51 protein-coding genes are annotated in these 57671 nt (G+C 41.5%); 22 read left to right on the top strand and 29 right to left on the bottom strand.

Annotated elements, in window-relative coordinates:
- Positions 1-187: 187 nt before the first annotated feature.
- A complete protein-coding gene (locus tag M595_RS01260) occupies positions 188-844 on the bottom strand; it encodes a pentapeptide repeat-containing protein (RefSeq protein ID WP_023064090.1) in 657 nt (218 codons plus the stop codon).
- Between the two features lie 340 nt (positions 845-1184).
- On the opposite strand from M595_RS01260, the gene M595_RS01255 reads away from it, so the two are divergent.
- Entirely contained in the window at positions 1185-2393 is a 1209-nt protein-coding gene (locus M595_RS01255; RefSeq protein ID WP_040483404.1) for a DUF4336 domain-containing protein, read from the top strand.
- Here the strand turns inward: M595_RS01255 and M595_RS30950 are convergent.
- The gene (locus M595_RS30950) at positions 2390-2530 is read right to left on the bottom strand and encodes a hypothetical protein (RefSeq protein ID WP_023064135.1); all 141 of its coding nucleotides are present in this window, start codon (positions 2528-2530) and stop codon (positions 2390-2392) included. The two genes, M595_RS01255 and M595_RS30950, sit on opposite strands and share 4 nt — an antisense overlap.
- Positions 2531-2708: 178 nt before the next feature.
- On the opposite strand from M595_RS30950, the gene M595_RS01250 reads away from it, so the two are divergent.
- The 4 genes from M595_RS01250 to M595_RS01235 all read left to right on the top strand — a co-directional run bounded on the left by M595_RS01250 (position 2709) and on the right by M595_RS01235 (position 7637).
- Positions 2709-3077, top strand: a complete 369-nt coding sequence (locus M595_RS01250; protein WP_040483403.1) for a hypothetical protein — start codon at positions 2709-2711, stop codon at positions 3075-3077.
- A gap of 124 nt (positions 3078-3201) precedes the next feature.
- The gene (locus M595_RS01245; RefSeq protein ID WP_023064132.1) at positions 3202-5937 is read left to right on the top strand and encodes an FHA domain-containing protein; all 2736 of its coding nucleotides are present in this window, start codon (positions 3202-3204) and stop codon (positions 5935-5937) included.
- A gap of 19 nt (positions 5938-5956) precedes the next feature.
- The gene (locus M595_RS01240; RefSeq protein ID WP_023064252.1) at positions 5957-7051 is read left to right on the top strand and encodes a hypothetical protein; all 1095 of its coding nucleotides are present in this window, start codon (positions 5957-5959) and stop codon (positions 7049-7051) included.
- Between the two features lie 352 nt (positions 7052-7403).
- Positions 7404-7637: an antitoxin family protein gene (locus M595_RS01235; protein WP_023064120.1), complete on the top strand. Its 234-nt coding sequence runs from the start codon at positions 7404-7406 to the stop codon at positions 7635-7637.
- Between the two features lie 568 nt (positions 7638-8205).
- Here M595_RS01235 and M595_RS01225 read toward each other — a convergent pair.
- From M595_RS01225 to M595_RS28935, 3 genes are all read right to left on the bottom strand, one after another.
- Complete coding sequence (locus tag M595_RS01225; protein WP_023064108.1) at positions 8206-9027, bottom strand: Uma2 family endonuclease; 822 nt, start codon at positions 9025-9027, stop codon at positions 8206-8208.
- Between the two features lie 80 nt (positions 9028-9107).
- Positions 9108-10031 (bottom strand): isoaspartyl peptidase/L-asparaginase, encoded by a 924-nt coding sequence (locus M595_RS01220; RefSeq protein WP_040483402.1) that lies wholly within the window; start codon positions 10029-10031, stop codon positions 9108-9110.
- 99 nt (positions 10032-10130) lie between these two features.
- On the bottom strand, positions 10131-10283 hold the full coding sequence (locus tag M595_RS28935; protein ID WP_071809849.1) for a DUF2256 domain-containing protein: 153 nt from the start codon (positions 10281-10283) through the stop codon (positions 10131-10133).
- 61 nt (positions 10284-10344) lie between these two features.
- Here M595_RS28935 and M595_RS01215 point away from each other — a divergent pair, with 61 nt between their 5' ends.
- Both M595_RS01215 and M595_RS01210 read left to right on the top strand, forming a co-directional pair.
- Positions 10345-11298, top strand: coding sequence for an RNA methyltransferase (locus tag M595_RS01215; RefSeq protein WP_023064173.1), 954 nt, complete (start codon positions 10345-10347; stop codon positions 11296-11298).
- A gap of 113 nt (positions 11299-11411) precedes the next feature.
- Positions 11412-12980 (top strand): serine hydrolase, encoded by a 1569-nt coding sequence (locus M595_RS01210; RefSeq protein WP_023064138.1) that lies wholly within the window; start codon positions 11412-11414, stop codon positions 12978-12980.
- 73 nt (positions 12981-13053) lie between these two features.
- On the opposite strand, the gene trxA is transcribed toward M595_RS01210, so the two are convergent.
- Positions 13054-13377 (bottom strand): thioredoxin, encoded by a 324-nt coding sequence (gene trxA / locus M595_RS01205; RefSeq protein WP_023064255.1) that lies wholly within the window; start codon positions 13375-13377, stop codon positions 13054-13056.
- Positions 13378-13683: 306 nt separating this feature from the next.
- Positions 13684-14019 carry a 2Fe-2S iron-sulfur cluster-binding protein gene (locus M595_RS01200; protein WP_023064213.1) on the bottom strand — a complete coding sequence of 112 codons (336 nt, stop codon included), beginning with the start codon at positions 14017-14019 and terminating at the stop codon, positions 13684-13686.
- A gap of 287 nt (positions 14020-14306) precedes the next feature.
- Here M595_RS01200 and cimA point away from each other — a divergent pair, with 287 nt between their 5' ends.
- On the top strand, positions 14307-15950 hold the full coding sequence (gene cimA, locus M595_RS01195; RefSeq protein WP_238987005.1) for a citramalate synthase: 1644 nt from the start codon (positions 14307-14309) through the stop codon (positions 15948-15950).
- Positions 15951-16019: 69 nt separating this feature from the next.
- Here the strand turns inward: cimA and M595_RS28930 are convergent, their stop codons facing one another.
- Entirely contained in the window at positions 16020-16208 is a 189-nt protein-coding gene (locus tag M595_RS28930; protein WP_275044454.1) for a tetratricopeptide repeat protein, read from the bottom strand.
- An 89-nt stretch (positions 16209-16297) separates the two neighbouring features.
- Here M595_RS28930 and M595_RS01190 point away from each other — a divergent pair, with 89 nt between their 5' ends.
- Together M595_RS01190 and M595_RS01185 are read left to right on the top strand one after the other, a co-directional pair.
- Entirely contained in the window at positions 16298-16531 is a 234-nt protein-coding gene (locus M595_RS01190) for a hypothetical protein (RefSeq protein WP_023064084.1), read from the top strand.
- Entirely contained in the window at positions 16528-16989 is a 462-nt protein-coding gene (locus M595_RS01185; RefSeq protein ID WP_023064124.1) for an HNH endonuclease, read from the top strand. Before M595_RS01190 ends, M595_RS01185 begins: the two co-directional genes overlap by 4 nt.
- A gap of 53 nt (positions 16990-17042) precedes the next feature.
- Here M595_RS01185 and M595_RS01180 read toward each other — a convergent pair whose 3' ends face one another.
- Positions 17043-19190 (bottom strand): peptidase domain-containing ABC transporter, encoded by a 2148-nt coding sequence (locus M595_RS01180; RefSeq protein WP_023064176.1) that lies wholly within the window; start codon positions 19188-19190, stop codon positions 17043-17045.
- Positions 19191-19971: 781 nt separating this feature from the next.
- Between M595_RS01180 and M595_RS01175 the strand changes: the two genes are divergently transcribed.
- Both M595_RS01175 and M595_RS01170 read left to right on the top strand, forming a co-directional pair.
- Entirely contained in the window at positions 19972-21045 is a 1074-nt protein-coding gene (locus M595_RS01175; protein ID WP_023064109.1) for an HlyD family secretion protein, read from the top strand.
- Between the two features lie 288 nt (positions 21046-21333).
- Positions 21334-21552, top strand: coding sequence for a DUF4327 family protein (locus M595_RS01170; RefSeq protein WP_040483401.1), 219 nt, complete (start codon positions 21334-21336; stop codon positions 21550-21552).
- A 134-nt stretch (positions 21553-21686) separates the two neighbouring features.
- Here the strand turns inward: M595_RS01170 and M595_RS01165 are convergent, their stop codons facing one another.
- The 3 genes from M595_RS01165 to M595_RS01155 all read right to left on the bottom strand — a co-directional run bounded on the left by M595_RS01165 (position 21687) and on the right by M595_RS01155 (position 25994).
- Positions 21687-22916, bottom strand: a complete 1230-nt coding sequence (locus tag M595_RS01165) for a protein kinase domain-containing protein (RefSeq protein WP_023064177.1) — start codon at positions 22914-22916, stop codon at positions 21687-21689.
- Positions 22917-22974: 58 nt separating this feature from the next.
- Entirely contained in the window at positions 22975-24132 is a 1158-nt protein-coding gene (locus tag M595_RS01160; RefSeq protein ID WP_023064115.1) for a SpoIID/LytB domain-containing protein, read from the bottom strand.
- Between the two features lie 113 nt (positions 24133-24245).
- Positions 24246-25994, bottom strand: a complete 1749-nt coding sequence (locus M595_RS01155) for a DUF262 domain-containing protein (RefSeq protein ID WP_238987004.1) — start codon at positions 25992-25994, stop codon at positions 24246-24248.
- Positions 25995-26911: 917 nt separating this feature from the next.
- On the opposite strand from M595_RS01155, the gene M595_RS01150 reads away from it, so the two are divergent.
- Complete coding sequence (locus M595_RS01150) at positions 26912-27760, top strand: hypothetical protein (protein WP_023064092.1); 849 nt, start codon at positions 26912-26914, stop codon at positions 27758-27760.
- Between the two features lie 35 nt (positions 27761-27795).
- Here M595_RS01150 and M595_RS01145 read toward each other — a convergent pair whose 3' ends face one another.
- A complete protein-coding gene (locus M595_RS01145) occupies positions 27796-29289 on the bottom strand; it encodes a glycosyltransferase family 39 protein (protein ID WP_023064089.1) in 1494 nt (497 codons plus the stop codon).
- A 12-nt stretch (positions 29290-29301) separates the two neighbouring features.
- On the bottom strand, positions 29302-29658 hold the full coding sequence (gene patD, locus M595_RS01140; RefSeq protein WP_023064133.1) for a heterocyst frequency control protein PatD: 357 nt from the start codon (positions 29656-29658) through the stop codon (positions 29302-29304).
- 782 nt (positions 29659-30440) lie between these two features.
- Between patD and M595_RS01130 the strand changes: the two genes are divergently transcribed.
- The gene (locus tag M595_RS01130; protein ID WP_023064110.1) at positions 30441-32708 is read left to right on the top strand and encodes a RelA/SpoT family protein; all 2268 of its coding nucleotides are present in this window, start codon (positions 30441-30443) and stop codon (positions 32706-32708) included.
- 109 nt (positions 32709-32817) lie between these two features.
- Here M595_RS01130 and M595_RS32955 read toward each other — a convergent pair whose 3' ends face one another.
- Positions 32818-35799 carry a DUF4912 domain-containing protein gene (locus M595_RS32955; RefSeq protein WP_023064239.1) on the bottom strand — a complete coding sequence of 994 codons (2982 nt, stop codon included), beginning with the start codon at positions 35797-35799 and terminating at the stop codon, positions 32818-32820.
- Here M595_RS32955 and M595_RS30945 point away from each other — a divergent pair.
- Positions 35798-35944, top strand: coding sequence for a hypothetical protein (locus M595_RS30945; RefSeq protein WP_161809799.1), 147 nt, complete (start codon positions 35798-35800; stop codon positions 35942-35944). The two genes, M595_RS32955 and M595_RS30945, sit on opposite strands and share 2 nt — an antisense overlap.
- Positions 35945-36222: 278 nt before the next feature.
- On the opposite strand, the gene M595_RS01120 is transcribed toward M595_RS30945, so the two are convergent.
- Positions 36223-38556 carry an IMS domain-containing protein gene (locus M595_RS01120; protein ID WP_023064082.1) on the bottom strand — a complete coding sequence of 778 codons (2334 nt, stop codon included), beginning with the start codon at positions 38554-38556 and terminating at the stop codon, positions 36223-36225.
- Positions 38557-39184: 628 nt separating this feature from the next.
- Between M595_RS01120 and pdhA the strand changes: the two genes are divergently transcribed.
- The 5 genes from pdhA to M595_RS01095 all read left to right on the top strand — a co-directional run bounded on the left by pdhA (position 39185) and on the right by M595_RS01095 (position 46649).
- Complete coding sequence (pdhA, locus tag M595_RS01115) at positions 39185-40225, top strand: pyruvate dehydrogenase (acetyl-transferring) E1 component subunit alpha (protein WP_023064139.1); 1041 nt, start codon at positions 39185-39187, stop codon at positions 40223-40225.
- A gap of 316 nt (positions 40226-40541) precedes the next feature.
- On the top strand, positions 40542-41630 hold the full coding sequence (locus M595_RS01110) for an N-acetylmuramoyl-L-alanine amidase (RefSeq protein WP_023064217.1): 1089 nt from the start codon (positions 40542-40544) through the stop codon (positions 41628-41630).
- A gap of 481 nt (positions 41631-42111) precedes the next feature.
- The gene (locus M595_RS01105) at positions 42112-42783 is read left to right on the top strand and encodes a hypothetical protein (protein ID WP_023064166.1); all 672 of its coding nucleotides are present in this window, start codon (positions 42112-42114) and stop codon (positions 42781-42783) included.
- Entirely contained in the window at positions 42780-43970 is a 1191-nt protein-coding gene (locus M595_RS01100) for a DUF1822 family protein (RefSeq protein ID WP_023064126.1), read from the top strand. The genes M595_RS01105 and M595_RS01100 overlap by 4 nt, the downstream gene beginning before the upstream one ends.
- A 243-nt stretch (positions 43971-44213) precedes the next feature.
- On the top strand, positions 44214-46649 hold the full coding sequence (locus tag M595_RS01095; protein WP_052001678.1) for a CHASE2 domain-containing protein: 2436 nt from the start codon (positions 44214-44216) through the stop codon (positions 46647-46649).
- Here the strand turns inward: M595_RS01095 and M595_RS01090 are convergent.
- The 4 genes from M595_RS01090 to M595_RS01075 all read right to left on the bottom strand — a co-directional run bounded on the left by M595_RS01090 (position 46639) and on the right by M595_RS01075 (position 49804).
- The gene (locus M595_RS01090; RefSeq protein ID WP_023064083.1) at positions 46639-47340 is read right to left on the bottom strand and encodes an HAD-IA family hydrolase; all 702 of its coding nucleotides are present in this window, start codon (positions 47338-47340) and stop codon (positions 46639-46641) included. The two genes, M595_RS01095 and M595_RS01090, sit on opposite strands and share 11 nt — an antisense overlap.
- A gap of 149 nt (positions 47341-47489) precedes the next feature.
- Entirely contained in the window at positions 47490-48059 is a 570-nt protein-coding gene (locus tag M595_RS01085; protein ID WP_238987003.1) for a phosphonate degradation HD-domain oxygenase, read from the bottom strand.
- A 34-nt stretch (positions 48060-48093) separates the two neighbouring features.
- Positions 48094-48630 carry a hypothetical protein gene (locus M595_RS01080; RefSeq protein WP_023064111.1) on the bottom strand — a complete coding sequence of 179 codons (537 nt, stop codon included), beginning with the start codon at positions 48628-48630 and terminating at the stop codon, positions 48094-48096.
- Positions 48631-48667: 37 nt separating this feature from the next.
- The gene (locus tag M595_RS01075; protein WP_023064073.1) at positions 48668-49804 is read right to left on the bottom strand and encodes an alpha-D-ribose 1-methylphosphonate 5-triphosphate diphosphatase; all 1137 of its coding nucleotides are present in this window, start codon (positions 49802-49804) and stop codon (positions 48668-48670) included.
- Positions 49805-49928: 124 nt separating this feature from the next.
- Between M595_RS01075 and M595_RS01070 the strand changes: the two genes are divergently transcribed.
- Entirely contained in the window at positions 49929-50222 is a 294-nt protein-coding gene (locus M595_RS01070; RefSeq protein ID WP_023064175.1) for a Dabb family protein, read from the top strand.
- An 18-nt stretch (positions 50223-50240) separates the two neighbouring features.
- Here M595_RS01070 and phnL read toward each other — a convergent pair whose 3' ends face one another.
- Genes phnL through phnG form a run of 8 tightly spaced genes read right to left on the bottom strand, consistent with a single transcriptional unit; the run spans position 50241 to position 56283 of the window.
- Complete coding sequence (phnL, locus tag M595_RS01065) at positions 50241-50981, bottom strand: phosphonate C-P lyase system protein PhnL (protein WP_238987002.1); 741 nt, start codon at positions 50979-50981, stop codon at positions 50241-50243.
- A gap of 24 nt (positions 50982-51005) precedes the next feature.
- Positions 51006-51785, bottom strand: a complete 780-nt coding sequence (gene phnK, locus M595_RS01060) for a phosphonate C-P lyase system protein PhnK (protein ID WP_023064156.1) — start codon at positions 51783-51785, stop codon at positions 51006-51008.
- Positions 51786-51796: 11 nt separating this feature from the next.
- Positions 51797-52459, bottom strand: a complete 663-nt coding sequence (locus tag M595_RS01055; RefSeq protein ID WP_023064151.1) for a glutathione S-transferase family protein — start codon at positions 52457-52459, stop codon at positions 51797-51799.
- Positions 52460-52507: 48 nt separating this feature from the next.
- Positions 52508-53362: an alpha-D-ribose 1-methylphosphonate 5-phosphate C-P-lyase PhnJ gene (locus M595_RS01050; RefSeq protein WP_023064245.1), complete on the bottom strand. Its 855-nt coding sequence runs from the start codon at positions 53360-53362 to the stop codon at positions 52508-52510.
- A gap of 37 nt (positions 53363-53399) precedes the next feature.
- The gene (locus tag M595_RS01045) at positions 53400-53948 is read right to left on the bottom strand and encodes a Uma2 family endonuclease (RefSeq protein ID WP_023064163.1); all 549 of its coding nucleotides are present in this window, start codon (positions 53946-53948) and stop codon (positions 53400-53402) included.
- 53 nt (positions 53949-54001) lie between these two features.
- A complete protein-coding gene (locus M595_RS01040) occupies positions 54002-55171 on the bottom strand; it encodes a carbon-phosphorus lyase complex subunit (RefSeq protein WP_023064212.1) in 1170 nt (389 codons plus the stop codon).
- Between the two features lie 30 nt (positions 55172-55201).
- On the bottom strand, positions 55202-55786 hold the full coding sequence (gene phnH, locus M595_RS01035) for a phosphonate C-P lyase system protein PhnH (RefSeq protein ID WP_023064180.1): 585 nt from the start codon (positions 55784-55786) through the stop codon (positions 55202-55204).
- A 47-nt stretch (positions 55787-55833) separates the two neighbouring features.
- A complete protein-coding gene (phnG, locus tag M595_RS01030) occupies positions 55834-56283 on the bottom strand; it encodes a phosphonate C-P lyase system protein PhnG (RefSeq protein ID WP_023064207.1) in 450 nt (149 codons plus the stop codon).
- Between the two features lie 119 nt (positions 56284-56402).
- Between phnG and phnF the strand changes: the two genes are divergently transcribed.
- The gene (gene phnF / locus M595_RS01025; RefSeq protein ID WP_040483399.1) at positions 56403-57158 is read left to right on the top strand and encodes a phosphonate metabolism transcriptional regulator PhnF; all 756 of its coding nucleotides are present in this window, start codon (positions 56403-56405) and stop codon (positions 57156-57158) included.
- 35 nt (positions 57159-57193) lie between these two features.
- Here phnF and M595_RS01020 read toward each other — a convergent pair whose 3' ends face one another.
- Entirely contained in the window at positions 57194-57670 is a 477-nt protein-coding gene (locus M595_RS01020) for a sterol desaturase family protein (protein ID WP_052001677.1), read from the bottom strand.
- Position 57671: the final 1 nt, after the last annotated feature.

Below are 57671 nucleotides of genomic sequence, written 5' to 3'. Positions count from 1 at the left end.
AATGAATTATGAGCGATAAATTACTAATTTCTAAACTTGGATAACTGAGGAAGAAATATAGATTCCTGTACTCGCCTCAATCAATCTCGCGCTTCATAATTCTACATTCATAATTGAGTTAAATTTTGACACTGATACTGATTTAAAGATTGAAATCAAGATTTTAAAACAAGCATTCTAAGCCAAATTATCGGCGTGTATTAACCAGATTAGCCTTAAACAAAATCGCATTATCTAGCTTTGCACCACCTAAATCAGAAGCACTCAAATTAGCACCTGTTAGATCAGCATCCGTTAAATTTGCCCCTCTTAAATTAATTCCCGCAACATCAATCCCATAAAGACTTCCTTCTTGCAGAGTGATTTGACCTAACTTACCAATCGACTGACGCGCATCTTGGAGATTTGCACCCGTTAAATCCGCACTTTCAAGATTCGCACCCACCAAATTCGCGCCATTAAGATCCGCATTCGTCAAATTAGCAATGACCATTCCTGCTAAACTTAAATTCGCTTCACTCAAATTCGCTTCAGTTAAATTAGCCCCATGCAATTTAGCCGCAACTAAACTCGAATCACTCAAATTCGCTTGAGTCAGATTCGCCCGAATTAAATTCGCTTCATTAAGATTCGTCTCAGTCAAATTTGCGCCTTGGAGGTTCGCGCCTTCGAGATTAGTCCCGCTTAAATCCATTCCCATCAGTTGAGCATCGCTGAGATCGCAGCCTTGACAGTTGTTTGTTTCCTGCAACTGCTTCAGGTGTGCGGGTTCAAGCGCGCTCGCCAGATTAGCGAAACCTACGTTCATCAGTAAAACTGCGGTGGTTATCATTGCCAGTTTCATTCGCACACCCTCGGTAAACTCGATAGTATTTACTATTCCTTATTTTAAATGAACAAGAAATGAGGAGAATCTCGCTTTAGTATGATTTTAATCAGGTTACACCGTGACAGAGATCACTGAAATAGGGAACAGGGAATAGGGATTAGGGGTTAGAAAAGATTCATAATTCATCATTGGTCACCGTCTCCCCACCTCCCGACCTCCTCCCCAAGTTCCGACACCTGTCTTTTGGGGGTGAAAATCTGCTAAACTTCTGGGACAACTGCGGCGCGTGTAGCGTCAGCCCAAAACAGTCGCTCAGAGATTATAGCGAGTTCTAGTCATTTCAACAACCGAGTCAATGCAACAGCCCATGCGTTCGAGAGACTTTTCGTGGCCCTGGTGGCCAGCAGCACCGCTTTATCCCTACGGACAACGGCGAACCCTGCGACGAGAAGTCATCAAAGATACGCTGTGGACGTTTGATCAACTTCAGGGTATTCTCTACGTGGTTGTACCGATTCGGATGAGCGTTGTTAAACTTGAAGGCGGTGGCTTGCTGATTTACGCCCCTGTCGCCCCAACACCCGAATGTATTCGTTTAGTTCGGGAGTTAGTTGCTAAACACGGCGATGTTAAATATATTATTTTACCGACAATTTCCGGGATCGAACACAAAGTTTTTGTCGGCCCATTTGCACGTTATTTTCAACAAGCTCAAGTTTTTGTTGCTCCGAGTCAATGGAGTTTTCCGTTAAATTTACCCCTGAGTTGGTTGGGTTTACCCGCAAAACGCACTCATATTTTACCCGAAGATAGTAGTCAGGCACCGTTTAGTAATCAATTTGATTATGCCACATTGGGGCCGATTTATTTAGGGCCGGGACGGTTTTCAGAAGTTGTATTTTTTGATCGGCGATCGCGTACATTATTAGTCACAGATATTGTGGTTTCTGTTCCCAAACGTCCGCCAGAGATTTTAGAACTTGATCCCTATCCTTTACTCTTTCACGCCCGAGATTATGCGGGTGATGAGATTATTGATAACGAAACCAACCGTTTAAAAGGATGGCAACGCATTTGTTTGTTTTCATTATATTTTCGTCCGAATACCCTAGAAACCGTTCCTTTTATCCAAGCGTTTAGAGAAGCAAAAACTGCACCCGAACGTTCATTAAAAGGCTATTTTGGTCTATTTCCGTTTCGCTGGAAATCGGGCTGGAAAAAGTCTTTTCAAAGTTTACTCCATCAACAAAAACGCTTGTTAGTCGCTCCGATTTTACAAACTCTAATTCTCAATCGCGCCCCAATAGAAACATTAATTTGGGCGGAATGGGTTGCAAATTGGCAATTTGAACAAATAGTAGCCTGTCATTTTGACTCGCCCGTTGTTGCCAAACCCGACCAATTTAGAGAAGCGTTTTCTTTTCTGCAAAAACGACTCAGCGGCGATAAACTTGGGAAGAATTCAACCTCTTATTTACCCGAAGAAGACTTGGAACTCCTCAAAGAAATTGATAAAAACTTGACCAAACTGAGAATCGTTCCTCCCAGTGTTGAACAGGTTTAAACGACTAACATCTGAGTTCCTTTTTCCATTTCCAAACTATCGCCAATTTGTTCACCATTCTGATAGCCAACTATAACCACGTAGAAGGTTTGATCGAATCGGATCTGATCTGTGAGATTGTGACGCTGATCAAGCATGGCGAACCAATGACAATATTAACATCCTAACAAAATACCTAACAAACCTAATATACCTAACAAAATACCTAACAAAATACCTAACAAAATTACCAAAAATACCTAATAGTTGTTAGGTGACATCAAAGATAAAGTTAATATAATATTGATTTAATAACAGAGTTACATAGCTTCAAGCATGGAAAAAAATCGCAAGTTTGCAATAGTAGTCACTGGACTATTATTAACAATCTCAATAGTACAAGAGCCAGCATCAGCTAGGCCAAGTCGTGTTTTAAGAGACGGTGCAGAATGGTTATGGGATACAGGTCGGAAGCAAGTAGATGAATTGAGGGGAAATCCTCGTCAAAATCGAAATCTAGCAGAGAAAGCAAGAGATTGGTATTTTCAAGATGAAGAGGCTCATATAAAAGCTTGTCGAAGAGGAGTAGAAGCTGGATTAGAATCAAGAGGCGATCAGCAAGATGATATGAATGTGGGTACTGTTAGCCGTTCAACCGGTGTGACAAAATACGGATGTCGTGAGGTAACTGATTCACTTTACTAATGAGTTTAGTTTATCCCTATTAATTTAAACTTGGGAAAATGTATAAAAATTTTCCTGATTACCGATCCAAATCAAGATAAGAAAATAGACGAAAGACTTAGCTAATTAACAATAAGGAGAAAACATGAATATAGATCGATCCAAACAAATTGCAGAAATTATTAGTAAACGACAAGCTTATGCCGACTCCATAAAAAAAGATAAACCCCATTGGATTTTTTTAAAAGAAACTCTAGAAAAATTAGAACAAGAGCGAGTGAAGTATAATAATACTGACCTATCTCAATGGTTACAATATATTGATTTATCAACCTATATTCCTCAAATTAATCGTGAGCTAGAAATTTTAGGCAACCTGGAAACTCGATTATCGCGCTCTACTCTCAATATAGGAGTGGTTGGACGAATGCGACAAGGAAAAAGTCGCTTACTCCAAAGCTTAACTGGACTCAATCAGGCAGCAATCCCAACCAGTGATCAGGGAGTTTGTACAAGGGGTTTGAGTAAAATTTTTCATACCCACGATCCAAGTCAAGCAAAAATTATAGTTGAATTTCACTCTTGGCATTCATTTCTAGAAGTAATTCACTTATACTTTGATAAACTAGATTTAACGGGTTCTAAGCCTTCTACTCCTGATGACTTCAGTCAACGACCTCCCGCACTGCCTGAACATAGAAAAGACGAAAATTCGAGATTTTTATACGGTCGTCTCTGCAAAGAGTATTATAGCCAATTTCAGAACTATCAATCGTTACTAACAGGTGATGTCACAGAAGTTTCGCAACAAGATATCACCAAGTATATAGCTCAAGATCAAAGTAGCAAGAGTGAATACTTGGCTGTTAAAGAAGTTCGGATTCTCTGTGAGTTCCCTCATCACCAAGAGGTTGGAAGAATTGGAGTTATTGATTTACCGGGCTTAGGAGATGATAATATCTTTGATGTAGAACGGTTGATTAAAGCACTTCAAGAAGAAATCGACTTGATTTTATTTGTTCGCCGACCTGATCCTTTGGGAGATGACTGGCAAGAAGCGGACAGAGCTATGTTTAAAACTGCTCGTGAGGCTCTTGGTGACTTTCCTTTGAGCAACTGTTCTTTTATGGTTCTAAATCGAGTTCAGCAAGGGGATACTGACAGTTTAGAAGCTTGTGAGCGTTTTGCAAAAACAACGACTCAACATCATATTGAAGTTCGTCAGTGTGTGATTGCGAATTGTGCTGATGCTGGAGATGTAAGAACTGAAGTATTAATGCCTGTTTTAGATGACCTAACAAACAGTATTAATGTTGTCTATGATCAATATTTACGCTCTCATAAGCATCGATTGAATAAACTTCAAATAGAAATAAGCAAGAAACTGAAGCAATCTAAAAGTAGTTTGACACAGGGAAAAAATGGAGATTTAGGCTTTGATGAGTGGTTTGATGGGGAGTTATGGCCAAATCTTACGAATGGTCTTCAGGAACTTTTGAGAAAGTTACGAGCGAACAGAAATGAGAGTAATTCTGATTTTGAGAACGAAGTTATTGAGGCTGTAAAATCTTGTCGTGCAGAGGAAGTTATACCCTCAATTGAAAAGATTGAAGAACGACGTGATGAGGAGGGAGATTCATACAAAATTGCTTATTATATCTATATTAAAGAAATCCGAGAAACTTTATCAAGTTATTTTAAATCACCTTTAGGTGAAGCAATCGGTCGATTACTGAAAGATTTACAACACTCTGTTATTGATGTCCTTAAAGACAAGGGTAGTCTGGGAGGGCTAACAGACAAAGTTGGAGCGGATTTTTTTCAAGAAATCATAGCAATATTGCCTGATCGTGCTGACCGATTAAGACAAGGATTTAATGATATTCAAAATGTCAGGTACTCCTACGATGATATCATTATGAACTGGATCAAGCACCATCTTGAACAGTTAGCACCAGATAATAATCTTGACCCGATCTCTCAACAACAAATTCATGGCAATCTGAATGCAGTCAAACCTGATGATTCAAGTGTCAGAGACAACCTCAGCAGAATTGTAGGTATTCCAATTACTCAACAACAAATGCAGGAAATATCAGCTAGCCTTGCTGTTAAGTTAGTAGAAAATTCATCTCAAGCCGAGTCAATCCGCAATTCTCTTGATTATCTACGCTGCCAAGTCGTTAATGAATGTGAAGTCACTCTTAATCAAAAACTCAGTGAGCCAAATGAACTTGCTTTTACATTAGTCCGAGATTTTGTAGATCGAGTTCTTTCAGCTAAAGGTGTCCAAACAGAATGGCGCACATTTCTAAGAAAAGAAATACAGCACGTGTGGCCAGAAGCGAGACAACAGCAAGGCTATATAGAAATTCGGCAAACCTGGGGAGAGTTAATTAATCGTGCCATAGTTGCGATTGAAGGAGGAGTCGTTCACAATTCAGCAGGAGAAGCAAGTCTTCAACCTACACGAGAACCTTCTGTTTCTCCATCACGAGTAATTTCTGGTAATGCACCAACTATTTTAAGTGTGCAATCGCAACCCTATATTAAGCTAAAAAATCAAGCAGATCAAACTTGTATACTCTATCTTCAACAAGAACGTCACCAAATTGGGCGCGATCCTAATTGGTCAGATATTGAGATTGCCGATGTTGGATGGGAAGTTCTCTCCAGACATCATGCAGTGCTTCAACAGGAAGAAGACAGTTATCGAATTTATGATGGAGATGGTACTAAAACGAGTAGCAATGGAATTTTTGTTAATGGAACTCGGATTCATCCTGAGCAAGGATATCTACTCAAGAATGGCGATCAACTCGAAATTGGTAATCAACTTCATAATCAGGTAACTCTGACTTATTGTCATCCTAGTAATTAAACTAATCTAGAAGAGGTATATGGTACTAGCTCAAGCTAATCTACATGGAAAAATTGGAGACGAGAAAATCGAGTATAGATTTGCGATTGACACCGGACACGTTGAAAATACAGACAAACCAAATTGTGTATCCTATCAATTTCCAATTCCACCTGATCTTGAAAAAGCAGGATACATCGTTCATAAATTAAAGCTTGATAAATCTTCTCGTGTGGGTAACTGCTATGTTAATTATACAATTGCAAACAATACGATCACTTTAAAAGCAGTAGCTAAAGCAGTTCGAGATGCGTCTGGCTTTTTTTACAAGAAAGGAGGAAGGCTAAAAGGGACTGTAAATATCATCTTTCAAAGAATTAATCCGGAAACCGAGGAAATCGAGTACAAATTCAATATTGATACGGGACACGTCGAAAATACCGATATCTCCAATCATGTTTCCTATATTTTTCCAATTAAATTTCATCTTTTTAAACAGAGCTATATCGTTAGCCAGTTTAATTTTGTTGAATCTTTCCGTGTCGGAAACTGCAATATTCATCCAACAGTTGAAAATAAAGCAATTAAGATAGAAGCAGTGGCACAGGCTGTAAAAGATGCGTCACGTTTGTTCTATAAGAAAGGAGGAAAGCTTCAAGGAACTGTCAGTGTAACCTTGAAAAAAACTGAGTATATTCCTGCTGATTATAATAATTTTGCTTCTGAAAATTCAAAAAATTGCTACTATATTTATGTAGATAAAGGAGATAAAATTATGAATAATACAGGAGATACCTATCATATCGGTCAAGCTGGAGCAGCAGGTAGAAATGCTCGCTCTGACAATAATACTTTTCACAACTATGCACCAGAAGAAAAGCAATCTTTAACGGAAGCTGCGGAAGAAATTCAGAAACTTTTAGACCAACTTTCTCAAACTTACTCTCCTGAAGAAGCTGAACAGGAAGCAGCAAAAGATTTAGCCAACCGAGCAAAAAAAGATCCTTCATTTAAAGAAAAGCTCAAAACTTGGAGTAAATCTCTACTGAATAAAGGTAGTGAAACGGCAGTAACAGAAGTTGTAAAGGAAGGAGTTAAACGAGTGATTCCTCTGGCAATTACAATGTTAGTGTAGCTCGTAGGTTAGGTTGAATACTGTGACATCCAACTCTTCATTTGACTGCTCTACTCAGTTAATTTTACGCTTCGCGATCGCAAAAATCCTAAAATTTTAAAATTCAAGGGTAGAGACATTCTCTATCCTTTTTTATTGATAACAGTTAGTTGAGTTGAACTGAAGTGAAATCTAACTGAAAAGAAAAGCGATCGCACTAAAGGTAACTTATTTTTCTGACTGAAAGGCGATCACATTAAAACAGCCCTAACCTATACACGGATAATTATACAATAGAGCTAGGGTGAAGTTCGTAACCTTCTAAGTCGCTTATAATGAATTCAAGAGTTGTTCTACTATTGAGTCTAAGTTAATGACTATCACACTGCAAGCAATTTATGAACAAGGAGTGCTGCGACTCATGCAGCCAATAAACCTACCAGAAGGGACTCCAGTAGAAGTTATTGTGACTTCACGAGATTTCAATCAAGAGGAGAAAACCCCTGCTGATATCTTGGCTGAAATTGCAGCATTACCGCTAGAGGGAACTCAAGAAAAGTTTTCAGGGCATGACCATGATAAAATACTCTATTATGATCAGAAATAAGTAATGATATTTGTAGACACAAGTGCTTGGTTTGCAACCGTAGTTCCTTCTGATTCTAATTATCAAGCTGCAAATACTTGGATTCGCCAAAACACCCAACCTCTTCTGACAACAGACTAGATCGTTGATGAAACACTGACATTACTAAGAGCAAGAGGAGAAACCGCACTTTCAATTGCTTTAGGGGAAGCATTTTTTTCAGGTCAGCTTGTTAGGCTTTACTATCTGACAGAAGGTGACGTTCAGTTAACATGGCAAGTGTTTAGTCGATTTTCGGATAAAGAATGGAGTTTTACAGATTGTAGTAGTAAAGTTATTATAGACAAATTAAAGTTAACGCAAGCCTTTAGTTTTGATGATCATTTTCGTCAATTCGGCTCTATTACTGTTGTTCCTTGAAAGTTAATCTTTCCTCCACCCGATCAGGTTAAATTGGCTTATGAGTTCTTAGCAAAGTTAGCAAAGGATGAAAGCGAAGATGTGACCAATGACAAAAGAGGGTTTGTGGGAAGCCGCAGGCGGGGGATGAAAAAAGTTGCATGATTAAACAGAAACGATATAATATTCTCTACTCAAGATATTCTAGATTAATCCCTTGCGATCGCAACAATTCGGCTAACCGTTCGGCTCGTTGACGTTCCTGCTGTAACTGGAATTCTGCTTGTTCTGCACGCTGACGTTCTTGTTCGGTTTTTTGTCGTTCTAATTCCGCTTGTTCGTGACCAATTAACAGCAAATTTCCGTCTAAATCCCACCACCGCAGCCACAGTTGAGGATCTTGATTTTGATAGCGACCTTGCCACAAACCCAGTTCAACATTCAGCAACGGAATTTCATAATGTCCCCGCTCGTTTTGCTCTACTTTTTGATAAGAAACATCAACCAAGTGATAAACTTCGAGCTTGTTTGTTTTGATTTCAAAAATGCCGTAATAAGGAATCCGAATAATTCTTTCATACACCCAAAATTTTCCCGGCTTTTGAGTTTTTCCCGTTGCGGTAAATAACGGTGTTGCATCCCGTTCTTCTGAACCATCTCCACTAGCAAATTCTAATGCAATTATTGGGGCCATAAATTCTCGCCAAAGCACATAAGAACGGCGAATTTCCCCATGTAAACGGGACGGAACATTGGGAACATAAAACCAATCCGGCGCTATTGCTCCCTGTTCTGGCGGTTGGGGTTCGCGCCAATAAATCCCGCAATCCTGACCGATCGCATACTGCCCGTCCGGGTGAAGTTGCTGTAAAATTGTGCCGAGAGAATCGGTGAGTAAAATGCTTTGGGGATGTTCCTGAAAGTTTTTCACGAAGGTTCCATCGGATTCTGGCAGTTGGGTGTGATCGGGAAAAGGCTTCAGTTCGGGATCGCCAATGGATGGAGAAGACATAATTTCAGAACCGTTGAGGATTTCTCTTGATTATAAAAGAAGCATTTTTAGAACGTACCACAACCGCCAGAACCCCCCAATTAAATTACTAACACCTGAGTTCCTTTTTCCATTTCAATACTATCGCCAATTTGTTCACCATCGTGATAAGCAGCGACAATCACATCACAAGTTTTACCTAATCCGATCTGACCTGTAGAATTGATCGCGATCGCTCCAAAATCCCGTTTTCGTTGAGTCGCTTCCGCAAAAGAGCGATCCAGGGCATCTTTTAACGATAAACCATCTGTCCCCCGAACCACCAAACGAGCCGCAAAACATTCATCGATCAGATCTTCGCCGATCCCCGTACAACTCACAGCCGCTTCCGATGTGGCATAATTACCCGCAGGCATGGGAGAATCACTCACCCGACCAATTCTTTCAAACCCCTTACCACCTGTAGATGTCCCCGCAGCCAGTCGTCCAGCAGTATCTAAAGCAACAACTCCAATGGTACCGGTACGAGCAGGTTCAGCCACAACATTTGCCATTTCTCGGGTAAAATTGTGCTGACGTTCTTCGACCCATTCGTTGAGTCGGCGATCAATTAGAGGATTATAAATCGGTAGTTGCAATTCTCGCGCCAGTTCAGTCGCTCCATGATCAGATAAAATCCGATCCATAGAATCTTGTAATACTTTAGCGAGATCAATAGGATTTTTTACCCGAGAAATGTTGATCACGCCACTAAAGCTTTGAGTCATACCATTCATCAAACCCGCACTCATGCGAATTTGACCATCTGACTGAAGCACCGAACCCGTCCCCGCATTGAATAGAGGTTCATCTTCAAGCAACCGACATCCCTCAACAACGATATCAGTGGCGCTGATCCCTTGAGCGAACAAAGGATAAATTTTTTCTAAAACACTATAAAGGGCTTTGCGGACTTGATCGATCCCCCCTTTACTTTCAATGGAACTTCCGGCTCCCCCGTGAATAATTAATTTAGGCTGCACCATACTGATTTACAACAATAAATTTTTGAGTGAGTAGTTGAAATATTTTTGCACGTCTGGTTGGACAATTCCAATGAATTATGAATTATGAATCTTCTCTGTTCACTGGTCGCTGTTTTTCCGTCGCCGACAACGTTCGGAACAGTATTTCACTTCATCCCAACAATCAGCCCATTTTTTGCGCCAAGTAAAAGGACGACCACAGACGGGGCATACTTTAGTTGGCAGGTCAGATTTAGAACGCTGGCGTGCCATGTTAAGTTATTTGAGTTGCAGGTTGTCAACAACTAGCATACCATTGTCCAGGTTATAGACAGTGTTAGAGAAAGCCTTAGCCCAAGTTCGGATTATCTTAGTCGAGCCAGCCGGAGCCTTAAATGTTGGTTCTGTCGCTCGAATTCTCAAAAATATGGGATTACAACAGTTAGTGTTAGTCAATCCTCAATGCGATCCCCAGTGTGAGGAAGCCCAAAGAATGGCTGTCCATGCCGCAGATCTACTGGAAACAGCAACGATAACTGCAACTTTGCCAGAAGCTTTAACTGGATGTCAACGAGCGATCGCCACAACAGCACGAGAACGATCCCTCGAAACCCCTTTAGAACATCCCCGTCATGCTTTAGGATGGTTACTAGAAACCCGGTCGGCTTTAATTTTTGGCCCGGAAGATCGGGGACTCAGCAACGAAGAACTGAAATTTGCTCAACGATTTGTTCGCATTCCGTCGAGTTCAGCTTATCCGGCGTTAAATTTGGCTCAAGCTGTGGCAGTCTGTTGTTATGAACTGTCTCAACTGGCGAATATCAGCCCGAATACATCAGCAGAAGATTTGTCTTTGAGTGCTTCGTCTCGTCGAGTTTCCTCGCCCATTCAGCCCGCATCATCAGCACCCCTCGAACGTCTAGAAGGATTTTACGAGCATCTAGAAACCCTGTTGCTGAATATTGGTTATCTTTATCCTCATACTGCGGCGAGTCGCATGGAAAAATTTCGGCGTTTGTTTAATCGTGCTGATTTATCTCAAACCGAAGTCAATATGTTGAGGGGAATTCTTTCTCAAATGGAATGGGCGTTAAACGAGGCTCAACAATCCGGTACAGTTGATGATACCCTGATAGCGTGTAATCATGCTGTTGCAGATGTCTCGTGCGATTCCCAGAGCAGTGCTTTGAGCGATCGCGTTGCCTTGACCCAAGAGACAGACTCACCCTCAGTTGAACAGCCTGGTAGGACGATGGAGAGCGAATCCCCAGATGAGACCTCAATCTAGTGTTGAGTATTGACAATCCCTGATTCTTCTCTCAACATGACTTTCGGTTTATGTCCTCGTTAATCGCGGACTTACTCTTTGTTTGGTTGATCACAGTTTACTAGGTGTTTGGTGTGGCCCAGCGATCCCCCCGTCATTTATCGCTTATTTCTTCTTCAGACTCTCGATCTCGGGAGTCCCAATCTCGCAATGGATCTCAGCCGACTTCTCGCCGTCGCCGTCGTCAGCGTCGAACAAGTTCATCTCAGCCGTTTCGCTTCTTGAATGGCTTGATGAAACCGTTTGGGCGGTTCAAATCGTCTAAGTCGCCAAATTCACCCTCTGGTTTCCCTTTGGGAGATGCGTCACAAACGGCTGAGTCTTTAAAACCGTTAGTCTCTCAACTACGCCAGCGACAACAAACTCGTGAACAACAACAGCAACATCCTAGAACTCCTCCTTCCCGGCGCAACCGCCCTCGTCAGACTTCTGGTTCGCCGATAACGCCTCTGATTACGAATAATCGTAGAAACCCTAATTTACCCGCTCCTCCTCCGTCTAGGAGTCTCAGTCGTCGTCCGCTGAGTTCCCCTTCTTCAACGCTATCTTCCCAGTCTCCGGTTTATGCTCGTCCCCGAGTGACTAAAAAGCCGAAACGTCGATTTTCACCGATGATTTATGGGGCGCGTTTACTCATTTTGGGTGTGGGAATTGGGGTAATTTCGGGTACGGTGTTGTCGGTATTAAGTTCTTTGGGACGGTTGGGATCGTCTGCGGCGACTTCTAACGCCAATTTAGGTCTTGAAAGTCAACTGGAGGCGACACCAACGCCTGTCGGTGTAGAAACACTTCCTTTATCGGTTCAACTCAACCAAGAAATTAAAACCGTTAAACAACAAATTTTAGCTTTAACGCCTGAAAATTCGGATTTAAAACCGGGGGTATTGTTAGTTGATTTGGATACAGGCGGCTATGTTGATATTAATAGTGAATCTGCTTTCGCCGCAGCAAGTACGATTAAAGTGCCGATTTTAGTTGCATTTTTTCAAGCCGTTGACGAAGGGAAAATTAGTCTCAATGAAGTCTTGACAATGGAGGATCAGCATATCGCTGGAGGGTCGGGAGATATGCAATATCAATCGGCGGGAACTGAATACACGGCTTTAGAAACGGCAACTAAAATGATTGTGATTAGTGATAATACCGCAACGAATATGTTGATTGAACGCTTAGGGGGAGCGGAATTTATCAATCAAAAGTTTCTCGATTGGGGTTTACACAATACTGTGATTCGAGATGTACTTCCAGATTTAAGAGGAACGAATAAAACAACACCCAAAGACTTAGTAAATTTATTGACTCAACTCAATCAAGGTGGATTGGTTTCGATGAAATCTCGCGATCGCATTTTTAGAATTATGGAGAAAACCGAAAATGATTCTCTCCTGGCGAGTGGCTTAGGTCGAGGTGCGATTATCGCTCATAAAACGGGGAATTTAAAATCAGTTTCGGGTGATGTCGGTTTAATTGATTTACCCAATGGAAAGCGGTATTTATTGGCGGTTTTAGTGGAACGAAATGATGATGATTCGGCGGCTGAATCTCTGATTCGGAATATTTCTAAAACCGTTTATGAAAGTTTTACTCGTTCTCCTGAAACCGAAACAGAATCAACTGAAGATTCCGAAGTTGAGGAGAATTAAAATTCCGAAGATACGGAGGAAAATGATCAGTAATGAGACATCAACAAGTCGTCGCACCTGAGACCATTTTAGATTACAACAGTCCAGCAACTACACTCTTAAAGTTTTCGTAGGGCTTCGCCCCGATCACCGTCTCTTTCAATTCCCCTTCTTTGAAGAACAAGACCGCCGGAATACTTCTAATCGAAAATCGTTTAGCAATGCCCTTGTTAGAATCAAGATCTAACTTGGACACTTTGATTTGATCGCTATACTCCTCAGCGAGTTGATCCATAAAAGGGGCGATCATTTTACAAGGCCCACACCAAGTTGCGGTGAAGTCTACAACCAATAATGACTCATTTTTCAGCAGCAAATCCAATTCAGCTTCATCTTGAATAAAAGTAGCCGTACCCATTTGTGTGTCTCCAATTTTGTTAACGATTGAAATGGATCTGTGCATTAGCGACCGATCTCAAATCAGTTTGAAAATCTCTGGAGACACTGTATCGTAAAATCGATTCAGAAATCAAAGAAAATTTGAAAATTAACCCAAATTCCGAAAATCAATCACAAATGGGACAATCTGACCAACGGTCCGTGCCGTCTCCGTCGTTGTACGGTGAACCAGTGCGTTGGGCGGGTTCCCCGACTTAAAGCAACTGGTGTTGGGCGAAGCCCACGCGCGCAGAGTACCCGTTGGGCGGAGTAATCTGTGACTAGACTATGTTTCTGTCCAAACGGTTTCTGATCCTTGCCCCCAAAATCCATCGTATTTTCTCACTTTAATATCTCCCAACACCTTCACCTGACAAGCGAGACGGCGAGTGGTTTGGGGAGAGTGAGGCGGAAGTGACAATCGAGTTTTTTCTCGCCACTGCGGTTCAGAGACTTCCCCAACAATCTCCACCGCACAGGTTCCACAAGTCCCCAAGCCCCGACAGTTAATCACAGAAGCCTGACTATTGTAGAGATCAATCCCATTTTTCAGCAAAACCTGACGTAAATTTTCACCGCGATCGCAAGTGATCGTTTTCCCTTGAACCTGAATACTAACCATAAAAGTGTTCTCCTTTTGTGATGCTACCCATTTTTTTAGATTCTTTTTAGAATTTTACCAACTTTTAGCAGAACTCTTACTTCAAAAAAATTGCTAAAAAGACTAGACAAAACCAGGGGGGAAAATTAGATAATAGGAAAACTGAGTCTTCAACAATAACTCAAACAAAAGAGACAACTCAACCCCCACCTATTCAAGCGAATCACAAAATCACGGCTAGGCTATCAATCAAGACTGGTCACTTGAGGGGTGAGTTGAAGCTGTGTTGATTCACCCTCATAAACCCCATGACTACTGATCAAACCGCCATGACTCAACCCACCTGCTGGATTTACGATACCACGCTGCGAGACGGCGCCCAACGAGAAGGAATTTCTCTGTCTATCGAAGACAAACTCCGCATTGCTTACCGTCTGGATGCGTTAGGAATACCGTTTATCGAAGGCGGTTGGCCCGGTGCAAACCCCAAAGATGTGCAGTTTTTTTGGCGACTGCAAGAAGAACCCCTCACCCAAGCGGAAATCGTGGCATTTTGTTCAACTCGCCGACCCGGAACGACTGCCGCTACTGACCCCGCTTTTAAACCAATTTTGTCAGCCGGAACTCGTTGGGTGACACTTTTTGGAAAATCCTGGGATTTACACGTTACAGAAGGTTTGAAGACCAGCTTGGATGAAAATCTAGCCATGATAGGAGACTCCATCGAGTTTCTGATCTCTCAAGGGCGACGAATGATTTATGATGCTGAACACTGGTTTGATGGATACAAACAAAACCCGGAATACGCCCTCAAAACTCTAGAAGCCGCAGCGAGGGCGGGTGCTGAATGGTTAGTGCTTTGTGATACTAATGGCGGTACCCTTCCCCATGAAATTAGCGAAATTACTCACCAAGTTGTCGAAGTGCTGGCGAGTTGGAATTTAGAGAGTCTTCCCCAAATTGGCATTCACACCCATAATGACTCCGGGACGGCTGTGGCGAACGCATTAGCAGGGGTGAGGTCAGGGGCGAGAATGGTTCAGGGGACGATGAATGGTTATGGTGAACGCTGTGGAAATGCTAATCTTTGTACGGTTATTCCCAATTTACAACTTAAACTCGGTTATTCTTGCATTGGGGAAGACCAAATTTTGAAGCTGACAGAAACCAGTCGGTTAGTGAGTGAATTAGTGAACCTCGCCCCTGATGAACACGCGCCTTTTGTGGGGTTGTCGGCGTTTGCTCATAAAGGGGGAATTCATGTGTCAGCCGTGCAGAAAAATCCCCTAACTTATGAACATATTGAACCGGAAACGGTGGGAAATAAACGGCGAATTGTGATTTCTGAGCAGTCGGGTTTAAGTAATGTTTTGGTCAAGGCGCAAAGTTTTGGGATTGAACTTGATCGCGATCATCCCACTTGTCGGCAAATTTTGCAACGGATGAAAGAATTGGAACATCAGGGTTATCAGTTTGAAGCAGCCGAAGCAAGTTTTGAGTTGTTGATGCGGGAGGCGTTGGGGTCTCGAAAAACGTTGTTTGAAATTAAAGGGTTTCAAGTTCATTGTGACAAACGAACCGAAGACATGAGTAATTCTTTGGCAACGGTAAAAGTCACGGTAAATGGAGAAGAAATCCTCGCTTCAGCCGAAGGAAACGGCCCGGTTTCGGCGTTAGACTCGGCGTTAAGAAAGGCGTTATTGAGTTTTTATCCGAGTATTGCTCAATTTCAACTGACTGATTATAAAGTGAGAATTTTGGATGGGAGAGAGGGAACTTCTGCTAAAACTCGGGTATTAATTGAGTCGAGTAACGGTCAGAAACGGTGGACAACAGTTGGCGTTTCTACAAATATTTTAGATGCGTCTTATCAAGCGGTTGTCGAGGGGTTGGAATATGGTTTATTGTTAACCGAGTACCAACAAAATCCCGTTTCAGTGAAGTTGAGTTAAAGAGATTTATCCTCCTAAATTCCGCCGCTTTTCCGGGAGTTAAAACCCGCAGACCATAACGGTGCAAAATCACCTTTGCTTTTTCAGCAGTTCCCGGTAACGTTGAAATAGGGGTTCGGCTTCACTGTAGCGTCCTTGGAAGGTGTAGAATAATGCCAAGTTGTTGAGGGTGATGGCGACATCGGGATGGTTTTCTCCCAAGGCTTTCTCGCGGATAGCAACCGAACGTAGATAGCCCCCTAAAAGGACGGACTTTATAAAAATAATGCGATCGCTTGATTAGCAAAAATCGTTTAAAATTTCAATATAGCTATTCTCTGCACTCACTCAATATCCTTAACTGTCCTATGACTGCTACTGTTGTTAAACCTTCTGCTCTCCTGGGAAAGATTAGAATTGAGCAAATGGATCAGATTAATCTATTCAAGTTCAGCGATGAACTTCAAGAACGCATGGAAAAACTTCTTGACAAGAAAAAAGCAGATTCTCTCACGTTTGAAGAAAGTACAGAACTCGACGCCATTGGAGAACTTGATCGGATTTTTACTCACATTAATGCAATGTTAGTGGCTCAAAAATGACCATTGACCAAGCCACAAGAGAATTGATTCGACAACGAGCAAATTACTTGTGTGAATATTGCCATTCTCCCGAAAAACTTAGCGCATCTCGTTTTACTATTGATCACATTATTCCCCGTTCTCTAGGAGGTTCCGATCAACCCGAAAATCTAGCTTTAGCCTGTCGTCGCTGCAATGAACGTCGTTATAATTTTACAACAGGATTTGATTCGGAAACTGGAGAAACTGTTCCCTTATTCAACCCTCGTCAACAACGATGGTCAGATCATTTTGTCTGGACAGCAGATGGTACTAATATTATCGGAATTACTCAGATAGGTAGAGCCACCTGCGATCGCCTTGACCTCAATGATAACCGCTATAATCAAGAAGATTCAATTCGCTCAACTCGACGTTTCTGGGTACAAGTCAATCAACATCCTCCTCAAGAAGATAGTAGACAGACAGCAATAGAATAATCATTTGAGTTGCTAGGAGAGTCATCTGTGCTGATGCTCTATCCTTCCGATAATTAAGGGGTTAAAAAATAGAGGTGTTCGCCGGGAAGTGATTGTAATTTCGATAATTCTCCCTGAAGTTTGAGTTGACCGTTTTCTAATAATATAATCCAGTCCGCTTGGTTTATAACTCGGGGTCGATGACTAATTAAAATGGTCGTTCTTCCCCGCCGCTGTTGCAGGAGTCGAGAGAGTATTTCGCTTTCGCTGAGGGGGTCTAAACTGGCGGTTGATTCGTCTAAAATTAAGAGAGAAGGATTGGTTACAATCGCTCTGGCAATGGCTAATCGTTGTCGTTGTCCACCGGAAATATTGGCGCCAAATTCCCCTAAAATGGTCTGATATTTTTCAGGAAGTTGACTAATAAATTCATCCGCACCCGAGATTTTACAGGCGTGAACAATTGCTTCAAAGGGAATTCCGGGATGTCCTAAGCGGAAGTTTTCAATAATTGAACGACTCCAAAAATGGGCATCTTGAGGAACTAATATCACCTGTTGACGCAGACAGTCGAGGGATAAATCTTGTTGATTGTACATCCCTAATCTAATATTACCGGATTGTAGGGGATACAAACCTGCAATTAATTTGGCGAGGGTACTTTTCCCACACCCCGAACGTCCAATTAATGCAATGGTTTTCCCACCGGGAAAGACAACGGAAAATTTATCGAGTAAATTAACTTGTCCGCCGTAATGAAAGGTGATATTATTACAGTTAATGTCAGCGTTGGGGGGAATATAGGCTGAGGGTTTTTGATTGTCGGTTTCCAAGCCTTCGGAAGTAGCATCAATTACGTCAGCTAATCTTTGAGTGACGGTTTGTACCCGAGTTAAGTCATCTGTAAACCCAACAATAGAACTCACAAAAATAGTAATGTTTCGTTGGAGGGTGAGAAAGGCGAGGAGTTGACCAATACTGAGGTTATTTGTAATCACAATTCTACTCCCAAACCAAAGTAACGCAACACCGCCAACTCCACTAACTAACCCAGAAAAAATATCATTGAGAATTGCAATTTGAGTGGTTTTAAAGGCGAGGTTTGCTTGTCGTCCGAAGCGCGTTTGAAATTCTTCCCAAAATTCCGGGGTGCTGTTTGTGGTTTTCAGGGTTAAGGCACCTTTAAAGGTTTCAACTAAAATACCTTGAGTTTCGGCTTCGACTGCAAAGAACTGACGTGTTTTTTGTCGTAATGTGGGGAGTAACGCTAAAGTTGATAAAACCATTAATCCCCCGATGATTAAAGCGGCAATAGTCAGGGGAATGCTATAAACGAGCATGACAAGGAGAGAAACAATTGCCACTAAAAGCTGACTGGGTAAACTAACAATAAATTGGGAGACAAATTGATTGAGTTCTTGAATATCTTTGAGACGGCTAACAATATCGCCTCCCCGATGTGTTTCGTAGTAACTAAGGGGAAGGTGTAACATTTTTCGCCCAAATTCCATCACCAATCCCAGTTCTAAACGTTGAGAAAAGTGAATAATTAAGTTAGATTGTACTAAGCCTAAAGCACTACTGAATATATTCATAATCACCACTGCAATTACAATAGATCGCAGCAGTTGTAAATCTTCTCGAACTAAAACTTCATCAGTAATAATTTGAATTAAAAACGGAGAACCTAGAGCCAGTAAACCCAGAACAATATTAATTGCAAAAACTTGAATCAGAACCTGACGATAAATCCAACCCCGTTTAATCCATCGCCATAAATTAGTAATTTGATCGCTAGTTTGTAGGAAAAACCGTTCTTGATCCGGTTCAATTAATAAACAAACCCAGTCATTCCATCCAGCGGCTAATTCTTCTTTAGAAACTTGAAGTATTCCCAAAGCGGGATCGGCAATAATATAATTTTGACGTTGGTAGCCGTATAATACTACCCAATGATACCCTTTCCAGTGGATAATTAAAGGTAGAGGAACTTGATCAATTTCATCTAAAATATCAGGGTCAGCCCGGACAGGTCGAGCGTTAAACCCAACCGCTTCTGCGCCCTGTTTGAGTCCAAGCAAAGTGGTTCCCTGTTGACCCGTACCGGAGACTGATCGCAAATGGGGAAGGGTAAAGGTGCGTCCGTAATATTTAGCTACAGTTGCCAGACAAGCCGCCCCACAGTCTTCTTCGCTATGTTGTAAAACAACCGGATATTTCATAGAAAAGGCAAGAGGAAATTTACAGTCACCCTTCGGGTTCAGCAGTTACTTTATTACGGACTTCGCAATTATGAGTAAAGTTTGTGCAAGAGAGTCACCAGTTAAAAGGCAATAGGCAATTAGCCAAAAGCCAAAGTCAAAACGGGTTACTGGTTACTGATAACTGTAAAAAAACACCCGCAACTTACGGGCGCTTTTGGTAGGACTAAGTATCAAAACTGAAGTTGTATCGCGTACAGCACCGAAGCGCGGAAATTAGTAGCAATAACGGGGAGATCCGCTGTGGTAAGCGGGGTAGTAATGATAATCGTGATGATGATGATGGTGGTGGTGGGATTTATTGTGGTGATAGTCAGATTTATGGTAGTGATAGTAGTCGTAGTGAGAACCACCATTGATAGTGGAAGATTCTTCAGAAGAGATCTCAGTGAATAGTTTCTTGGTCTTGTTTTCTGCCATGGTCAATGTCCTTGAAACAACAGATAGATTGTGCTTTTATGTCATTCACCTCAGACTTTAAACCCCAGAGAATTAATCTAAGGATTGACTTCAGCCTGAGAAGTTGCGACTATACTAACAGGTAAATCCTGAGATTTCTAGTAGATTGCTCAAAATCACGTTAAGATTTGTCAGAATGCTAATTTTTGGACAACTGCTCGCTTCGGGAGTCGTCTATCTTCGGATAGATGTAAAATCGAGTCCTATCAGTTTCAGTGATTAGGGTTTGCTCCGCGTCTAGAACTGCTTTTTTGGATTGCTCTTTTCAGGTGTTTCCTGTGTTATGGCTTCCAACTTCCAACCGATAGAACTTGAACCTCTCGATAGTGATGATTTTTTACCGCCAATTGGTCGCTGGACACAGTGGGCGGGACTGTTATTGTTGGGAACTTTTGGGGGATCTGTTGTGCTAGCGGGTTTTATCCGCTATACTCCCAGTGTGAGAGTGCCTGTAGTGGCTCAACCGGAAGGAGATGTTGAACTGGTTTCGGCAGCAACGAGCGGTATTGTAGAACGAATTGTAGTTCGGGAAAATCAACCGCTCGAACAAGGAGAAGTGATCGCTTACGTGAATCAATCTTTGCTGTTGACTCAAAAGCGTAATCTCCAAGCGCAACTCACACAGTTGAAACAAGAACTCGATCAACTCGATCAATATGTCACCACCCTCGATCTGCAAATTTTGACGACATTAGAATCTAAAACTTCTCGGCGATCGCGTCAAAAGTTGGATGATTTGTCGGTAGAATTAGCAGTGGTGGAGCTAACGAAGTCAACTCCTGAAGTCGCTCAAGAATTTGCTCAGGAACGGCGAACCCTTCTCAAACAGCGATGGCAGGTGCAAAAGGAGTTTGTTCAATCTCAAAGCCAACTTGAACAAATCACCAGCCTGATTGGGCATAGTACCATTCGCGCCCCTCAAGCCGGGACGATTATTCAACTCAATCTTCCCAAACCCGGTCAAGTCGTAGAGTCAGATACAATTATTGCTCAGATCGTTCCGACTCAAGTTCCTCTGGTGTTTTTGGCGTGGGTTGCGGAAAAGGATATTTCCCGCATAGAGATCGATCAACAAGTTCATTTACAAATTGCTGTTTATCCTTTTCAAGAATATGGTATATTGAAAGGAAGGGTAAAACGAATCTCCCTCAACGGCAATGCCCCTCAAGCCTCTGCTCGTCAAACGTCTAAAGCATATTATGAAGTTCTGATTCAACCCGAAAGCTCGTACTTGGTGAAAGACGATCATCAGTACAGTATCTATTCGGGTATGGAGGGAACGGCTGATATTCTCGTAACTCAAGAGCGTCTCTTAGGCTGGGTTTTGAAGAAAGCCAAATTAGTGAGCAACTTTTAAAATCCTGAACTTAAGGGAAAAGTTTGATAACTTCATCTAATCCATTAAGCTGGGGTTATAAAGGGGTTTGGGAAAAGTTCTGTGTTGAAGGGGAATTATTGCCGGAGAAATTTAATTTTTGTGCCATAAATAACACAATTTTAAATTAAGTATGTTATCTTATGATGTAGGTAGATGACTTCCCAAAAAATCTACAGTTTATGCGTAACTAAACTCTCAAGCACTCACACAAAAGCATTGGGAAGAACAACAAAAGAAAACCAAGACTTAAACAACTAAAGAGGTATTATGAGCCAACAGGTTATACACCAGATGGAGAAACTTAAACGTCAGGTGGATTCCCTCGTGAAATCCGATATAATCAAGCCCACCGACCGCCTTTGGAAGATAGCATTTCTCTATGGCGACGAGTGGAAATACTGGAAAAAAGAACTGTTAGAGTTTGGTTTTTCCATGCAAGATCCGATTAGCGAACTCCTTGCCGTAGAAGGTTGGGACGAAGACTAAGTATCAAAACATCTCAATATCAAGAAATCGCCATTTAATAGCTTGATTTTGAGGTATTTCGAGTCGTGTTTGAATCGGTAAAACGATCACAAACATCAAATTCACTCATCTGATTAATAAACTGAATTAATCAGTCAATTCAAACAGTCTCGTAAAGCTTGACAAAGGTGTTGGGCATCGGGGTAGCGATCGCGAGGTCGATATTCTGTGACTCGTTCAATCACAGTTCGCAGTTCAGGGGTAATTGTAGGAACGCTTTCTAAGTTAAAACCGTAGCTACCGCCCCGTTTTCCATAAAAGTTTAAGGGACTTTCACCAGTTAATAAAAAGATTAGTGTCGAACCGATCGCATAAAGATCAGAAAGAGTCAGAGGTTGTCCTCGATCCTGTTCGGGGGCGCTATATCCCTCTGCCCCAATACGGGTTCCCGGAGGCGTTCCAATCTCCTTAACCGCCCCAAAATCAAGGACAACAATCCGTTGATCTAGATTTCGTAATAGCAAATTTGCGGGTTTAATATCTCGATGAATAATGGGCGGATCTTGAACATGAAGGTAGCCTAACACCTCACAGGTTTGGATCATCCAATTAATCGCCTGTGGAGGAGTAACTGGCCCTCGATGCTGTACGATCTTTTCTAGGTCTTGACCATGAACCATTTCCATCGCCAGATATTTTTTCCCCTCTTCCACAAAAAAGTCATAGAACTGAGGAATTCCCTCATGGTTTAACCCTTTGAGAGTACGGGCTTCTCGTTCAAAGAGTTCTTGAGATTTGGCAATTTGTGCCATGTCTGCATTCATTTCTTTGAGAACTACCAACGCCGGAATTCGGATCTGACCCAAAGTTTGAGGTAAACTCGACTCCGCATTCCAAGCCAGGGTTGTTGTTCCCATTCCTCCCTGTCCTAACGTTCTTAAAACGTGATAATTGCGGATACTGCGTTCAATATGAATGGGTAAACCGCAATGAATACAAAATAAATTGTTGGGTGGGTTTCCGGCGTGAGAACAACCGGAAGTATTGGGGATGGAAACCGGACGAATGAATTGCCAGTTGAGTTGAAGTAGCGGGCCACCTTTTGCTAACTCAATTAAAATCCCCTCTGTGACAACAGCTTGAGAAGTTAGCACCCCATTAACAAAAGTGCCATTTGTCCCCTTATTGACTAACATCCACTTGAGGGGATTCTCACTCAGTTTACGAAGTTGTAGATGATAACGAGACACCAACGGATCAACAATCACAACCTGATTATCTGAAGCCCGTCCGATCTCAATCACAGACTGATCCTCAAATTTCCACTGTTTTTGAGGAGTTTTATCCTGTGGATCAAGTAGCGTCAACGTCAATACATCAGCCATTTGAATGATTCACGACTCAGCCGCATTCGCAGAAAACTCAAAGCCGAACATCCCTCAACTACTCCACTCGAATTTTTGCCAAACTCGTATTCTGGTAATAGTGCATCAGAATTTGATAATAAGTGTATCCGGCCCTAGCCAAATTATAAGCCCCCCATTGACTCAAGCCCACTCCATGTCCAAAACCTCGCCCAACAATCGTAAAGTTAGTCGAATTGGGTTGACGGTTAACGCGAAAACGAGTGCTTCTCAGTCCTAAAGCAGCGGCAATTGCTTCTCCCGTCATCGTGCGAGTCCCCCCCTCACCGACCACTTTCATTGACAAAATACTTCCAAACGCCGTTGTTTGTTCAGGAGTCATCGACACGACTTTACCGACCCCAGAAATGCGCCCAGACAAGTCAGCTTGAGAAAACGTTCTCGTCCACTCAAACACAGGCGAACCCTTGTCATAGTCGGGTACACCCCGCAAATAGGGCAAAGCATCATCCCAAACATCCTCCACATTTTCCGTATGTCCGCCCGAGGACGAATGAAAGGCCGCTAAAATAATTTGACCGTTATGGGTGAGAACTTGTCCGGCGGTTGAGTTGACTGCGGCTTGAGTTCCCCCAGATTCAGTCGCTAACCCTTTATAAACCTGCCACATTTGATCATCTCCCAAATCATAAACCCCGTTGCTGCGTTCTCGCTTGTACAGGGCGTAAGTTCGGGCAGCTACAGCTTGGGCTTTTAAGGCTTCAGTCGGCCAACCTCCATCCATTTCTGACCCTAATACGCTGTAAAGATATTGTTCGATATCAACATAGTTAATCGCCGTAATTCCGCCATCGTCAGCCACCAATAACACCCGGCCCCGATACCAACCCTCACCAATCCAAACATGACCATTTCCTGTGGGTTCGATCCAGAGTTGACTGCCTTGCCATTGACCTAAAGAAATATTACCGGATTTGGGTTGTGCAACCAGCCCGCCTTGGGGAGAAATTTGTCCTAATGTTTGACCATTGGCGTTGCGGACAACCGCTTGAGTCGAACTTCCCACTTTGACTTGATTCGCATCTTCGGTGACTGCAATACGCAGCAACACAGCAGCCTGGGCGGGTGCGACTATCAACAGCCACAACAGCAGGGAAACCCAAGCGTAGTGTTTGAATTGTTTAATCTGTTGTAGAGGAGACATAACAAGACCCGTCAAAAATAATCCAGCTTTCATCATCTCAGACTTGAGAGTTGTGTTCAGTCGGTATAGCAACAACGATCGTAACCGTTCAGCCCAATTATTCTAACCTCTTCGAGAACAATCATCCGCTAACATGGACGAATAAATTATTTTTGAAAAAGTTGACTAATAGCCACTAATCTTGGCCCTGTTACTTCTATTGTTGAAGAATTCTCTCTGGTAAATGCTTTTTCACCTACAAACGAAACATCTTTTTGTGATGGAACATTAATTCTAATTACAGAGTGTCCTTTATAATTTATAGTATCAATTTTTGCTAGAACTTGAGTTTTTAAAGGTTCTGTTAAATCGGATTGGCGGATTGTCTTAATTAATAATTCAACGTAGTCCTCTAACTTTTTGCCTAGAGATATTGCTTCTCTATCAATCCCTACAATATATCTACCGTTGATTTCCATGGGGTTAATCTTATCTAAACTTTTAATTCTTACTGCATCTGGCTTTTTATCAGCTACTCCTAAAAATATATATCCATCAGTTTCGGGATTCGAGTTTGCAATTCCACAAATTGTGTTAACAAGTTTTTGCAGCAAATCATTATTTAGCTTCCTATTCTGTGATAGATCGAGCAAACCTTGTTTACACTCGTACTTTGTAGTTTCTATCCGAGAACGAAGTAAGGAATTTTTAAATTCTTGTATTAACTCAGCACCTTGTCCTAAAGATGATGTATCTTTTTTGACAAAAAATTCTTGTATCAGTCCTTTAGTTTGATTAATATTCGTTTTACGTCCTTTGATTGTTTTATAACCACGGCTTATATCTAATTTCTTTTGAAGATTTTTAAGTGCTTGCATAATTCCTTGAGGATCAGCAGGTAGAAGTTCAGACTCTATAACCAGATCAAAAAAAGCCATAAAAATCGTATAAAATGCCTGTGGTATTGGATTGTACCCCGGATTTACAATATTTACCAAGCACTTATTCTCTAAGCTATAGGATTCAATAGTTTCTGAAAGTACGGAAAAAGTTTTTACAATATTTTCTTCTATTCTGTCTGCTCCATAAGTAGCAAGAGATTTTTCAATACGCTTAAAATCTTCGCTGTTATCATCATAAAGCTTATCTAATAAATTTGAGCTTTTTGCCAAAGGTTCAGACAGCAAGATCGACGCTGCAATATCTGCAATCATATCTTCATCTTCACTATCACGCAGTTGATTTATGCGAAGAATTCCTTGCTTGCACCACAAAGTATCTTCTGCTTTAATCCCATAGTTTTGAGTCTTTTTAGAATCAATGCTAATCTGTGGCATCTCAAATAGGCGAAGTGTTTTCGGAGTATCATCTCCACGCAGTTTCATAGCAATCGTACGAACTACTTCTGCAAATGGTGCTGTTACACCTGCTTGTCGTCTCTCTTGATTACTTAATTGCTTTCCACCAGAATTTATTCTTCCAAAAACCTCTGTTATGTCACTTTCATTCATTGCAGTATAGATAGTTACTGCCAGTTGATAATCTAAAATTTTTGAACATTCTTTTCTAGATAAATTATCAGAATTTTCTGTAAATTGAAATTTTTTTTCGTCGGCTAATTGTTTGGCATAAGAGAATTCGTTAAGATCAAAATATTTACCCTGAAATGAGAATCCATTTTCAATAAAATCACAAATAGCGTTAAGTCGCTGCATACCATCTATGATCTCATACTTTCCACTCCCATGAACTTGAGGACGTTCAGCCAGCAAAATTAAAGGGATTGGATATCCTTTCAAAATACTTCCAATTAGCTTCTCTTTTTCAGGAACTGACCAAATCAATTTTCTTTGATACTTTCTGTTAACTAATAAGTTACCATCCCGATAAAGCCGATAAGCTTCAGTGATAGACATTCCGCGTGGGACAATGCTCATATTTTAGCTCCCTAGTACCTAAAAAAACTTCAATAGCATTATTATTATACGCCTATCCTCTTATCAACCCCTCATTCGTGCCTATATTGGGCAAGGACTTCGAGACAATCTTGAGTGTTTAGAAGGGGATACTATATCTGCCTTAATTGCCAGTTTAAAACGTCATGGTGTTAGTAATGAAGTTATTGAAGAAGCACTGAAAGAAGTTAGACTTTAGTAAAATCCGCATCAATAGTTATAATCTTCTTCTTATATAAGTATTAGAGTTTAGAGTAATTTTGTAAACGGTTTAAGACGATGAAATTAATCTTTGTTATCTGATTTATCACTCAGCGATCGCTGCTGTGAAGCGAGGAATTGTTAGTTTATAACGAGGTTGCTGATCCGGTATTGAAAAGACGCTTTCCAATCGCGATTCTAATCAGCTAGAATAGTCATCTAGCCCGATCAAAATTGGGTAACTTCCATCCAAATTTGATCGGCTATGAATTTTGAGAAGGTGAGAAAATATCAGAATCTCCCCCACTGAAAATCTCAGAAAAACTCAGCCGAATTTTAATTCTAGGTTAAAATTGTAATAAAATTAAGTTGGGTGCGTGATTGACCGCGTAATCACTCTGAGGCGTTAAAAGTGCTTGACAATTTAAGTGAGTTTAAAGGGAGACATCCGCCTCCCTCGTTAAATGCTGGATTAACCTCCAGCCGCAAATGTTCCGATAATTAAGATTGACAATGCCATACCGGGTAACAGAAGCACTCCCAGTAACAAAAGTTCGTGTCCAGTCATTGTTTTTTAGACCTATAGTCACTATAGGATGTAACATAACATTCATTTTTGATCAGTCTGAAAAATCTTAACCTTTATTTTAGAGCGATTTTAATCGGAGAATTAATCAATGAGACGACGCATTAAAATATTATCGTTTACCGTAGCAACGACAATTGCCCTCTTATTGGTGGGTGCAACTTTGGTTGTCTTAGGAATTTTTGACGAAATTCTCAACTGGGATATTTTTAGTGCTAAAGTTGAAGCCGTTTTAACGGGGATATTTTGGGCGAGTGTAGTCTTAAGTATTTTTGGAGTGGCGATTACTTTTGTATTAGGAATTCAAGAAATTGTGAGAGCGATAGGTTCTCTACAACGCCATCCTGATATAGAGAGTTCTAACGTTGTTCCTGAAGCCCCTAAAACAACTTATCTGCTTTATATGGTGGGATTAGTTTCGGTATTTTCCGCCTTAATTGCGGCTCTTTCTGTAATCAATAATCGCATTACCGTTCATCGGAGTCAAGTTTTTAAAGAAATTGCGGCTGAACAAATGCAAAAGTTACAAACTAAATGGGTGCAACAAGTTAGTCAAATTACTACTCCACCTCGTAATAATGTACCGATTTCTTTGCATGAACTGATTCAAAGTGTGGTTAAATTATCCTTTGTCAATAACATGACTTTGTATTTACCCGATACTGAAGATAAAACCGTTATTTGGAGTTATAATTCTTGGGGAACTTATAATAAAGATAATGGCTTTGATCGAACTTTTGTTGCTAAAGAATATGAACAAGCAATTCAAGCTGCATTTCTCGGAAGACCTGAACTTTTACAAGTCATTAATGATCGCACAGGGTTTACTTGGTATTATGTTGTTAAAACTCCTCAAGACAAATCTATCGCCATCTTAAAAATTAATGGAAATGCTCAGGAAAACTTTCGAGAATATCGTTTAGATAGTGAATTTAACTAAACATTGAGACTCAGGTAAAAAAATCTCTTTCTTCTTTAACTCAAATCGTATAAACAGACAAACGCTCCTTTTTGTTTGTAAATCTCAATTTGACGACCTATTGTATTCAGATAAGATAATAATGTTTCTGTTTCTGAGTCATCAACCCTAAAGATAATCCAAACTCGTTTTTGACCTCGAAAGGGTTCAAACTCTTGTTGGTATCGTTCCCACTCCTGAGATGAAATTTCACCTTCATCGGGAAGTTCATAGGTTCCTAAACTATAATCAGTTTGAGAATAGCCTAATTTTGGCGCATAATATTTCATGTGACTAATACCTTTAAAATAGACATAAATTTGATCACTAGGCTGTTGATTAGATTGAACGTATTCTATAACAGATCGAAATTCTTGTTTAAGTTCCGGCTGAAAAATTAATCGACTTGAGTAGCTAGTGGGATGAGTAAGTAGCACAACTAACATAACAGTACCTAATCCTTTTATCCATTTTTTCTTCAGGGGTGAAGACAAGAGAAAAACGATTCCTTCTGCAATTAAAATTAGGAAAAAAGGTGTCAGAAATAAAACTAAACGTTCACGGAAAGGATATTGATGTAAATAACTGGCGATTAAGGTAGCCACAGTCGGCGCCATTAACGTCATGAAAATTATTCGATTTCGACGAAAACAAGCAACGCAACCCACAACAAATGCTAAAATAGCTACACCATCAACAATACCAATAAACCCTAACGGTCTATAGAAAAATCGACCGAAAGCATCCAGTAACCAGAGCAAATCAAGGGGAGATTGAGGATATCTAGCTTTCCAAGAGTCAACAAGATTATCGTTGTTTATGGTATTGCTAATGGTTAGAAAATATAGACAACCAAAACTGAGAAGCCAAGTTAAATAAACAGGAATCCGATTGAATAAAATTGCTTTCCGTTCTCGATGAGGCGCAGTAATTAGATAAGCAAGTTCGAGTCCACCGAGAGTAAATATAGCGGGATGAGAAATCCAAATTGCAACTCCTCCAACTAGAGATAATCCTAAAAGTTGAGAATAACTGAGAATCTTATAGCGGACAGGAACTAATAATAAACTCAGCAATAAGGCAATCATAATATCACTGGAATATTGCTTGAGTTCTGTGCCATAATAAACAATATAAGGTAAACTGGCAAACAGAGCGATCGCTATCGGTGTCGCCCATTGAGAGGCATAACGTTCAGCAAAGAAAAATAAAGCGACAAGAGAGACAATTCCGGCGATCAAAGGAAAAAGTCTCAGTGCATATTCATTGTTTCCCAAAATTTGAATCGATAACTTTTCAATCCACAAAAAGCCAGGAGGTGCAGCTTGATTATTATCGAGGGGAGCGAGTAATTGTAGATAGGAACGGTTAACAATATTTAAAGCTAAGTTAGCTTCATCAAACCACAAAGAGCGATTACTAAGATACTGAACCAAACGCACCACAACGCCAAAAATAACAAATCCGACAGATAGAGTTCTAGATTTGTTAAGATGAGATAGAGACTTCATTCGCCAATGCTACTATTTGTCTAACAAAGACTTACAATAGCTCATCAGGGTAGCAATACGCGATCGCATTTGAGTTTGCCGAGTTTGCAGGGTTGTATTCTGACGAGAGGTTTGGAGAAAGCGAAAATCCATCTCCAAAAGTCGCATCTGTTTGTGAATTTCTGTTAAATAGGATTGTAGAGGTGATACCAGCGAGGGGTCTACATCCTGATCCCCCAATTGCAGGATGTTCTCTAAAAGCTGTTGGGCTTGTTTGAAAGTCGTTGTCAGGGTAGCTTTGTCGGGATTCACCTCTGTTAACTGAACTGAGAGTCGTTCGAGGGTTTGTTGCAGTTTAGCGATCGCTTGACGATGCTGTTCAGGTAACATAATGTTAAGAAATTCGTATATACTGTCAATATTAACCAAAGCTTAAAGCTTTAGAATCTTAAGATTAGGCAAATTTCACTTACAACCCCCCAGAGACACAAGCCATATTCGGTAGCGTCTCTAGGCTTTACAATCCCCGTACAACGCTTAATTCGGTGAGTTAGCATCAAGCAAACGCCGTGGTGTGGTTATACCCAGTTTGCTAACTCAAATATACTGACTCACCTAAAACAAGATGAAGAAAGAGTTATCAGTACCACTGAGAGAAATGAGAACTCTCCCAGTCTGTCAGATCAGGAAAACGGGGATAGACAGACTCAATATCAGTCCACACGCTAGAACTGATTAAAGACAACTGACAACGGGTAACTTCGTCGAATCATCACAGCTCGCTGACCCCCGCAGGGTGAGAAAGCGGCTTCACACTTGTCATGCTGAGTAGCGGAAAACTGCTCTATACTTCAATCTTTGCTGAGGATTCTGGACTAACACTGAGAAGTGCGACTGTTGCAACTCAGTCACAGATTACTCCGCCCTCCGGGTTCGGCAGTTGCGTGACTTTCGGGGAACCCGCCCAACGCACTGCTCTCACCGTAAAACGACGGAGACGGCACGGACCGTTGGTCATTGTTGTCATTGAAATTCTAGCAGGTTGCCCGATCTTCTAGATCAGAGCAACAGGGCAGAACTTCTACTCACCCTTTAATTTTGTATCAAAAATGCAAGATCTATGTCGCTTGCAGGTTGTGAATTTTTATCTGTAATTCTTAGGTTTAATGATCATGAACACTCGGACTATAACAACCCCAATCAACTCCGACTGCGCGATTCCAGACTGGTTACAACAGTGTTTGCAGCAATATCATAACAATAATTCTTGCTCAGATCAGTCTTGTCCTGACAGTGAAATAGTTTGTCGGGCTTTTGAGTTTGCCTACAAACTACACGAAGGACAGTATCGAAAATCCGGAGAACCTTATATTAATCATCCCATCGCGGTTGCTGGATTATTGCGTTATCTAGGCAGTGAAGGGACTGTAATTGCCGCAGGTTTCCTCCATGATATCATCGAAGATACGGAAGTTACACCCGATGAACTCGAAAGCCATTTTGGTTCAGAAGTTAGACAACTGGTAGAAGGTGTAACCAAACTCTCAAAGTTTAATTTTTCTAACAAAACAGAACGCCAAGCCGAAAACTTCCGCCGAATGTTTTTAGCAATGGCAAAAGATATTCGGGTGATTGTCGTGAAGTTAGCAGATAGACTTCATAATATGAGAACCCTAGAGTTTTTACCCGATCACAAACGTCGGAGTATTGCTCTAGAAACCCGAGAAATTTTTGCCCCTTTAGCCCATCGCTTAGGGATTGGTCGATTTAAGTGGGAATTAGAAGATTTATCCTTCAAATATTTAGAGCCAGAAGCCTATCGTGAAATTCAAAGCTTAGTTGCAGATAAGCGCAATATTCGCGAAGAAAAATTAGCAGAAGTTGCCGATTTTTTGAGAACTCGACTAGAGAAAGCCGGGATTAAATCTTATGAAGTGACTGGCCGACCCAAGCATCTTTATGGCATTTACCGTAAAATGCACCACCATCAAAAGCAATTTCACGAAATTTATGATTTAGCAGCCCTGCGTGTTATTGTAGAAACCAACGAAGAATGCTATCGGGCTTTAGCCATTGTCCATGATGCTTTTCGTCCGATACCAGGTCGGTTTAAAGATTATATTGGTTTACCCAAACCTAATCGTTATCAATCCCTACATACCGGGGTAATTGGCAGTACAGGTCGTCCAATAGAAGTGCAAATTCGGACGGTAGAAATGCACCATATTGCTGAATACGGGATCGCCGCACATTGGAAGTATAAAGAAACAGGCGGTTCCAATTATGCCAAGATGAGCAATAGTGATGATAAGTTTACTTGGTTGCGGCAATTATTAGAATGGCAAAATGATCTCAAAGATGCCAATGAGTATTTAGAGAGTGTCAAGAATAATTTATTTGATGAAGATGTCTATGTCTTTACCCCAGAAGGGGATGTCGTGGTTCTTTCTCAAGGGGCAACAATGGTCGATTTTGCCTATCGGATTCATACCGAAATTGGCAACCATTGCAAAGGAGCAAAAGTAAATGATCGGATTGTTCCTTTGGATACGGTATTGAAGAATGGGGATATTATTGAAATTCTCACTCAAAAAAGCTCTCATCCGAGTTTAGATTGGCTCAATTTTGTCCGCAGTAGTACCGCTAAAAACCGGATTCGTCAATGGTACAAGCGATCGCATCGGGACGAAAATATTGATCGAGGGCGCAATTTACTCGAAAAAGAAATGGGTAGAAATGGCTTTGAATCCTTGCTCAAATCTGAAGCCATGCAAACCGTTGTTCAACGATGTAATTACCATAGTGTTGATGATTTGTTAGCCGCTTTAGGATACGGTGAAGTGACTTTAAATCATGTGGTCAATCGTCTGCGAGATGCAGTCAAAGGTCACACTCAGATTCCAGAAGCATCCCTAGAAGAATCTCAAACCAATCTTCAGGTAGCGAACATGGTTCCTCCGGCAACTCCTGCTTCTTCGAGTAAATCACCGATTGCGGGAGTTGAAGGATTGTTATATGGAATAGCCGGTTGTTGTAGTCCAATTCCAGGTGAACCGATTATTGGGGTTGTGACTCGAATTCGGGGAATTTCTATTCATCGACAGGGTTGTGAGAATGTCAATAAAGTCTCAGGCGATCGCTTAGTTCCGGTGAATTGGAATCCTGTCATTCAAAATGGAAGTCGTCCTCAAACCTATCGAGTCAAAATTCAAATTGAAGTGTTCAACCGTGTTGGTGTCTTGAATGATATCTTATCCCGATTAAAAGATAATAATGTCAATGTTTGTAGCGCTCAAGTGAAAACCTTCCGAGATGCGCCTGCATTGATTGAACTCGGGATAGAAATTTGCGATCGCGATCAACTTGAACATACTTGTGTTCAGATTAAAAATATCAGCGATGTCTTGAATCTAAGACGGCTGAATAAAGTTCTCAAATAAGCTGAATGGATTTGAAGTTCAGGTTGGTTAACTTCTGACTCAAAAACCCCTCGATCTGATTCGAGGGGCTTTATTTTAGGAATTGATTTGATTAATTATGAATTGAAAATTAACCGATCCATTCTAAAACGGCTTCTTCTTTTGTATTGGTGTGACGTTCTGGGGTTTCACGATTAAAGTTCATGTGAATAGAACGAGTTTGTTCACCGTCAGCAGCCACCGCCATAATTGGATAGTCAATCACACCATCGGGGAAGGAAACTTGAATGCGGAACGTACCATCCGGATTCAGTTTAATGGGTCGTCCACCAATCGTAACCGTTGCATCGGGTTCAGTCGCACCGTAAATGATTAATTCGGCTTCCGCAACTAACCAGAACTTACGGGGACGAACAGGAGGTATAGAAGCCCCCATTCCCACACCGGACATTCCCACACCGGACATGGTTAAGCCCATTCCATAACCCGACATATTCATTCCCGCACCAGAAGCCGTTAAACCAGCGCCAGAAGCGGTTAAACCAGCACCAGAAGCCGTTAAACCAGCGCCAGACATCGTTTGTCCGACACCAGACATATTCATTCCCACCCCAGACATCCGTTCTCCAATTGCCGCACCAGAAGCGGTTAAACCAGCGCCAGACATCGTTTGTCCAATTCCTACTCCAGAAGTGGTTAAACCAGCGCCAGAAGTGGTTAAACCAGCGCCAGACATATTCATTCCTACTCCAGACATCCGTTCTCCAATTGCCGCACCAGAAGCGGTTAAACCAGCGCCAGACATATTCATTCCCACTCCAGACATTCGTTCTCCAATTGCCGCCCCAGAAGTGGTTAAACCAGCGCCAGACATCGTTTGTCCGACACCAGACATATTCATTCCCACTCCAGACATTCGTTCTCCAATTCCTACTCCAGAAGTGGTTAAACCAGCGCCAGACATCGTTTGTCCAATTCCTACTCCAGAAGTGGTTAAACCAGCGCCAGACATCGTTTGTCCAATTCCTACTCCAGAAGTGGTTAAGCCAGCGCCAGAAGTGGTTAAACCCGCACCAGACATCGTTTGTCCGATTCCTACTCCAGAAGTGGTTAAGCCAGCGCCAGAAGTGGTTAAACCCGCACCAGACATCGTTTGTCCGATTCCTACTCCAGAAGTGGTTAAGCCAGCGCCAGAAGTGGTTAAACCAGCGCCAGACATCGTTTGTCCGATTCCTACTCCAGAAGTGGTTAAGCCAGCGCCAGAAGTGGTTAAACCAGCGCCAGACATCGTTTGTCCGATTCCTACTCCAGAAGTGGTTAAGCCAATACCAGAAGTGGTTAAACCAGCGCCAGACATCGTTTGTCCGATTCCTACTCCAGAAGTGGTTAAGCCAATACCAGAAGTGGTTAAACCAGCGCCAGACATCGTTTGTCCGATTCCTACTCCAGAAGTGGTTAATCCTACTCCAGAAGCAGTTAATCCTACTCCAGACATGGTTTGTCCAATTCCAGACATGGACTTCGCCATTCCTACTCCAGAAGCAGTTAATCCTACTCCAGAAGCAGTTAATCCTACTCCAGACATGGTTTGTCCAATTCCAGACATGGACTTCGCCATTCCTACTCCAGAAGCAGTTAATCCTACTCCAGAAGCAGTTAATCCTACTCCAGACATGGTTTGTCCAATTCCAGACATGGACTTCGCCATTCCTACTCCAGAAGCAGTTAATCCTACTCCAGAAGTGGTTAAGCCAGCGCCAGACATCGTTTGTCCGATTCCTACTCCAGAAGTGGTTAAGCCAGCGCCAGAAGTGGTTAAACCCGCACCAGACATCGTTTGTCCGATTCCTACTCCAGAAGTGGTTAAGCCAGCGCCAGACATCGTTTGTCCGATTCCTACTCCAGAAGTGGTTAAGCCAGCGCCAGAAGTGGTTAAACCCGCACCAGACATCGTTTGTCCGATTCCTACTCCAGAAGTGGTTAAGCCAGCGCCAGACATCGTTTGTCCGATTCCTACTCCAGAAGTGGTTAAACCAATACCAGAAGTGGTTAAACCCGCACCAGACATCGTTTGTCCGATTCCTACTCCAGAAGTGGTTAAGCCAGCGCCAGAAGTGGTTAAACCAGCGCCAGACATCGTTTGTCCGATTCCTACTCCAGAAGTGGTTAAGCCAGCGCCAGAAGTGGTTAAACCAGCGCCAGAAGTGGTTAAGCCAGCGCCAGACATCGTTTGTCCAATACCAGAAGCCCATTGACCCACACTAGAGGGTAAGACGTAGGAACTTACCGTTTCTTCGTGTAAGGAAACTTGGTGCATGGAACCAAATAATGAACCTGTAACTCTTGTTGCTTCTAGATCATCTATACCAAAAATCTCTTTGTAGAGGCGATCTTCAGTATCACTTCCAGGTTGAGTGGGTGGGGTCAATTCTGCAAAGGTTTTACCCTGAAGTTCCTCATCCCAAGATACGGTGATGAATTGATCCTCGATCCAGTCTGAAGGATATATGGGCGGAATACGAATCGCCGCAGAACGAGCCAAGATCAACCAGCGACCATCTGCACAACGATAACCAATTTCTATCACATATTCGCGATCGCTAACAGGAATCGGTACATACCATTCCCGAGCAAGTTCATCACAGGGATATTCCTGAATGCTGTGGGGACTTTGATAGGCTAGGTTAATCTCTGTAACATCGTAAATTCTCAGAGTGAGTTGTTCTCCTCCTTGGCGGCGAAATTCTTCTTTGTGTTCGCTAGAGACATCCCAGTACGCATAAGCCCATTCTGGATCTCTGGCCATCAACACAATGCGACTTAAACCATATCCGATGGGTAAATCAGCGAGTTCTTCGTCTACAGAGGACAAAACTTCATCTACTTGTTCTGCTTGACCGACTGAAAATTTGGCAGCTTCTACCTCCTCTTGAGACTTGAGTGTTGAGGCGGAGGGACTGGATAATCCCATTCTTTGGCGTTCAATTTCTTGAATAGAGGCTAAAAGCTGTGATTTTCTCATTCGACTATAACGCGAGATTCCGTATTCACTCGCAACTTTACGCAGTTGTCTCAATGTCATCTCTTCTAAGGGGGGACGATCTTTAACCATGAGCTTGATGTTCTCCACTTCTAACAACAACAATTTAGGTGTATCTGTAGCTTTTCTTTGGGATCGTGGGGATCGCTTAATTACTCAATATATTGAAGAATATTTTTCGAGTGGTCAAGGGGGGAGTGCAACAAATTATAAGTAAATGTACGGATTTATCGGCAACTCGGGGATCGTATTGTCATCAAATGATAACATTTTAGCAAATTGGGGATCAGCTTTGACAGTCACCTGTGAGCAGTCAACAGTAGAAAATCAAAAATCTGTAGAGACCAACCCATACGGATCTCTACAGAAGTTGAGAATTATCTAGAAAACGGTAAACTGTAAATTCAAAGCAGAAGTTGTGAGGTCAAACGCTTTCTAAACTTAGGTTTGACCCAATTGTGGGCGTTCTAATTGCCCGCCGCGACGCTACACTATTTATCGAACGACCCGCCAATCCTCGATTTGCCAGAGATCCTGTTGTTTGACAAGCTGATATCTAACTCGGAGTGTTTCATCGCGAGAATCAACAGGTTGACCATTTTGATAAAATCGAGTCGTCTCGCTCACTTGAGCATCAATGACAGCTTGATTGGGATCATTAGGATCAATCTGAACATCATTAATTGTGAGATTATGTTGATAATTGCGATAAGAATTTTCAGATTCAATACTTTGGGCAATTGCCACCCACTGCGCTAGAGCGGGATCAACCAATATGTCTCGTAAGGCTTCGATCTGATGTTGGGGGCCTAATGCCGCCGCCTTAGTATCTAACCATTTCTGAACCACTTGTTGAGCAACTTCGGGAGTGAGTTCTGCTGTTAAAGGATTTTGAGGTTCAGGCGTGGGTATGGCAACAGGAGGCTGATCAAGTTGTACCATTGCCTGTTGATTACCCCCTCCAAAAGCGCCAGAGACTAAACCCCATATAGCAGATAGGATTAACCAAGCCAACCATAGCCCCAGAACACTAGCCGCACCCAATAGCAGTAAACGACGAAGCGTTGAAGGATCAAACTTTGTAGAGTTGTTGTGGCGTCGTGTTCCTGGCGTTCGTCCTTCAGTAGAACTCTCTTGACCCAATACAGGGCTAGTAGATACCGTTGTTGAAGATGAACGGCTAGACCCCGACCCAGATGACTTAGAACTACTCGGGATGGGTTCACTCAGTCGCGGCGGCATCTGTCGGGAAGCTTGAGAAAGTTCTGATTCTGTCAGGGGTGGGGATGCTGATAACTCACTTTTCACCGTCGAGGAGCGTGACGGCGAGGGAGAAGACACTCCCGTTGCAGGTGAAGGTGTTGCCGCCATTGAGGAGGTCAATGTCACCGTCGTCGTTCCGGCACTTGCTCCCCCTAACTTGGAAGTTGGGGTTTTCACAGAGGAGCTTTGAGACTGAGAGCCTAACATCGGTTTTGGAGTCGCGACAGTACCGCTAGAAGGGTTGTTACGACGGGGTTGTACCACGACCCACTCATTAGCAGTTCCCACTTCCGAGGAGAGGGATTCTAAATAAGATTGAACGTGTTCATCAGCAAAATAATCTTTGAGAGAAACAGAACGATTGACTAAATCCCGAAAATGAGGAAATACCTCATCTTGCAACCATCGTTCCGCATAGAGACACAATCCCGGTAATAAATCGGGAGAATCTTGAGAATTTTCGCGAATATAGGCAATAGGTTCGCGTTCCTGGCTCAACTCTAAAGCACGACTGGCTTCTTCAGTTTGACCCAATAATAACGAACACACCGCTTTTTCCAGATGCACATCTTGGCGCCGACCCAACTGCATTAACATCAATTTTGCTTTACGAATTAAAGCCGGTTGTCGGTTGGCAAACCCTTGAGCAATTTGAGCATAAACCGCTAAATAAGTCGCTACCGCCGAGGGACGACGAGCTTCCGTTTCAAAAATCGTCTGTTGTTCAGTTGTCGTCAAATAGCGGCGTAATTGTTGGACAAAGCGGAGAAAATCTTCAACACTCAAACCCGACTGATCATCGCCGTGGCCGTCAATTCCTCCCCGTTCGTGCAGCATTTCACGTAACAGTTGCATTCCTCTGCGTCGTTCAGCAACTTTCTCATCTGGCTGCTGCAACAGTTCTAAAATGCGGTAAGGTCGGAGTTTGTAGAGGTCAGCTTGCATTTCCCCTCTCAAACTGGCAAACAGATTTTCTTGTAACAAAATCTCTTGGCCGGTTTCTAGAGATGCAGCGGCTTTTTCGTACTGACCCTGTTGCCATTGTTCGCGCCCCAACTCCAAATAAGCCAGAGCAACAGTCAAAATCACATCCGGCAGAATCAGGTTGGGATCACCAAAACGACCGTCTTTGATGCCCATACTCCCATTGCCGAGATAAGGGAGAGTCAGCTTGATGACTTGCTCATATTCTCCTAACTCTTGCAACACCAGTAAAGCACCAACAAAATCTTGATCATCAATTTCGATACTCGGTGTATGAGTCTCATTGGCTGATCCAGAAGATGAGCTTTTGGAAAGAGTAATGCCAACAGGGGCTGAAGCTTTAGGGTCTTCAGTGTCGTAGGTTTTCGCTAAGAAGCCCATATCATAAGCTTGACGCTGATCCGTATCGGACAGCACCCCATAAGCTTCGTCAATCAATCGCTTGCGCGATCCGATCGCCACATCAGAATACTCCCGTCTGGGTAGTTGCATGGTGCGATCGCGGTGAGCCTGCTTCAACTGTTCAGCAGTAGCCTGAATTGGTAAACCTAAAATTCGGTAATAATCGAGTGGAATACGCACGGGCGACTTCCCCAACGGCGAGCGACTGATGTAGCTATACTAGCGAAGTTTGTCTCAGATGAGGAATTTTTCTAGGAAACACTCTATTGAGCTTTTCAATTCATCGACCTGTTGACAACTTGAGGCCCTTGACCCGGATATACAAGATAACCAAAGTTCAGGGAGTGTTCGTTATTTTTGCTACCCGATTAGTGTACCAGAATCTTTCTATAAATAGTGCAAGAAAACCTCAGCTCGCGCGCAATCGTATCGTCTTCAGCATTGGAAGTGCTAACGTATACAGGGTTATTCTTGCTGAACTCAATACATGGGAAGTCCCGTGGGCGACGGGATCAAAACTGAGCCAAATAATAGATGAGTATTGAACTTATCTGTTTTGCAGTTTTCTATTGCCATCTCAAGTTTATTCGTTTATTTTGAGAGAATGCTGATCTCAATAGCAATTCGCCATCAGTCAATGCCACGCTGGGTCGTCACAGTTCGCAGATATCTTAGCTGATCAATAGTGCAAACCTCTCGTCAGGAAAGCGTCAGTAGTTCACAATAGTGATAATTAGTCATAATTTTGTCACTCCGGCATGGGTCGGTTGGGATCTAACAACATTTCTACACAGGTATTAAGACAACAATGGTTTCCGAACGCGAACGTACATTACCGACTTTTGAGGCTGATCACGCCAGCATTACCCACGAAGAAGGTTTAATCCTCTACGAAGATATGGTTTTGGGCCGCTTGTTTGAGGATAAATGCGCTGAGATGTATTACCGAGGCAAAATGTTCGGTTTTGTTCATCTCTATAATGGCCAGGAAGCGGTGTCGAGTGGCATTATTAAAGCGATGCGCCCGGGTGAAGATTTTGTATGTAGTACCTATCGCGATCACGTTCATGCTTTGAGTGCAGGTGTTCCCGCCCGAGAAGTGATGGCTGAGTTATTTGGGAAAGAAACGGGTTGCTCTAAAGGGCGTGGCGGTTCGATGCATATGTTCTCTGCTCAACACAAACTCCTGGGGGGGTTTGCTTTTGTGGCTGAAGGGATTCCTGTGGCGACGGGGGCGGCTTTTCAAACTAAATATCGCCGGGAAGCCTTGGGTGATGAAAGTGCCGATCAAGTCACGGCTTGTTTCTTTGGGGATGGGGCTTGTAATAACGGCCAGTTCTATGAATGTCTGAATATGGCAACTCTGTGGAAATTGCCAATTATTTTTGTGGTTGAGAACAATAAATGGGCGATTGGGATGGCCCATGAACGGGCGACTTCTGATCCGGAAATTTATAAGAAAGGCCCGGCTTTTGGAATGCCTGGATATGAAGTCGATGGAATGGATATTTTAGCCGTTCATACCCTCGCCAAAGAAGCGGTTACTCGCGCCCGTGCTGGTGAAGGGCCGACGTTAATTGAGGCGCTCACTTATCGCTTCCGAGGTCATTCTCTGGCTGATCCTGATGAACTCCGCGATCAAGAAGAAAAAGAGTTTTGGTTTTCTCGTGATCCGATCAAAAAGTTAGCTAACTATTTGATTGAAAAGGATTTAGCAAGTGCTGAACAACTTAAGGAAATTGATCAGAAAATTCAAGCTGTGGTTGATGATGCGGTCGAATTTGCTGAAAGTAGTTCTGAACCTGATCCGAGTGAACTCTATCGTTTTGTGTTTGCTGAAGATCAATAAACTCAAAAACGATTAAAATTGGGCTGCGTTTGTCGAGTTTTGAGTCAAAAAAGAACTGAAATCGTCAGAAACCCAAATCCTCAAAATTAATGATTTTGTTCTTCTTTTGCTAACGTCTCATCTACAACGCAGCCCTAATATTAAGTCCCCCAACTTTCACGGCTGAAGTTAGGGCTTCATTATTCATAACTTATAATTCATCATTTAGAATTCATAACTCATAACTCATCATTTAGAATTCTGTTCAATTTGAGATCCGGAGAGAGGACAGGGGAAACCGTAGAACCATGTTAAAAGCAGAAGCGAAGGGATAAACATGGTACAAGCTGATCTATTAATTCAGGCAGGTCACGAAGGACGAACTTCAGGGGCAACTGGGGCTGATGGCCCGCTCGGGGGTGAACAGGAGTGGACTCCAATTGTGGCAGATGAAGCCACTCGCATTTTACGGGAAGCGGGAGTAAAAGTTATTCGTGAAGATGCTTTTTTAGGGGGCAAGTATGATGTAAAAGTTGCAGTTTTTGTTCATTTTGATGCGTCTAGTCCGAGTTGTAGCAGTGGTGCATCGATTGGGTATGATGATAGTACAGATCAGGATGCAGCTAAAGCCTGGAAGGAACTTTATTCTCAGTATTGGCCGTTTAAGTGGATGCCGGATAATTTCACTTCAAATTTAAAAAATTATTACGGTTTTAAGTATACTCGCACTTCTGACGCTGAATTGGTTTTAGAGTTTGGAGAACTGACTTGTTTAGAACAGGCTGAATGGTTAAAGCCGCGTTTAAAGTGGTTAGGAGCGTTATTAGCTCACTTTTTAAGTCAACGCATTAATAAAGGTAATATTGCCGATCCTGGGCCGTTTGGAGTGGGTTCAGAACCGCATTCAGATCCGTCAAACTGGAGTCAATTTTATGCGGGTTTACAACAGGAAGGCTATATTATTCCTTATCAGGGTGTGGAAAATCCAACCTTAAGACGGAAATTAGGGAAGATTAAAGAGCCTTTTGGTGAATTAGTTGAGTTTAAAGATCAGAAGTTTGTTCAGGGAAAAGTGGCTTGGTTTGCCGGGAAAAAAGATCAACTGATTGCTGATGATGAAACAGCGACTTTAACCGGGGAAGTCTTGCGGTTGCTGCCAAATGATGACTATTATTGTGCGATGCGTTGGAATTATCAAGCGGGAATGCAGTTTTGGAAAAACCGTCATTTACTGGTTGTAAATCCCCAAAATGATCGGGCGGTTGTTGTACGAGTTATTGATTGGGGGCCAAACACAGAAACCGAACGAATTATGGATCTTTCTCCTCAAGCTTTAGAATCGCTAGAGGCGAAAACGGATGATGTTTTACTGTGTGCTTTTTCTAATACGAATCCAACAAGTCAAGTTTTAGGGCTGATTTCTTAAAAGAGTTGATTCTTGTAGGCGATTGCTTTTCGGGAGTTGGAGTAATCGCCGATTGGATTAGACTGGAAATCTTAATTTTTGATTGCCTCAGTTTGAATTTTATTTAAAATCTGCTCAAAATGGTATTGTTAAAGTAGACAACTTACTGGATAATAGAAAATCTAAAGTTCATCTCAAGAAATAGTGACCCGTGAACAAAAAAGCCAATAATCAAGGAGTTTGCAACTTGCTAGAGATTGGGTATCCGATAATGATCAAACTCAGTCAACAATTAGCTTAGGGTTCAGGGCCACTTAATTTTAGGGGGAACTCACTTATGACAGTTCAAAAAGCTGTGTAAAAGCTGATGAAGCTGTTGTTAGAGCGTTCGTAAAGATATAGCGACGCTAAAAGTAAGTTTTCGCAAGATCTGGAAAAAAATTTTTTTTAGGGTTAATCTGCGAAAAAGATAGCGGCAATTCCTATAACTAAATACCAGTCTATGGACAACATACACACTCAACTCCGTCAACTCGTTGCCGAGGCTTGTACCTATCCTCCTGAGAGTGTAGAACGTCGGCAAAGACTCAATCAGATTATTCGTAAAATTATGCGTTCGGGTAAGCTGTGGAGAGAGAAGACCGAATATTATAACGACGCACTTCAGGAAACTTGGGAATACTGCTGTGGGCATTTAGAGGAGTACGATCCGGAACGGGCCAGTGTGATTACCTGGCTTGACAACCACTTAAAAAAACGGCTGAGAAGTTGGCGCGATCGCGCCAATCGGCAGCTAAACCGTCAAATTACTCCATCCAATACTGAAGCAAACTTTACAGATCCCATCGAGAGAGTAGTGGCTGAATTTGATATTCAACCCGTTCTCGAAATTTGGGAAAAAACCACAGAATGGGTCAACAAAGATCCCGATCACCTCTTATGTAAAACCTGCTTTAGAAATTGTCCTGATGTTAACTGTCAGGTTCTCTTTCTCAGACGGTTTCCATCAGAGACACCCTGGAATGATATTGCCTCAGACTTTGACCTCACACCCGCAGAAACCAAAGATTTGCCGAAATTTTACAACCGTAAGTGTTTACCCCTTTTACGAGAATTTGGTACTTCTCAGGGGTATATTGACCCTGCTAAAACTCGGACCAAAAGGAAATCATGATCAGTCAATTTATGCAAACCCTAGATGATTTCTCCATTCCCTTATTTATCCCTTCTCAAGCTAAATCATTAGCTGAACAATTTGCCGCCCAACAACCCACTCCGCAAAAAGCGACTCAGGTTTATCTCAATACTCTGGCGGTGTGCATCGTCAATAACTATTTGCGAATTATGGGAATTCCCACCAATTTAACAACCGGAGATAGTTGGAACCCCTCTGTTCGTTTGTATGCAGATGTGGCAGACTTGGAAGTTGTCGGTCGAGGTCGTTTAGAATGTCGTCCCATTCAGGTTCCTGAAGATCTCAACTCAACAGCTTGTTCGGTTCCTGGTGAGGTGCAAAGCGATCGCATTGGTTATGTGATTGTAGAACTGGACTTAGAACAGGAATTAGCCACATTGTTGGGCTTTGTGGAAACGGCGAATGATTCGATCTCGCTTAGACAATTGCGATCGCCGGATGAGTTACTCGAACATCTGCTCTCATCCCCCCAGGCTGAAACCGTCCCAACTTCGGTCAATTTACGTCAATGGCTGCAAAATACAGTCACCACAGGTTGGGAAACGGTAGAAACTCTATTATCTCCGGCTGAACCCAGTTTTGCGGTGCGGGGAGGAGAGACAGCCGTGATTGAAAATCCTGATTCTGTGGCGTCTGTGATCCGGTTATTAGACCCCGATCAAAGTGAGGAGGTTCGCGCTCAAGCGGCGGGCGACTTAGGTTACATGGGCGTTAGCAATTCGACAACGATTAACGCTTTAACGGAACTCTTGGCAACCGCAGAAGACGAAGAAACCCGTTGGCAAGCCGCTTTGAGTTTAGGGAAACTAGACCCCAATCATCCTCAAGCCGGAATTCGACGAGTCAGGGCGATCAATTTGACCTCGAAACCGAACTCCGAACAAGTGGCGTTGATGGTGGCGATTATGCCGAAAGCCAATGATCGGATTGGAGTCTGGCTGCAAGTTGAACCGCTAGGGTCTTTGACGGTTTTACCAGGGGGTTTAGCATTGAGAGTGTTGTCGATGTCGGGAGAAACTCGTCTACAGGTAGAAGCGAGAAGTGATCGTCAAGGGTCTGGTTTAGATCGAACCATTGGACGTCGTTTTAGTCCACCCCCAGAAACGGGTTTTCAGGTGCAATTGCAATTCGGTTCAATGATTGTGACAGAAGATTTTCTGGCCTAATGATAATTCTCCGACAAAATTTCAAGAATGCAGGTAAAAGTACCCAATGCAAGAGAATAGAGGGGAGAAATTGCGATCAACCCCTCAAAAGAAAGATTTGCTATAGATTTTGGCTATCTGTACAATATATTGAAAGATAGCAATAGTGGGACTCGTAAAGCAACAGATCAAAATGTTGTCTCATTTTAGAACCCCCAATGGGTGCGGTGTGCAGAGTCAAATCGATAAGATAGGATAGCCTCTATGGGCAAGGTCGCAATACTGAAGGTTGGTCATGGTAATTTCGAGCAAGGCTTCGATGTTTTGCTTCAGATCAAAACCGATGATAACTGTCTTTTGGCTGAACTCGAAGGTCAACTTCCTCCAAACCCGGGTTTAGAAGGATGTTATGTGAGTTGGCAAACTCGTTTTCGGCGTTTGCAAGGCGCGAGTCAGTCGAGTCGGCGTCTTAACACTGAAACTGAAGAAGCTTGGGAAATTGATGAAAGTTTTCAAAGTAATTCTTCGGCTGTTGATGATTTTTCTCGCTGTCAGCGTTTGGTGCGAGATGTCGATAAACGCATGAAAAAATGGCTGCAATCTTCTACTCCGAAATGGCAATGTATTCGGGAACGTTTGAGGGTTGAATTTGCTCAAGGTGAAAGTGAAATTCGCCTTATTATTCAAACCAAAAATCCTCGACTGTGGAAGTTACCCTGGCACGTTTGGGATTTACTCGAAGAATATCATACTGGCTTGGGTTATACTTTACCGGGATTTAGTGCCAATTTTACGCCTGTAAACCGTTCAAGTCGCTCCAATAAAGTCAGAATTTTGGCGGTTTTAGGAGATCAACGCAATCTGAATTTACAACCCGATCAAGAAGCGATTCGGAAGTTGAAAGGTGCTGAGGTGACGTTTCTACATCAGCCTCGTTCTACACAGTTTATTAAGACGCTTCGCCAACCCAAAGGTTGGGATATTTTGTTTTTTGCCGGACATAGTAAGACGGAAGAAACCACGGGTCGAATTTATCTAAGTGAGAAAGAAAGTTTAAGGCTGGATGAGTTTAAAAATACTCTCAAAGAAGCGATTAATAATGGTTTAAAAATTGCGGTGTTTAATTCCTGCGATGGGTTGGGATTAGCCCAGGAGTTGATTCAACGAAAAATTCCGGTTGCAATTGTGATGCAGGAGTCGGTGCCGGATGTTGTGGCTCAGTCTTTTTTGAAAGAGTTTCTGGCAGAATATTCGACGGGAAAACCTTTATATAAATCCGTTTATCAAGCTCAACAACGACTGGAAGATTATCAAGAATTACCCGGAGCAACTTGGTTGCCTCTGATTTTTCAAAACTTAGCGGATGTGCCTCCGAGTTGGCAACAGTTACGCCAACCGACAGTGAAAAAGAAAGAGATTGAAGATCGGGAAATATCCGAAGCTAAAGTCTTGAAGAACCGCAAACAAAGGCGTCGATTTCTTCGCATTATTATGGCGGTTAGTGCGAGTTTAATTGCAGCTTTTTTAGTGATTTTTATTCGAGATTTTGGGCAGTTAGAGTTTTTAGAGTTGAAAGCTTTTGATCATTTCATGCGATCGCGTCCGGCAGAAACGCTAGACTCTCGAATGTTAATTGTTGATATTACTCGCCAGGATGTTAATACTCAAATTAGACCGCCTAACGAAGGAAAATATAAGTCTCTGAATGATGGCTATCTCGAAGAATTAATTGAAAAACTGGCAGTATTAGAACCCCGTGTGATTGGCTTAACCCTTGATCGTGATTATCAACTCAAACCGGAATATAAGAGGCTAATTAATCGCTTTAAAGATGATGATCGATTTATTAGTCAATGTGATGTCGGAGAAGATGCCTTAGATTTGGGTCGCGCCCCTTCTCCTCATGCAATTCAAGGTGCAAACTGGAAACATAGAATTGGATTTAGCGATCAGGTTATCGATACAGATAGAATCATTCGGCGTCAATTATTGAGTCTAGAACCTCCAGGAGATCGGCAAATTTCGCCCTGTCAAAGTGAGTTATCTTTTAATTTGCTGATGGCGTTTCGTTATTTGGCGGATGAGGGGATAATTACCGAAGAAATTTATCAAGAAAGACGAGATTTTGAGTTGGGTAATGTCACACTGACTCGTTTGCCGATGAATACGACGATCTACGATGATCAACTTATTGATGTGGCTCATGCACAATTGCTGTTAAACTATCGGGCAACAGGCGGTGAAATTGCACCCAAAACGAGTCTAACTGAAGTCTTAAATGGTTCAGTTGATCCGGCTTTAGTCAAAGATAAAATTGTGTTAATTGGCACGAGTGTTCCCGAATTTGAAACCGTTTATTCGACTCCCTATGGAGAAATGTCCGAGATTTTTCTTCAGGGTCACATGATTTCACAACTGGTGAGTGCTGTTAAAGATCAACGACAACTGTTAGGATGGTGGCCTGACTGGAAAGAGAATATTTGGATTTTAGTTTGGGCGTTAGTTGGCGGTTTACTCGCCCGTTGGTTCCGTCCTGCGATTGCGGTTGGGGTTGCAGTACCGATGCTTTGGGTTTTGCATCGTTATAGTTATATTTTGCTGATTGAACAGGGATTATGGATTCCATTTGTTCCGCCTGCATTGGCTTTAGCAGCAGCATTAATAGCAACTACATTAATTTATCGTCTTCTCAAAGTTTAGAAGCGTTTACTGATGAATTAAAGCGGGGTAATTGCCAGTCTTCGGGTTGAAATTCACTTAAAGAATTGAGAATTTGATCGGCTTCGAGATAGAGTTGTTGATCCATATCTGCTGCCGGAACAGCCACCACAGCCATTCCTGCTGCTTTGGCGGCGGCAACTCCCGCTAAGGCATCTTCAAACACTAAACAATTTTCCGGTTTAGCCCCTAAACGTTGGGCGGCGAGTAAGAAAATATCGGGTGCAGGTTTGCCATTTTTGAGTTGGGGATCATCACCCCGAATAATACATTGAAACATCGAAAACCATTGCTGATGACTTTGAGTTTTGGCCGCATAGGGACGACTACTCGAACTGGTGGCGATGGCTTGAGGAATGCGATGAGTCGCCAAATGTTGGGTGAGTTCAACCGCACCTTCTAAGGGCGGAACATGGGCATAATATTGATAAATAATCGCATCTTTTTCGGTGAGATACGCTTCAACGCTTAAGGGAATTTCGAGCATTTCAATAATGAGTTTTGCTGAATCATGGGATTTTCGACCTCGCAATTTACACATTAAAGAAGGCTCGATCAATTTGTCATAACGACTCGCCAACATTTGGTTAACTTTGGCATGGAGAGGTTCTGTATCTAACAGTAAACCATCTAGATCGTAAATAATATGTGTGATTTTTGAACGGGTTTCCATTGATAAAAAAAAGTCAGAAATAAAGGGTGATATGACTAAAATTTGGGGTTCTCTCTCTTTTCTCTAAAAATTTAGTCTAACCCGGAATATTAGAGTAAATTTAAAGAAATTTAGAGAGAGTTGATCAGTTCTCTCTCTTTTCCCTGATTTTAGGACTTTAGACAAGCCTGGAGAGTGGGAATGAAGTCTTCTAAACTCGGAGTTGAATAATTGACTTGTTTGGCTTGATCATCCCAAATTCGCAGCTTGATGGCATCTTTTGCATAGGGATGATTAATAAATGTGGTTGCTTCATCGGGCGAAAAAATTCCCCCTTGTAGGTTCAAACTGTGTTGAGACGCGGGGGATAATGTTTGCCAATATTCGGAATTGGTGATACAAAGATAACGTTTAGCTGCGACATGAAGACGAATCGGTTCAGTCACCGCCGAACTAAATAATAAGCTCAAGAAAGGTAAGGCACAATACTCATGGCGATCATCAATTCCGCGTATGGCGGCATCTTCTCCCCACTGATGAATGAGATGTCCGAAGTCATGCAATAAACAAGCGGTGATCAGTTCAGAAGAAGCATCATTAGATTGTGCTAATGTCGCAGATTGTAAGGCGTGTTCGAGTTGACTTACGTTTTCTTGACCATATTGTTCATGACCCCGAGTTTTAAGGATTTCAATGATTTGTTCAAAGCCAAGTTTCATGGTGGATTGGAATTGAATCATAATTACAATTAATAATTTTAGAGATAAGGTTGAATTATAGAGTCCAAGATTGTAAACAAGTCCAGCAGCCGTTAGAATATTTTTGATAAAATCGTAATTCCCATTGAGTTAGAGATTCAGGATTAATCGTATTTTCAGCCAGTTTTTTTAAGGTTTCATGGTGTTGGGGTTGAAATTTATAGGCGAAACTAATATGAAGCCAGTCTTTGAGTCGAATATTTTCCTCAATAGGTTGACGGTGCATGATTTCGGCAAAGTTAGCGATTAGGTGTTTTAAACCGGATGCTTTTAATTCTAAACCATGCCACTTCGGTTTGAACATCATCTGCACAATTTTTATATCTAAAGAGAGATTTTCAGATTGATGATAGATTTGATCGAGACTGTTCAAGTAATCAGGAATCCTATTTGGATTGGCGTTAAAAAATCCGGTGAGGGAACAATGGGGCATATAATCATGGGCGGGATTTTCTCCACAGTGTTCTTGGCTTTTTTGGAAATAAAGATTAATTTGTTCATTGAGTTCTCCGACTGGACAAGCATAGATAATAAATTGTTCAGTGTTCATCATCTTGATCGGGATTTTTCGTTCTTTTAATTTTTAGCTATTATGCCACTCGTTGACCTTGACGAATTACAGAAGTGATGCGGGGAACGATTCCATCATTATGAACGGTGATTAAATCGGCTTGTTTTCCGATGTCTAAACTGCCTCGTTCTTGAAATAAATTAATTGCTTTTGCGGGGTTGCTGGTGACGAGACGCATGGCTTCATAAATCGGTTTTTTAAGCTGATTTGCAATAATAAAAATAGATTGTAACAAGCTATGAGGAACATAATCAGAGGAAAGAATATCAACGAGATCTTGTTGAATTAGTTCCATTGCGGAAATATTACCTGAATGTGAGCCACCTAACACTAAATTGGGTGAACCCATTAATACTTTTAAACCCGATTTATGAGCGGTTTTGGCTGCATCTAATGTGGTTGGAAATTCGGCAATGGTTGCACCATTTTCAACTGCTTCTTGAACGTGTTCTACAGTGGCATCATCGTGAGTGGCTAAAGAAATATTTTTGGCTTGAGTGAGTTGGATAATAGATTTTCGGTTGTTTTCTGCATATTTTTGTTGCAAATCACGACGCATTTTGACAAAGTTTTCCATTTCGTGGGCAGAAAATCCATATTTTCCCATATAATATTCTGTGTATCTTTTTACATCTACAAACTGTCGTTGTCCGGGTGTATGATCCATGACTGAAATGAGCGAAAGTAAGGGATGTTCGCTATAGTCATTGGCGACATCACAAACTTGATCATAGGAAAGTTCACATCGTAAATGTAGGCGATGATCGGCTGTAAATCTTCCGGCTTTTTGTCCGTCTAAAATCACCTCAATCATCGGTCTAAAATGACTCATCCGCTTAGAACCGGGTTTAATATCTCCAATCCCAATTGCATCACAAACCGTTGTAATTCCTGCACCAATTAAATCCCGATCATGGTAAGTTGCAGCAGCTTCTAACGGCCATTTAACGCTTGGACGAGGAGACATACATTTTTCTAAATTATCGGTATGGAGTTCGATTAATCCCGGCATTAAATAGTCTCCCTGACCATTTTGACCCGTGGGAACAACACCAGGTTGAATGTCTGCAATTTTGCCGTCACGAACGACTAAAGTTCCTATCAATTCTTGATCTGGAAGTTGTAGACGATAATTGGTGTAGACTTGTTCATTCATGGTTTCTTAATTGTTAGTTAATCTAAAATTAATCAAGGTTTTTAATTCTCAAACTTTAATATTGTAACGAAAATTCTGCTAAAATTCTAAAGGCGTTTAAATGATGATTAGGATCTCAGCAAGAATGATTATACACGTTGTTTTGTTTAAATGGACAGAAGAAGCGACACCAGAAGCAATTGCAGCAGTTCTAGAGGGACTGAAAGAATTAAAAACTAAAATTCCCGGTATTATCGACTTATCCTGTGGAACCAATTTTTCTGAACGTTCTCAGGGATTTCAGCATGGATTAGTCGTTAAATTTACAGATAAAACAGCTTTGGAGGCTTATACTCCACATCCGGATCATCAAGCTGTGGTGCAGAATTTGATCAAGCCCATTTTAGCAGAGATTCTTGCAGTTGATTACGAAGTTTAATTCAAAGTCATTATGGATCTAATCACCAAAGGTTAATTCTCGCAGACAAAGCTGATTTCTAACTCCTTCGTCGTGAAAGATTCCAATTAAAGCAGAACCTTTGGCTTGACGTTCTTGTAACAGTTGGATTACGGCTTGAGAGTTACTTTCATCTAAAGCAGAAGTCGGTTCATCTAAAAGTAAAATTGGATAATCTACCGATAAAGCCCGAGCAATATTCACCCGTTGTTTTTCTCCACCTGAAAACGTTGTTGGAGATAAACTCCAGAGTCGTTCGGGTAAGTTGAGGTGAATAAAAAGCTGTTGAACTTTTTCATAAGCGGTGTCTATATTTTCCCCTAACTCTAGTAAAGGTTCTACGGCAATCTCTAACGCTGGAACCCGAGGAATAACGCGCAAAAATTGACTGACATAGCCGATTGTTGTCTGTCGCACTTCTAAGAGTTCGTGGGGTTCTAGTCGAGTTAAATCTACCCAATTTTGGTGATGTTTGATCCAAATTGAACCGCTATCAACTCGGTAATTTCCATAAAGTAATCGCATAAAGGTAGACTTTCCTGAACCTGATTTTCCCGATAATGCGACTCCTTCTCCTTGTTTAACTTGGAGAGAGACTTCTTTTAAAACAGAGAGAGAAACACTCCCCTGATTGTGCAAAGTAAAGCCTTTAGAAAGGTTCTCCGCTTTGAGTAAAATAGAATCATCAGAGTCATAAATTACAGACTCAATGGGTTGATGTTTGAGTTGCATTTTTGTCATTTTTTTTCGTTTTTATGATATTAACTAAGGGATGAGAGTCGCACTCACCAACTGTTGGGTGTAGGGATGTTGAGGATCATCTAATACTTGATCGGTTAATCCATACTCTACAATTTTGCCATTTTTCATCACAAATAACCGATGAGCAAGTAACCGTACAACTCCGATATCGTGAGTCACTAAAATAACACTTAAATTTAAAGTTCTCACTAAAGAACGTAATAAATCTAACAATCTTGCTTGTACCGAAACATCCAATCCTCCGGTGGGTTCATCCATTAAAATTAAACGGGGTTGAGTCACTAAAACTCTGGCAATTTGTAGGCGTTGCTGCATTCCTCCCGAAAAAGTAGTGGGAAGTTCATCCATCCAACGACAATCGATTTCAACCTGTTCTAACCAATAGGCAATTTCTTGACGAATTTTACCATAATTTCGCACCCCAATATCCATTAAACGTTCACCAATATTCGCACCTGCTGTGATATTCATCCGTAAACCATCCCGAGGATTTTGCTGAACAAATCCCCATTCTGTTCGCATCAGTTGACGTCGATGGGATTCAGAAATTTGTTGAAAATCTAACCATTTTTCTTGACGGTTTAAATAGTTTATTTTACCCTGTTCGATAGATAAAAATCCAGCAATTGCTTTGAGTAAGGTTGATTTACCCGAACCGGATTCACCAACTATTCCTAACACTTGACCCGAATAAAGCGTAAAAGAAATATCATTACAAGCTTGAGTTGAACCGTAATTTTTACTTAGATTATCTACAGTAAGCAAGGGTTTAATCTTATTCATAGATTATTAACTTATTGATTTTTTTGGGTTAAAATGGCTTTAATTTTAGCGTAAGAAGCTTCAATATATTCTGGCTTTTGTTCGGTTTTTTTCCAACTTTCTCGCAACATTAACCGTTCACACCAGTCTTGCAGTTGAGGATGATTTTCAAGGGAGATATTCATATATTTTAATGTGGGGATAACAGTGCCAACGACAATATCAGCCAGCGTTATTTGTTCGCCCACTAAATAAGGATTGTCACCTAAATACTTTTGATAAAAATCAAAAATAGTTGTAATCTTTTGGTAAACGGCTTCTAACGGTTGTTTCGGATCTTCTGGTAAACCAACCCTCTGTTTTAATAGCGGTAAAGTTGTGGGTAAAAGTTCATTGACTGTTACTAATTCTATCATCCGCATAATTCCAATGGCTTTAGCGTCTTTGGGTGTAAAACTAGGGGTTGGATATTTGGCTTCTAGATAATCTAAAATCGCTAGAGATTCAATTAAGGTAAAATCATCATCAACAAGAGTCGGGATATGATGAAAAGGATTTAATTTTAAATACTCAGCATCAAATTGATCTCCTTGTAAGCTGAGAACGATTTCCTCAAATTCAACTTGCTTTTCTAATAACATTACCCAAACCCGACGACTATTAACAGACAAGGGAGTGTGATAAAACTTTAACATGATTCAAATACTCTATTGATCGTTCGAGTTTTTCGTTTCAATTATACCTTATTTTTGCTGTTGCTGCTGACAATAATCGCTATCTGAACACACCCACATTCTTGTCCCTTGGTCATCCATTATGACTTCATCTAAATAACTTTCTATTGATCCGCAAAGTTGACAGGGTTTATTCCATTTTTCGACGGAAAACGGATGATCTTCAAAGTCTAAACTTTTCACACAAGTATAGGGAGGAATAGCATAAATTCGCTTTTCTCGTCCCGCCCCAAATAGTTGTAATGCTGGAGAATTATTCAGTTTAGGATTATCAAATCGAGGAATAGGACTTGGACTCATTAAATAGCGATGATTAACCATAACCGGATAATCATAAGAGGTGGAAATATAACCATATTTAGTAATATCTTCGTAGAGTTTAACGTACATTGAACCATATTCTTCTAGGGCGTGCATTTTTTGAGTTTGCACTTCTGAGGGTTCTAACCAACGCAACGGTTCAGGAATAGGAACTTGATAAACCATCACTTGACCTTCTTTTAAAGGTGTTTCGGGAATCCGATGTCGAGTTTGAATCAAAGTAGCTTCTGATGTTTTTTCAGTGGTTTTAATATTACAAACTTTCGCAAAAAAACGCCGAATATTAACAGCATTTGTCGTATCATCTGAACCTTGATCAATCACTTTTAAAACATCTGTTTTTCCAATCACAGAAGCAGTAACTTGAATTCCTCCTGTTCCCCAACCGTAGGACATGGGCATTTCTTTAGAAGAAAAGGGGATTTGATGACCTGGAATAGCAACGGCTTTTAAAAGAGTTCGACGAATTGAACGTTTAGTTTGTTCGTCTAGATAGGCAAAGTTAAACCCTTCGTAAGATTGATTTTTAGAATTAGAAATCATGGTTAATTTTTGAGTAAGTTTGTTCTAAACTAAAGGATTAAAATTCGGGTGCCCAAATTTCTGAAAGTGGTAATTCCCAACCCGGAAGCACCTCTGGTACTGTGAGAATCTCTCCATCTTGTAGAATCATTTTTTCAGCATTTAGGCGATAAACTTCTATTGTGCGAGTTCGCGGATCAACTAATACTCCGATTTGGGTTCCGGTTGTTAAAAATGCTTGTATTTTCTGACGCAACTTCGTTAAATAATCAGACTTTGACTTCACTTCAAAAATCAAATCGGGAACCACTTCAGCATAGTTTTCTGTTGTTTTTTTGAGTCGTTCGGCTCGAATAAAAGCAGCATCCGGCGCCCGCACATCATGATCTGTATTGGGTAAGATAAAACCCGCACTTGAGGCTGTAACTCGCCCTAAACGACGAGGACGAATCCAGTTAGATAATTGAGCAATAATTGCAGCAGCAACTTCATCTGATTCTAACCCGGATGGACTCATAATGATAATTTCTCCCCCAACTAATTCCATCTGATAATCTGGGTTTTGACGTTGTAAGTGTTCCAAATCTTTAACCGTTAAAGCTGACATTCTTAAAATCTCCTTTGATTAATACTTCTCGTATAGATCAATTATAAACCAGGCTAAGAAGATAACTTGGAGTAACTTTTAGGAGAACAAGAAGATTGTTCATTTTGGGAAGGTTCAGGATTGATTGAATCAGACTCTTGAACCGAAGAATTATCACTATTGATCTGTTCTTGTTGCATCTGTCGAACTAAATGTAATTCTGCTTGAAAATCGACATAATGAGGTAACTTTAAATGCTGCACAAATCCCTGTGCTTGAACGTTATCAGAATGGGACAAAACAAACTCCTCATCTTGAGCAATTCCCATAATTTCTTCACCAAATTCTTTCGCTCGCATTGCCCGATCAACTAATGCCATTGACATTGCTTTTCGTTCATTATATCCAAAAGTTAAACCATATCCACGTGTAAATTGAGGTGACATTTTTTGGTTTCCAGAAAACTGATTGACCATTTGCACTTCTGTGACTGTAATATCAGCAATGGCGACTTCAAAACCTAACTCCTCTGGACAAATAATCACTTCCACATCTCCCATGCAAACTTCTCCTGCAAAGGGATGATTTCGACCATATCCTCGTTGAGTTGAATAGGCTAAACTCAGCAAAAATCCCTCATCTGCACGGGCTAAATTTTGTAGTCTTTCATCTCGTTCTGCGGGTAATTTTAAAGGATTTTTAGTTAGGTCAAAGGGTTGATTATCTTCGGGAGGTTCGTCTTGAATTAGTCCTTCTTGTCCTAACAAATTTAAAACCGAAGTAACAGCTTCTTCGTTGGGGGATGCTGTTGGCGGTGTGGGAGTTTTATTTTCTTCTGCTGCTAATTTAAAGTCTAATAACCGATGAATATAATCAAAAGTTGGGCCTAGTTTTTGTCCGCCGGGAATATCTTTGAAAATAGAAGAAATTCGCCGTTGAACTTGCATTTTGCTGGTTTCTAACGGTTTACTGTGGTAAAATCGGGGTAAAGTTGTCCGATAAGCTCGAATTAAAAAGATTGCTTCGACTAAATCTCCCCAAGCTTGTTTAATGGCTAAAGCAGCTAAATCTGGGTCATATAAACTGCCTTCACACATGACTCGGTTTACGGCTAAAGACAGTTGTTGTTTAATTTGTTCTATGGTTAATTCGGGTGTATTTGGATCACCTCGTCGTAACGCTTTTAACAATGTTTCTGCATTTTCTATCGCCTGTTGTCCACCTTTCACTGCTACATAAGGCATTTCAATACACTCCTGATTTGTTGATAAAATCTATAGACTTAAATTTGTTGTTCGGGGTAAACCAATAATGGTATTTTCCCTAAATAAAAACACATCAATTCCTAACGGATAACTCTGATGATTTTTATTCCACTCCTCTCTAAAACTTGAATCTAACGGCAGTTTGATCACTTGTTCCTCGGAAATTCCTGGCCCATTTAAGCGAATCGGTTCACAGGGTGCTAATGACTCTATTTGAATTAATAAAGTGGTTGAAAGTTCGGGTTTTTCTGCGGTTCCCCAATTAAAATCACCTAGAGAGGGTCTATTACTCAGTTTTTGAATAATTGCAAAACTAGCAGCTTGAGGATGAGTTGTAAAATGACAACCTGTATGAAATTTTAACCACGCTTTTACATCAGGCTCAAACTCTGAACTTAACCAAACAGTTGTATCTAAATCAAGTAAAGATAAGCACGCCGCAGCACAAGCTAATGTTAATCCAGGAGGAGGCGTGAGTTGAACACAAATCTCTTGAGTCATTCCTGGATAAGAGAGAGCATTTAAAAGAGTCCTGAACGTAATTTGAGCATCGTGAACTCCAACCCGAAACCCGGGGAATTGAGTAATTTTCATAACAATTTTATTGCTCAATCATTTATAAAACTAATACGTTCATAATTTTATTCTCCTCTAGCTAAAGTAAAGAAATTAACTTGAGTTGAAGCGGTTTGTGACTGTTGGGTTTGTTGTTGACGAATCGCCTCTGCTTGCAGGGGTTCTATGACTATTTTTTTAACCCGTTCGCACCAGTCATTATGCTGCATCAAAGCATCAGCCAAAGCCGCTAACTCAGCATGAAAATGTTCGCGCCCCGCAACGTAACCAAAACCTGTTATCATCGGTTGAGAATGAAGTTTGAGTACGCAGCGAGTTAATGTCATTTCTCCTAAGTTAAAAATCTGTCCTGTACCTCCGGCTCGACCCCGAACCTGGGTTAAACCAATTTCTGGTGGACGCAAGAAACTGTATTGGGGCAAAGGTTCTAGCCCTGCCATTTTCTCTTGCAATTGCTCTAACGAAGCTTTTGCTAAAGTTGCCATCCAAGCCTGTCGTTGGGCAAGATTTGACATAATAATTATGTTTAAGGATGAATGAAATTAACTCAACTTGTCTAGACAATTAAACCCGCTAGTCACAAAGTACCTAACTTTGTCAAAATTGACAAGGTTCACCGTGAATCAAATTTGGAATGAACCGTGATACTGTGCCTGTATACGCTCAAATCGCCAATGAGTTGCGACAAAATATCAATCAGGGAGTCTATCAGGTTGGGGATAAATTACCGACCGAAAATCAGTTGAGCGAACACTTTAGCGTCAACCGCCATACGGTCAGGCGGGCGATTGCTTTGCTCAAAAGTGAAGGATTGTTGCGTGTTGATCAAGGTCGCGGTACTTTTGTTGCGGGAATACCGATTCGATATCCCATTGGTAAGCGGGTTCGCTACAACGCCACGATGACTGAGCAAGGGCTAGAAATGAGCTTTCAACTGTTACAAGCTATTGAAATTCCGGCTAGTTTGGTAGTGGCGAATAATTTAAAGGTTTCCTGTGGCGATAAAGTGGCATTGATCGAACGTTTAACTTTTGTTGATGACCAACCGATTAGCATTTCTACAGGTCATTTTCCGCTGTCTTACTTCCCCAATATTTTATCTTTTCAACATAAAATGTGGTCAATTTCACAGCTTCTTAGAGAAGTTTATGGCTGCGATCATATTCGTCAGTCTACGCGGGTTTCTGCTCGGGTTGTTCGTCCCCAAGATGCCCGTTTACTGAGATTACCGCTCAATCATCCCATTTTGTTAGCGGAATCAATTAATGTCGATCAAGATGGTCGGATTATCGAATATGGTATCACACGATTTCGGGGAGATCGCATGGAATTGGTGTTTGAAAACGAGTTGTTAGATACTCTCAATTCCAAGCGATCATCTAAATTATAATTTGAGTTTGAATGAATTTGAATCTGAACTAAACTTTAACTGTATCTGGCTCGGAACATCTTTTTCCATCTCAACAAAACCCTAAACCAAGCTTGAGCCGGTTTGTCATAAAAGGTAAAGATATCACCAAAGGCAACCCTAGAATTGAGATGATGTTCCCAATGTCGTTCGGGGGTTGTAATACAGAAAATTTTACAAATCCATTTAACTCGAGTTGGGGTTTGCCAGTGTTGTAGAGAAACGTGTCTCCACTCCACATGACATTCTGCCAAAATTAATCCTAAAATTGTACCAATCGGTGAGATAATCCAAAATAGAGGAATAAACATTAAGTAAGGAAATGCCCCAAAAAAACCCGTGATCAAAGCGACAGGTTTTTTAGTCAAAATAGCATAGCGAACAAAGCTACGGTTTGGACTATGGTGAACAACAGCATGGAACTTACCAAAAATGTGTTCGGGGACGTGGTAGCAAAACGTTGAAATTAAGTCTCCTAACAGGAGTAGGAGAATA

Source organism: Lyngbya aestuarii BL J, from assembly GCF_000478195.2.
GTDB classification, from domain to species: Bacteria; Cyanobacteriota; Cyanobacteriia; order Cyanobacteriales; family Microcoleaceae; genus Capilliphycus; species Capilliphycus aestuarii.
The sequence above is the reverse complement of the archived record's forward strand: the minus strand, read 5'-3'. Positions and strand labels throughout refer to the sequence as shown.

Bases quoted from the DNA above. Each gene is read 5' to 3' on its own strand.
- M595_RS01200 (WP_023064213.1), bottom strand. From the start codon at position 14,019: ATGGTTAGTATTCAGGTTCAAGGGAAAACGATCACTTGCGATCGCGGT.
- M595_RS01130 (WP_023064110.1), top strand. From the start codon at position 30,441: ATGAACACTCGGACTATAACAACCCCAATCAACTCCGACTGCGCGATT.
- M595_RS01100 (WP_023064126.1), top strand. From the start codon at position 42,780: ATGATCAGTCAATTTATGCAAACCCTAGATGATTTCTCCATTCCCTTA.
- M595_RS30945 (WP_161809799.1), top strand. From the start codon at position 35,798: ATGAGCTTGATGTTCTCCACTTCTAACAACAACAATTTAGGTGTATCT.
- M595_RS28935 (WP_071809849.1), bottom strand. From the start codon at position 10,283: ATGGCACGCCAGCGTTCTAAATCTGACCTGCCAACTAAAGTATGCCCC.
- M595_RS01170 (WP_040483401.1), top strand. From the start codon at position 21,334: ATGAGCCAACAGGTTATACACCAGATGGAGAAACTTAAACGTCAGGTG.
- M595_RS32955 (WP_023064239.1), bottom strand. From the start codon at position 35,799: ATGGTTAAAGATCGTCCCCCCTTAGAAGAGATGACATTGAGACAACTG.
- M595_RS01075 (WP_023064073.1), bottom strand. From the start codon at position 49,804: ATGAATGAACAAGTCTACACCAATTATCGTCTACAACTTCCAGATCAA.
- M595_RS01155 (WP_238987004.1), bottom strand. From the start codon at position 25,994: ATGTCTATCACTGAAGCTTATCGGCTTTATCGGGATGGTAACTTATTA.
- M595_RS01150 (WP_023064092.1), top strand. From the start codon at position 26,912: ATGAGACGACGCATTAAAATATTATCGTTTACCGTAGCAACGACAATT.
- M595_RS01105 (WP_023064166.1), top strand. From the start codon at position 42,112: ATGGACAACATACACACTCAACTCCGTCAACTCGTTGCCGAGGCTTGT.
- M595_RS01250 (WP_040483403.1), top strand. From the start codon at position 2,709: ATGGAAAAAAATCGCAAGTTTGCAATAGTAGTCACTGGACTATTATTA.
- M595_RS01220 (WP_040483402.1), bottom strand. From the start codon at position 10,031: ATGGTGCAGCCTAAATTAATTATTCACGGGGGAGCCGGAAGTTCCATT.
- M595_RS01180 (WP_023064176.1), bottom strand. From the start codon at position 19,190: ATGAAATATCCGGTTGTTTTACAACATAGCGAAGAAGACTGTGGGGCG.
- M595_RS01255 (WP_040483404.1), top strand. From the start codon at position 1,185: ATGCAACAGCCCATGCGTTCGAGAGACTTTTCGTGGCCCTGGTGGCCA.
- trxA (WP_023064255.1), bottom strand. From the start codon at position 13,377: ATGGGTACGGCTACTTTTATTCAAGATGAAGCTGAATTGGATTTGCTG.
- M595_RS01165 (WP_023064177.1), bottom strand. From the start codon at position 22,916: ATGGCTGATGTATTGACGTTGACGCTACTTGATCCACAGGATAAAACT.
- M595_RS01070 (WP_023064175.1), top strand. From the start codon at position 49,929: ATGATTATACACGTTGTTTTGTTTAAATGGACAGAAGAAGCGACACCA.
- cimA (WP_238987005.1), top strand. From the start codon at position 14,307: ATGACTACTGATCAAACCGCCATGACTCAACCCACCTGCTGGATTTAC.
- phnH (WP_023064180.1), bottom strand. From the start codon at position 55,786: ATGAAAATTACTCAATTCCCCGGGTTTCGGGTTGGAGTTCACGATGCT.
- M595_RS01040 (WP_023064212.1), bottom strand. From the start codon at position 55,171: ATGCCTTATGTAGCAGTGAAAGGTGGACAACAGGCGATAGAAAATGCA.
- M595_RS01050 (WP_023064245.1), bottom strand. From the start codon at position 53,362: ATGATTTCTAATTCTAAAAATCAATCTTACGAAGGGTTTAACTTTGCC.
- phnG (WP_023064207.1), bottom strand. From the start codon at position 56,283: ATGTCAAATCTTGCCCAACGACAGGCTTGGATGGCAACTTTAGCAAAA.
- phnF (WP_040483399.1), top strand. From the start codon at position 56,403: ATGAACCGTGATACTGTGCCTGTATACGCTCAAATCGCCAATGAGTTG.
- M595_RS01080 (WP_023064111.1), bottom strand. From the start codon at position 48,630: ATGATGAACACTGAACAATTTATTATCTATGCTTGTCCAGTCGGAGAA.
- phnL (WP_238987002.1), bottom strand. From the start codon at position 50,981: ATGACAAAAATGCAACTCAAACATCAACCCATTGAGTCTGTAATTTAT.
- pdhA (WP_023064139.1), top strand. From the start codon at position 39,185: ATGGTTTCCGAACGCGAACGTACATTACCGACTTTTGAGGCTGATCAC.
- M595_RS01055 (WP_023064151.1), bottom strand. From the start codon at position 52,459: ATGTTAAAGTTTTATCACACTCCCTTGTCTGTTAATAGTCGTCGGGTT.
- M595_RS01260 (WP_023064090.1), bottom strand. From the start codon at position 844: ATGAAACTGGCAATGATAACCACCGCAGTTTTACTGATGAACGTAGGT.
- phnK (WP_023064156.1), bottom strand. From the start codon at position 51,785: ATGAATAAGATTAAACCCTTGCTTACTGTAGATAATCTAAGTAAAAAT.
- M595_RS01225 (WP_023064108.1), bottom strand. From the start codon at position 9,027: ATGTCTTCTCCATCCATTGGCGATCCCGAACTGAAGCCTTTTCCCGAT.
- M595_RS01245 (WP_023064132.1), top strand. From the start codon at position 3,202: ATGAATATAGATCGATCCAAACAAATTGCAGAAATTATTAGTAAACGA.
- M595_RS01185 (WP_023064124.1), top strand. From the start codon at position 16,528: ATGACCATTGACCAAGCCACAAGAGAATTGATTCGACAACGAGCAAAT.
- M595_RS01190 (WP_023064084.1), top strand. From the start codon at position 16,298: ATGACTGCTACTGTTGTTAAACCTTCTGCTCTCCTGGGAAAGATTAGA.
- patD (WP_023064133.1), bottom strand. From the start codon at position 29,658: ATGTTACCTGAACAGCATCGTCAAGCGATCGCTAAACTGCAACAAACC.
- M595_RS01095 (WP_052001678.1), top strand. From the start codon at position 44,214: ATGGGCAAGGTCGCAATACTGAAGGTTGGTCATGGTAATTTCGAGCAA.
- M595_RS01090 (WP_023064083.1), bottom strand. From the start codon at position 47,340: ATGGAAACCCGTTCAAAAATCACACATATTATTTACGATCTAGATGGT.
- M595_RS01175 (WP_023064109.1), top strand. From the start codon at position 19,972: ATGGCTTCCAACTTCCAACCGATAGAACTTGAACCTCTCGATAGTGAT.
- M595_RS01235 (WP_023064120.1), top strand. From the start codon at position 7,404: ATGACTATCACACTGCAAGCAATTTATGAACAAGGAGTGCTGCGACTC.
- M595_RS30950 (WP_023064135.1), bottom strand. From the start codon at position 2,530: ATGCTTGATCAGCGTCACAATCTCACAGATCAGATCCGATTCGATCAA.
- M595_RS01110 (WP_023064217.1), top strand. From the start codon at position 40,542: ATGGTACAAGCTGATCTATTAATTCAGGCAGGTCACGAAGGACGAACT.
- M595_RS01240 (WP_023064252.1), top strand. From the start codon at position 5,957: ATGGTACTAGCTCAAGCTAATCTACATGGAAAAATTGGAGACGAGAAA.
- M595_RS01160 (WP_023064115.1), bottom strand. From the start codon at position 24,132: ATGAAAGCTGGATTATTTTTGACGGGTCTTGTTATGTCTCCTCTACAA.
- M595_RS01045 (WP_023064163.1), bottom strand. From the start codon at position 53,948: ATGTCAGCTTTAACGGTTAAAGATTTGGAACACTTACAACGTCAAAAC.
- M595_RS01085 (WP_238987003.1), bottom strand. From the start codon at position 48,059: ATGATTCAATTCCAATCCACCATGAAACTTGGCTTTGAACAAATCATT.
- M595_RS01145 (WP_023064089.1), bottom strand. From the start codon at position 29,289: ATGAAGTCTCTATCTCATCTTAACAAATCTAGAACTCTATCTGTCGGA.